At 42.7% G+C, this 57,671-nt stretch carries 55 protein-coding genes, 2 tRNA genes and 1 pseudogene (2 of these 58 cut by a window edge); 31 read left to right on the plus strand and 27 right to left on the minus strand.

Features of this window, described 5'->3' with window-relative positions; all coding sequences use genetic code 11:
• Window positions 1-115, plus strand: partial view of a tetratricopeptide repeat protein gene (locus DYH63_RS18755; RefSeq protein ID WP_116790893.1) — the final stretch only. It extends 1,670 nt beyond the left edge of the window; 115 of the gene's 1,785 nt are visible here — the last part of the coding sequence; its start codon lies beyond the left edge, outside the window; the stop codon is at window positions 113-115.
• 157 nt (window positions 116-272) lie between these two features.
• Here DYH63_RS18755 and DYH63_RS18760 read toward each other — a convergent pair whose 3' ends face one another.
• The 7 genes from DYH63_RS18760 to DYH63_RS18790 all read right to left on the minus strand — a co-directional run bounded on the left by DYH63_RS18760 (window position 273) and on the right by DYH63_RS18790 (window position 7,591).
• Window positions 273-1,223: a 2-hydroxyacid dehydrogenase gene (locus DYH63_RS18760; RefSeq protein WP_116790254.1), complete on the minus strand. Its 951-nt coding sequence runs from the start codon at window positions 1,221-1,223 to the stop codon at window positions 273-275.
• Window positions 1,224-1,251: 28 nt separating this feature from the next.
• On the minus strand, window positions 1,252-1,911 hold the full coding sequence (locus DYH63_RS18765; RefSeq protein WP_116790255.1) for a 3-oxoacid CoA-transferase subunit B: 660 nt from the start codon (window positions 1,909-1,911) through the stop codon (window positions 1,252-1,254).
• 31 nt (window positions 1,912-1,942) lie between these two features.
• Window positions 1,943-2,296, minus strand: a complete 354-nt coding sequence (locus DYH63_RS18770; RefSeq protein ID WP_116790256.1) for a four helix bundle protein — start codon at window positions 2,294-2,296, stop codon at window positions 1,943-1,945.
• Window positions 2,297-2,333: 37 nt separating this feature from the next.
• Window positions 2,334-3,035, minus strand: coding sequence for a CoA transferase subunit A (locus DYH63_RS18775; RefSeq protein ID WP_116790257.1), 702 nt, complete (start codon window positions 3,033-3,035; stop codon window positions 2,334-2,336).
• Between the two features lie 85 nt (window positions 3,036-3,120).
• Window positions 3,121-5,445: a penicillin-binding protein 1A gene (locus tag DYH63_RS18780; RefSeq protein WP_116790258.1), complete on the minus strand. Its 2,325-nt coding sequence runs from the start codon at window positions 5,443-5,445 to the stop codon at window positions 3,121-3,123.
• Window positions 5,446-5,454: 9 nt separating this feature from the next.
• On the minus strand, window positions 5,455-5,946 hold the full coding sequence (locus DYH63_RS18785) for a gliding motility lipoprotein GldH (RefSeq protein ID WP_116790259.1): 492 nt from the start codon (window positions 5,944-5,946) through the stop codon (window positions 5,455-5,457).
• Entirely contained in the window at window positions 5,927-7,591 is a 1,665-nt protein-coding gene (locus DYH63_RS18790; protein WP_116790260.1) for a regulatory iron-sulfur-containing complex subunit RicT, read from the minus strand. The genes DYH63_RS18785 and DYH63_RS18790 overlap by 20 nt, the downstream gene beginning before the upstream one ends.
• 295 nt (window positions 7,592-7,886) lie before the next feature.
• Here DYH63_RS18790 and DYH63_RS18800 point away from each other — a divergent pair, with 295 nt between their 5' ends.
• Window positions 7,887-8,408 carry a hypothetical protein gene (locus DYH63_RS18800; RefSeq protein ID WP_116790262.1) on the plus strand — a complete coding sequence of 174 codons (522 nt, stop codon included), beginning with the start codon at window positions 7,887-7,889 and terminating at the stop codon, window positions 8,406-8,408.
• Window positions 8,409-8,480: 72 nt separating this feature from the next.
• On the opposite strand, the gene DYH63_RS18805 is transcribed toward DYH63_RS18800, so the two are convergent.
• A complete protein-coding gene (locus DYH63_RS18805; RefSeq protein WP_162927095.1) occupies window positions 8,481-8,723 on the minus strand; it encodes a hypothetical protein in 243 nt (80 codons plus the stop codon).
• Between the two features lie 305 nt (window positions 8,724-9,028).
• Here DYH63_RS18805 and DYH63_RS18810 point away from each other — a divergent pair, with 305 nt between their 5' ends.
• Window positions 9,029-10,375 carry an ammonium transporter gene (locus DYH63_RS18810; protein ID WP_116790264.1) on the plus strand — a complete coding sequence of 449 codons (1,347 nt, stop codon included), beginning with the start codon at window positions 9,029-9,031 and terminating at the stop codon, window positions 10,373-10,375.
• Between the two features lie 85 nt (window positions 10,376-10,460).
• Here the strand turns inward: DYH63_RS18810 and DYH63_RS18815 are convergent, their stop codons facing one another.
• Window positions 10,461-10,883, minus strand: a complete 423-nt coding sequence (locus DYH63_RS18815; protein ID WP_116790265.1) for a hypothetical protein — start codon at window positions 10,881-10,883, stop codon at window positions 10,461-10,463.
• A gap of 197 nt (window positions 10,884-11,080) precedes the next feature.
• Between DYH63_RS18815 and DYH63_RS18820 the strand changes: the two genes are divergently transcribed.
• On the plus strand, window positions 11,081-12,064 hold the full coding sequence (locus DYH63_RS18820) for an aldo/keto reductase (RefSeq protein WP_116790266.1): 984 nt from the start codon (window positions 11,081-11,083) through the stop codon (window positions 12,062-12,064).
• 78 nt (window positions 12,065-12,142) lie between these two features.
• Here DYH63_RS18820 and DYH63_RS18825 read toward each other — a convergent pair whose 3' ends face one another.
• The gene (locus DYH63_RS18825) at window positions 12,143-12,457 is read right to left on the minus strand and encodes a hypothetical protein (protein ID WP_116790267.1); all 315 of its coding nucleotides are present in this window, start codon (window positions 12,455-12,457) and stop codon (window positions 12,143-12,145) included.
• Between the two features lie 251 nt (window positions 12,458-12,708).
• Here DYH63_RS18825 and DYH63_RS18830 point away from each other — a divergent pair, with 251 nt between their 5' ends.
• Entirely contained in the window at window positions 12,709-12,918 is a 210-nt protein-coding gene (locus DYH63_RS18830; protein WP_116790268.1) for a hypothetical protein, read from the plus strand.
• Between the two features lie 61 nt (window positions 12,919-12,979).
• Here DYH63_RS18830 and DYH63_RS18835 read toward each other — a convergent pair whose 3' ends face one another.
• The 4 genes from DYH63_RS18835 to DYH63_RS18850 all read right to left on the minus strand — a co-directional run bounded on the left by DYH63_RS18835 (window position 12,980) and on the right by DYH63_RS18850 (window position 18,196).
• On the minus strand, window positions 12,980-13,639 hold the full coding sequence (locus DYH63_RS18835) for a hypothetical protein (protein WP_162927096.1): 660 nt from the start codon (window positions 13,637-13,639) through the stop codon (window positions 12,980-12,982).
• 240 nt (window positions 13,640-13,879) lie between these two features.
• Window positions 13,880-15,727, minus strand: a complete 1,848-nt coding sequence (glmS, locus tag DYH63_RS18840) for a glutamine--fructose-6-phosphate transaminase (isomerizing) (protein ID WP_116790270.1) — start codon at window positions 15,725-15,727, stop codon at window positions 13,880-13,882.
• Between the two features lie 2 nt (window positions 15,728-15,729).
• A complete protein-coding gene (gene bamH / locus DYH63_RS18845; protein ID WP_116790271.1) occupies window positions 15,730-17,370 on the minus strand; it encodes a BamH family beta-barrel-assembly machinery protein in 1,641 nt (546 codons plus the stop codon).
• A 19-nt stretch (window positions 17,371-17,389) separates the two neighbouring features.
• The gene (locus DYH63_RS18850; protein WP_116790272.1) at window positions 17,390-18,196 is read right to left on the minus strand and encodes a glycogen/starch synthase; all 807 of its coding nucleotides are present in this window, start codon (window positions 18,194-18,196) and stop codon (window positions 17,390-17,392) included.
• Between the two features lie 107 nt (window positions 18,197-18,303).
• Here DYH63_RS18850 and panC point away from each other — a divergent pair, with 107 nt between their 5' ends.
• The 4 genes from panC to DYH63_RS18870 are packed head-to-tail and all read left to right on the plus strand — an operon-like array spanning window position 18,304 to window position 21,657.
• On the plus strand, window positions 18,304-19,149 hold the full coding sequence (gene panC / locus DYH63_RS18855; protein WP_116790273.1) for a pantoate--beta-alanine ligase: 846 nt from the start codon (window positions 18,304-18,306) through the stop codon (window positions 19,147-19,149).
• Window positions 19,150-19,162: 13 nt separating this feature from the next.
• Entirely contained in the window at window positions 19,163-19,513 is a 351-nt protein-coding gene (gene panD / locus DYH63_RS18860) for an aspartate 1-decarboxylase (RefSeq protein WP_116790274.1), read from the plus strand.
• Window positions 19,510-20,478: a lysylphosphatidylglycerol synthase transmembrane domain-containing protein gene (locus DYH63_RS18865; protein ID WP_240409036.1), complete on the plus strand. Its 969-nt coding sequence runs from the start codon at window positions 19,510-19,512 to the stop codon at window positions 20,476-20,478. Before panD ends, DYH63_RS18865 begins: the two co-directional genes overlap by 4 nt.
• Before the next feature lie 45 nt (window positions 20,479-20,523).
• Window positions 20,524-21,657, plus strand: a complete 1,134-nt coding sequence (locus DYH63_RS18870; protein WP_116790275.1) for an alpha/beta hydrolase — start codon at window positions 20,524-20,526, stop codon at window positions 21,655-21,657.
• Window positions 21,658-21,696: 39 nt separating this feature from the next.
• Here the strand turns inward: DYH63_RS18870 and DYH63_RS18875 are convergent, their stop codons facing one another.
• The 3 genes and pseudogenes from DYH63_RS18875 to DYH63_RS18885 form a co-directional block, all read right to left on the minus strand.
• The gene (locus DYH63_RS18875) at window positions 21,697-22,206 is read right to left on the minus strand and encodes a TPM domain-containing protein (RefSeq protein WP_116790276.1); all 510 of its coding nucleotides are present in this window, start codon (window positions 22,204-22,206) and stop codon (window positions 21,697-21,699) included.
• Window positions 22,207-22,499: 293 nt separating this feature from the next.
• Window positions 22,500-22,775, minus strand: a complete 276-nt coding sequence (locus tag DYH63_RS18880; RefSeq protein ID WP_116790277.1) for a hypothetical protein — start codon at window positions 22,773-22,775, stop codon at window positions 22,500-22,502.
• Window positions 22,776-22,849: 74 nt separating this feature from the next.
• A pseudogene (locus DYH63_RS18885) lies at window positions 22,850-23,747 on the minus strand (Abi family protein).
• A 256-nt stretch (window positions 23,748-24,003) separates the two neighbouring features.
• On the opposite strand from DYH63_RS18885, the gene radA reads away from it, so the two are divergent.
• From radA to DYH63_RS18900, 3 genes are all read left to right on the plus strand, one after another.
• Window positions 24,004-25,365: a DNA repair protein RadA gene (radA, locus tag DYH63_RS18890; RefSeq protein WP_116790278.1), complete on the plus strand. Its 1,362-nt coding sequence runs from the start codon at window positions 24,004-24,006 to the stop codon at window positions 25,363-25,365.
• Between the two features lie 4 nt (window positions 25,366-25,369).
• Window positions 25,370-27,358 (plus strand): transglycosylase domain-containing protein, encoded by a 1,989-nt coding sequence (locus DYH63_RS18895; RefSeq protein WP_116790279.1) that lies wholly within the window; start codon window positions 25,370-25,372, stop codon window positions 27,356-27,358.
• Between the two features lie 276 nt (window positions 27,359-27,634).
• Window positions 27,635-28,804, plus strand: a complete 1,170-nt coding sequence (locus tag DYH63_RS18900) for a class I SAM-dependent rRNA methyltransferase (RefSeq protein WP_116790280.1) — start codon at window positions 27,635-27,637, stop codon at window positions 28,802-28,804.
• A 428-nt stretch (window positions 28,805-29,232) separates the two neighbouring features.
• Here the strand turns inward: DYH63_RS18900 and DYH63_RS18905 are convergent, their stop codons facing one another.
• Entirely contained in the window at window positions 29,233-31,161 is a 1,929-nt protein-coding gene (locus DYH63_RS18905; protein ID WP_116790281.1) for a M1 family metallopeptidase, read from the minus strand.
• A 121-nt stretch (window positions 31,162-31,282) separates the two neighbouring features.
• Complete coding sequence (locus tag DYH63_RS18910) at window positions 31,283-32,641, minus strand: PQQ-dependent sugar dehydrogenase (protein WP_116790282.1); 1,359 nt, start codon at window positions 32,639-32,641, stop codon at window positions 31,283-31,285.
• 152 nt (window positions 32,642-32,793) lie between these two features.
• Between DYH63_RS18910 and DYH63_RS18915 the strand changes: the two genes are divergently transcribed.
• The 4 genes from DYH63_RS18915 (at window position 32,794) to DYH63_RS18930 (ending at window position 36,076) form a co-directional block, all read left to right on the plus strand.
• The gene (locus DYH63_RS18915) at window positions 32,794-33,849 is read left to right on the plus strand and encodes a glycosyltransferase family 9 protein (RefSeq protein ID WP_116790283.1); all 1,056 of its coding nucleotides are present in this window, start codon (window positions 32,794-32,796) and stop codon (window positions 33,847-33,849) included.
• A 100-nt stretch (window positions 33,850-33,949) separates the two neighbouring features.
• A tRNA-Arg gene (locus DYH63_RS18920) sits at window positions 33,950-34,021 on the plus strand.
• A gap of 61 nt (window positions 34,022-34,082) precedes the next feature.
• Window positions 34,083-34,856, plus strand: coding sequence for a helix-turn-helix domain-containing protein (locus tag DYH63_RS18925; RefSeq protein WP_205528266.1), 774 nt, complete (start codon window positions 34,083-34,085; stop codon window positions 34,854-34,856).
• Window positions 34,857-34,945: 89 nt separating this feature from the next.
• The gene (locus tag DYH63_RS18930; protein ID WP_116790284.1) at window positions 34,946-36,076 is read left to right on the plus strand and encodes an FAD-dependent oxidoreductase; all 1,131 of its coding nucleotides are present in this window, start codon (window positions 34,946-34,948) and stop codon (window positions 36,074-36,076) included.
• A gap of 88 nt (window positions 36,077-36,164) precedes the next feature.
• On the opposite strand, the gene DYH63_RS18935 is transcribed toward DYH63_RS18930, so the two are convergent.
• Window positions 36,165-37,814, minus strand: a complete 1,650-nt coding sequence (locus tag DYH63_RS18935; protein WP_116790285.1) for a DUF4139 domain-containing protein — start codon at window positions 37,812-37,814, stop codon at window positions 36,165-36,167.
• A 204-nt stretch (window positions 37,815-38,018) separates the two neighbouring features.
• On the opposite strand from DYH63_RS18935, the gene DYH63_RS18940 reads away from it, so the two are divergent.
• Entirely contained in the window at window positions 38,019-38,579 is a 561-nt protein-coding gene (locus DYH63_RS18940) for a trypco2 family protein (protein WP_116790286.1), read from the plus strand.
• Between the two features lie 103 nt (window positions 38,580-38,682).
• On the opposite strand, the gene DYH63_RS18945 is transcribed toward DYH63_RS18940, so the two are convergent.
• A tRNA-Asn gene (locus DYH63_RS18945) sits at window positions 38,683-38,756 on the minus strand.
• A gap of 128 nt (window positions 38,757-38,884) precedes the next feature.
• Window positions 38,885-40,219: an RIP metalloprotease RseP gene (rseP, locus tag DYH63_RS18950; protein WP_116790287.1), complete on the minus strand. Its 1,335-nt coding sequence runs from the start codon at window positions 40,217-40,219 to the stop codon at window positions 38,885-38,887.
• Between the two features lie 221 nt (window positions 40,220-40,440).
• Here rseP and DYH63_RS18955 point away from each other — a divergent pair, with 221 nt between their 5' ends.
• The 10 genes from DYH63_RS18955 to DYH63_RS19000 all read left to right on the plus strand — a co-directional run bounded on the left by DYH63_RS18955 (window position 40,441) and on the right by DYH63_RS19000 (window position 51,031).
• Window positions 40,441-40,842: a DoxX family membrane protein gene (locus DYH63_RS18955; protein ID WP_116790288.1), complete on the plus strand. Its 402-nt coding sequence runs from the start codon at window positions 40,441-40,443 to the stop codon at window positions 40,840-40,842.
• A 9-nt stretch (window positions 40,843-40,851) separates the two neighbouring features.
• Window positions 40,852-41,928, plus strand: a complete 1,077-nt coding sequence (locus DYH63_RS18960) for an NADH:flavin oxidoreductase/NADH oxidase (RefSeq protein ID WP_116790289.1) — start codon at window positions 40,852-40,854, stop codon at window positions 41,926-41,928.
• A 442-nt stretch (window positions 41,929-42,370) separates the two neighbouring features.
• The gene (locus DYH63_RS18965; RefSeq protein WP_116790290.1) at window positions 42,371-43,411 is read left to right on the plus strand and encodes a Gfo/Idh/MocA family oxidoreductase; all 1,041 of its coding nucleotides are present in this window, start codon (window positions 42,371-42,373) and stop codon (window positions 43,409-43,411) included.
• A gap of 10 nt (window positions 43,412-43,421) precedes the next feature.
• On the plus strand, window positions 43,422-43,799 hold the full coding sequence (locus tag DYH63_RS18970; RefSeq protein WP_116790291.1) for a DUF1304 domain-containing protein: 378 nt from the start codon (window positions 43,422-43,424) through the stop codon (window positions 43,797-43,799).
• Window positions 43,800-43,910: 111 nt separating this feature from the next.
• Window positions 43,911-44,882 carry a 2-hydroxyacid dehydrogenase gene (locus DYH63_RS18975; protein WP_116790895.1) on the plus strand — a complete coding sequence of 324 codons (972 nt, stop codon included), beginning with the start codon at window positions 43,911-43,913 and terminating at the stop codon, window positions 44,880-44,882.
• A 283-nt stretch (window positions 44,883-45,165) separates the two neighbouring features.
• The gene (locus DYH63_RS18980; protein ID WP_240409037.1) at window positions 45,166-46,941 is read left to right on the plus strand and encodes a MutS-related protein; all 1,776 of its coding nucleotides are present in this window, start codon (window positions 45,166-45,168) and stop codon (window positions 46,939-46,941) included.
• A gap of 29 nt (window positions 46,942-46,970) precedes the next feature.
• Complete coding sequence (locus tag DYH63_RS18985) at window positions 46,971-47,972, plus strand: alpha/beta fold hydrolase (protein ID WP_116790292.1); 1,002 nt, start codon at window positions 46,971-46,973, stop codon at window positions 47,970-47,972.
• A 5-nt stretch (window positions 47,973-47,977) separates the two neighbouring features.
• Window positions 47,978-48,535, plus strand: coding sequence for a hypothetical protein (locus DYH63_RS18990; RefSeq protein WP_116790293.1), 558 nt, complete (start codon window positions 47,978-47,980; stop codon window positions 48,533-48,535).
• A gap of 114 nt (window positions 48,536-48,649) precedes the next feature.
• A complete protein-coding gene (locus DYH63_RS18995; protein ID WP_116790294.1) occupies window positions 48,650-49,864 on the plus strand; it encodes an MFS transporter in 1,215 nt (404 codons plus the stop codon).
• 171 nt (window positions 49,865-50,035) lie between these two features.
• Window positions 50,036-51,031 (plus strand): aldo/keto reductase, encoded by a 996-nt coding sequence (locus DYH63_RS19000; RefSeq protein WP_116790295.1) that lies wholly within the window; start codon window positions 50,036-50,038, stop codon window positions 51,029-51,031.
• An 84-nt stretch (window positions 51,032-51,115) separates the two neighbouring features.
• On the opposite strand, the gene DYH63_RS19005 is transcribed toward DYH63_RS19000, so the two are convergent.
• Window positions 51,116-51,604 carry a hypothetical protein gene (locus tag DYH63_RS19005; protein WP_162927097.1) on the minus strand — a complete coding sequence of 163 codons (489 nt, stop codon included), beginning with the start codon at window positions 51,602-51,604 and terminating at the stop codon, window positions 51,116-51,118.
• Between the two features lie 56 nt (window positions 51,605-51,660).
• A complete protein-coding gene (locus tag DYH63_RS19010; protein WP_116790297.1) occupies window positions 51,661-51,846 on the minus strand; it encodes a hypothetical protein in 186 nt (61 codons plus the stop codon).
• A gap of 252 nt (window positions 51,847-52,098) precedes the next feature.
• Here DYH63_RS19010 and atpD point away from each other — a divergent pair, with 252 nt between their 5' ends.
• The 4 genes from atpD (at window position 52,099) to DYH63_RS19030 (ending at window position 55,197) form a co-directional block, all read left to right on the plus strand.
• Window positions 52,099-53,610 carry a F0F1 ATP synthase subunit beta gene (atpD, locus tag DYH63_RS19015; RefSeq protein ID WP_116790298.1) on the plus strand — a complete coding sequence of 504 codons (1,512 nt, stop codon included), beginning with the start codon at window positions 52,099-52,101 and terminating at the stop codon, window positions 53,608-53,610.
• 85 nt (window positions 53,611-53,695) lie between these two features.
• Window positions 53,696-53,983, plus strand: coding sequence for a F0F1 ATP synthase subunit delta/epsilon (locus DYH63_RS19020; RefSeq protein ID WP_116790299.1), 288 nt, complete (start codon window positions 53,696-53,698; stop codon window positions 53,981-53,983).
• 278 nt (window positions 53,984-54,261) lie between these two features.
• The gene (locus tag DYH63_RS19025) at window positions 54,262-54,696 is read left to right on the plus strand and encodes a response regulator (RefSeq protein ID WP_116790300.1); all 435 of its coding nucleotides are present in this window, start codon (window positions 54,262-54,264) and stop codon (window positions 54,694-54,696) included.
• A gap of 57 nt (window positions 54,697-54,753) precedes the next feature.
• Window positions 54,754-55,197: a hypothetical protein gene (locus DYH63_RS19030; protein WP_116790301.1), complete on the plus strand. Its 444-nt coding sequence runs from the start codon at window positions 54,754-54,756 to the stop codon at window positions 55,195-55,197.
• Window positions 55,198-55,211: 14 nt separating this feature from the next.
• On the opposite strand, the gene DYH63_RS19035 is transcribed toward DYH63_RS19030, so the two are convergent.
• From DYH63_RS19035 to DYH63_RS19045, 3 genes are all read right to left on the minus strand, one after another.
• Window positions 55,212-55,865, minus strand: coding sequence for an HD domain-containing protein (locus DYH63_RS19035; RefSeq protein WP_116790302.1), 654 nt, complete (start codon window positions 55,863-55,865; stop codon window positions 55,212-55,214).
• A 314-nt stretch (window positions 55,866-56,179) separates the two neighbouring features.
• Window positions 56,180-56,836, minus strand: a complete 657-nt coding sequence (locus DYH63_RS19040; RefSeq protein ID WP_116790303.1) for an NAD(P)H-binding protein — start codon at window positions 56,834-56,836, stop codon at window positions 56,180-56,182.
• A 146-nt stretch (window positions 56,837-56,982) separates the two neighbouring features.
• Window positions 56,983-57,671 carry the 3' portion of an L-threonine 3-dehydrogenase gene (locus DYH63_RS19045; protein ID WP_116790304.1) on the minus strand. Its footprint extends 256 nt past the window's final position, so 689 of the gene's 945 nt are visible here — the last part of the coding sequence; its start codon lies beyond the right edge, outside the window — the gene reads right to left on this strand; its stop codon occupies window positions 56,983-56,985.

Raw genomic sequence — 57,671 nt, forward strand, 5'->3', positions numbered from 1 at the left:
CGAAAAGGCAAAGCCGCTGTATGAAAAAATGATCTTTGAGCACGAAGACAGTATTTACTTTATAGAAGCCCGTAAACAGTTCCGTATACTGCGCGGAGATGGTACGAGTAGTTAATTTTAATCAAGCTGATTCCATTTCGACCGATAGGGAGAAATCTCGACAATTAGAGGTTATAATTAAGTTTGGTTGAATTGAGATTTCTCAACTTCGCTGCGCTGCGTTCGAAATGGAACACAGTTTTCCATTTCGACGGGGAGAAATCTCTTATTTCTTATTTGCCGTATACTGCCTTGATTTTATCAACAATAACCTGCGCCAGGCGTTCGTGGCTTTCAAAGGTCCATCCTGCAATGTGTGGAGTAAGCAGCACATTATGGGCATTCAGCAAATACTGAAATGCTTCAGGCATATCATTATCTGTAAATAAATGCTCAAACGACAACTTTTCATATTCCAGTACATCCAGCCCGGCGCCAAGTACTTTGCCAGACTCTAAGGCTTTTGCCAGGTCTGCTGTTACCACGCTATTTCCGCGTGCGGTATTAATAAACCAGAAAGGTTTGGTAAATGCGTTGATAAAATCAGTGTTTATCATTTTGTCAGTATCCGGACTCCAAGGTGTGTGCAGGCTCACCACATCTGCCAGTTGCCTAAATTCCTCAAGCGAAACTTGTTTTGCGTTAGCATCGCCCACGCCAAGCTTAATGTCATAACACAAAACATCTACATCAAAACCGCGTAGTTTTTTAGCGAATGATTTACCCATGTTGCCATAACCAATAATGCCTACTGTTTTTCCGTCGAGCTCATGCCCACGGTTACCTTCGCGAATCCATTTTCCCTCGCGTATTTCGCGGTCAGCTTTGTTGAGGTTATTGAATAACGATAGCAGCATGCCCAGCGCCTGTTCGCCCACGGCGTTGCGGTTACCTTCGGGAGCGGCAATAAGGTGTATGCCCTTGCTTTCGGCATACTCAATATCTATGCTTTCGAGACCCGCACCCACGCGGGCTATAAATTTAAGGTTAGTAGCCTTATCAATAAAGGTACGATCAATCTTAAAACGGCTGCGGATAACAATGCCGTTATAGCCGGCTATTTTATCCTCAACTTCTGTTTTGGTAGATTTATAATCGGCTTCATTAATAAAACCTGCATCAGCAAGCTGGTCCCAAAGTAGTGGGTGATTACTGTCTATATGTAAAACCTTAACGGTGTTCATGGGCTGTGTAATGTGTAATTCAGTAGTGTTAGTCAATAATCATTTCAGGGATATCGCCTTCAATGATCAGGTTGCCTTCGGTAGCTTTTATAATATCTTCAACGGTAATACCAGGCGCGCGTTCCAGTAGTTTAAAACCTTCAGGAACAATCTCTAATACGGCAAGTTCAGTCACTACTTTCTTCACGCAGCCCACACCTGTAAGCGGTAGCGAACAACGCTTAAGCAGCTTGCTTTCGCCGGCTTTGTTTACGTGCATCATGGCTACGATAATGTTCTCTGCACTGGCAACTAAGTCCATCGCGCCACCCATGCCTTTTACCATCTTACCCGGAATTTTCCAGTTGGCAATATCGCCGTTCTCGGCTACTTCCATAGCGCCAAGTATGGTAAGGTCTACGTGCTGCCCGCGAATCATGCCAAAGCTTGTGGCACTGTCAAAAAACGAAGCACCCGGCAATGTAGTTATGGTTTGCTTGCCTGCGTTAATAACATCGGCATCTTCCTCGCCCTCAAACGGAAAAGGCCCCATGCCCAGTACGCCGTTCTCACTCTGAAATTCAACACTTATATCGGTAGGGACATAGTTTGCCACAAGGGTAGGAATGCCTATGCCCAGGTTTACAAAATAACCGTCCTTAACTTCTTTTGCTATACGTTTAGCTATTCCTATTTTATCTAAAGCCATTTGATGATTTGAAAATTTGATGATTTGAAAATTACTTAGCCTTGCTTGAAGAAATAATCTTTGTGATAATTAAAATAATTGAATTTAGGTCTGTGAATAGCCTTTCATGAGGATCAGGATAGTGCTCAGAGGCCTTACATAAAGTTAGCCAATAATACACTTCATCAGCCTCCTTGGCCGCTATTTTAAATTTATGAATAAAATCAGCCTTACTTTCTGCATTTTGTGCTTCGCGTGTATTAGCTCCGATTGAAGTACCACTTCTGAATATTTGAGATGCCATTTCATATTTTTTAAATGTTTTTATGTGCTCAGAATATGTAATGATATTCATCGCAAACTGAAACGTCATATCTACAATTAAATTCTGTTTGTCATTCCTCATCTTCAAATTTTCAAATAGGCTAATCTTCAAATATTTTTTAAAATATCGTCCTCACAGTCCGTTGCTCTATTCTCTTCTCATATTTCTCCCCCTGAAAGATGCGCTGTACAAATATCCCGGGAACGTGAATAAAATTAGGGTCAAGCTCTCCGGCAGGTACAAGTTCCTCAACCTCGGCAATGGTAACCTTTGCAGCACCGGCCATAACGGCATTAAAGTTTTTAGACGTGCCTTTAAAAATAAGGTTACCGGCCTCATCGCCCTTCCATGCCTTTACAATGGCAAAGTCAGCTTTATAGGCTTCCTCCATAATGTGCATCTTGCCGTTAAACTCACGTGCTTCTTTGCCCTCTGCAACCTCGGTACCATAACCCGCAGGGGTAAAAAATGCAGGGATACCCGCCTGTGCCGCACGGCATTTTTCGGCCAGTGTGCCCTGGGGTGTAAGCTCTACATCAAGCTCGCCGCTTAGCATTTGGCGTTCAAATTCGGCGTTTTCGCCCACGTAGCTTGATATCATCTTTTTTATCTGGCGCTTTTGCAAAAGCAGGCCAAGGCCAAAATCATCTACACCGGCATTGTTGCTAATGCAGGTAAGATTGGTTACACCTTTTTTTACCAGTTCGGCAATGCTGTTTTCGGGTATACCGCACAGCCCAAAGCCGCCCAGCATTATGGTTACATCATTGCCTATATCGTTTAGTGCATCGGTAACACCGGATACTTTTTTATTAATCATACAATTAATTTTACAATTGGAGTATAAATATATAAAAAAACACCTTCAACAGAAGGTGTTTTTAATGAATTTAATTTTTTGCAGATTAGCCTCCCATAAGCTCATCGGTTTCTACAGTTGTACTGTCTGATGCGGTAGTGTCTTTTACTGCCGGTTTCCAGCAGTCTACTTTTATAGAAAGGTTTGCAGGGCGTTCAAAAGGTTTTTCAGATACCTTAAACACCATGCTGTCATCATCATATATCTTCCTCATATATATACCCCATATAGGTAGTGCCATAGTAGCACCCTGCCCATAAACAAGGCCTTTAAAGTGTGCAGAACGGTCTTCGTTACCCACCCATATACCGGTAGCCAGGTTAGGTACCATGCCTACAAACCAACCATCACTCTGGTTTTGGGTAGTACCCGTTTTACCTGCAATAGGGTTAACAATTTTATACGGATAGCCCGTCATACGGTTATAGCCCGTACCGCCGCCGCCGCCCCATTTAAGGCGCGCGCCACTTCCTGTTTCGGTAACACCTTCAAGCAGCTTTAATACCGCGTAGGCAATGTCCTTGCTCAGTACTTCGTGGGTTTCGGTTTGGCTTTGGTACAGCAGTACCCCGTTCTTATCTTCTATTTTAGTAATAACAGTAGGCTTTACATACATACCCTGGTTTGCAAAGGTGCTGTATGCCGCTACCATTTCGCTCACGGTAATTTCTACTGCACCCAGTGCGATTGCTGGTTGCTCCGGAATTTTGCTGCTAACACCCAGGCTCTTTGCCATGTCTACTACCGCCTTAGGTCCTACTTTATCTATAAGCTTAGCCGAAACCGTGTTGATAGAGTTTGCAAGTGCCTGCTTATACGTAACAGCCCCACGGAACTGCCCGTTAGAGTTTTGTGGATTCCAGTCGGCATCAATGCCATATTTGCCTTTAGGCATGCTGAAAGGCCCATCGATTACCGTATCGCAAGGCGAAAGCTTAAGCTGCTCAATAGCTGTAGCATAAACAAAAGGTTTAAAGGTAGAACCCACCTGACGTGCGCCTTGTGCTACGTGGTCGTACTGAAAGTATTTATAGTCTATACCGCCCACCCATGCTTTTACAAAACCGGTTTGAGGCTCCATGCTCATAACACCCGTTTGTAAAAAGTGTTTGTAATAACGAATAGAGTCCAGCGGAGTCATTATGGTATCGCGCTCACCTTTCCAGGTAAATACGTTCATATCGGTCTTAACGCTAAATGATTTTATGATGTCATCTTCGCTCTTGCCCTGGTCGCTCATTATTCTCCAGCGTTCGCTGTTGCGCATGGCGCGATTTAAGATCTTTGTAGTTTCTGCTTCAGAAATATTTACAAAAGGTGCATTCTTGTTGGTTTTCTGCTGAATCATAAACTCCTCCTGCAGGTTAGCAAGGTGATCGTGTACCGCTTCCTCTGCATACTGCTGCATCTTAGAGTCGATGGTAGTATATATCTTAAGGCCGTCGCGGTAAATGTCATATTCGCTGCCGTCTTCCTTTTTGTGGTCTTTAGTCCAGTCGGCCATAAAGCCGCGCAGGTATTCCCTAAAGTAAGTAGCAATACCTTCTTTGTGGCTTTCTGGCGAATAGTTTAATTTTATTTCCTGTGTTTCAAGTTTTACTTTTTCAGCCTCGGTAAGCTTACCGTTTTTAACCATCTGGCCCAGTACGGTGTTACGCCTTTCAAAAACCAGTTTTCTCCTGGTTTCCCTTTTACTGGCAGGGTTGTAAAGCGATGGGTTTTTTAGCATACCTACCAGTACGGCACTTTCTTCTACCTTAAGGTCTTTTGGCTCTTTGCCAAAGTAAGTTTTAGAAGCCGAACGGATACCTACAGCATTATGCGTAAAGTCTACCGTGTTAAGATACATGGCAATGATTTCTTCTTTAGTATACTGGCGTTCCAGTTTTGTAGCGATTATCCATTCTTTAACCTTTTGTACCACGGCAAGCAGCGGATTGTGCGAACGCTTGTGGAAAAGGTTTTTTGCAAGCTGCTGTGTAATGGTACTGGCACCACCACTGGTTCCCAAAGATGCGATAGCCCTTAGGGTGCCCTTTGCATCAATACCTGAGTGTTCGTAAAAACGTTCATCTTCGGTTGCTACAAGCGCATCGGTAAGGCTCTTAGGAAGATCAGAGTATTTAACGGGCGTACGGTTTTCAAGGTAAAATTTACCCAGCGTTTGTCCGTCGCTGCTTATAATTTCGGTAGCTACGTTATAATCAGGATTTTCAAGTTGCTCAAAGGTGGGCATTTTACCAAATACGCCCCATGAAGCCAACACGAAAAACAGGATAACGGCCAAAAAGCCATAACCAAATATCTTCCAGAATTTTTTTACATACGGGCGAAAATTTTCCGTGCCACTGTTATTATCGTTTACTGCCATACTGCTGTATTATTCTTTATTTTCTATGCGTAAGCCTATTTCGGTAATGCCATCCAGCTCCTGCACACCCGGCACTTTGCCAGACTGGCGCACGGCCTGCTGCACGCTGAATTTATAAGTACCCGCCTTAGGGAACCTTACATCTTCTTTATACCACAACTTACTTTCTTTAATATCGCTAAAGCCATCGCCCATTAGAGTACCATCAGGGTTTGCCATCTGGTACTCCAGAGTATCTGCCTTGGTAATGTTAGTGCCGGGCTGCTCCATTTGTACAATAACAAACAGGTTACTGTATGGGTAGCTGTTGTTAGTGCGTGTGGTAAGAAACAGGTTGTAGTGCGACATGGTATCTTTAGCCTCGTAGGTAAAAGACGCTATGCTGTCCTTATTCCAGGTGCCGTCAAACTCCTTATACTCGTCAAAAACCCTTTTCTTATCGCACGAAACCAGCAAAACTAATGCCGAAAGCGCTATAAGGCTATTTTTTATCACTGCCATTTTGATCGCCGGGTGGCCTTTTCTTATTACGGTTATGATTATTTCTTTTATGAGGATTACCGCCATTATTTGGCTTGCCCTCAGCATTGTTGTTTACATTAGGAGTTCCTTCTCCGGCAGGTTGCTGCGCGTTATCAGGGTTCTCTTGTCTTGGTTGCCTTTCCGGCCTTGGCTGGCGCTCCTGTCTTGGCTGCCTTTCGCCTTTTTCAGGCCTCTCTGTACGCTCGCCTCTTTCTTGTTTTGGTCTTGCTTCTCCGGCAGGTCGGGGCTCTCTCGGGCCTCGGTTGTCTGTACGTGGTTCACGTGGGCCACGGTTATCGGTTCTTGGTTCGCGAGGCTCACGATTTTCACGAGGTTCTCTTTGCGGCCTGTTTTCGCGTGGCTCCTGGCCTTCGCGCGGTTCGCGCTGTGGCCTGTTGTTACGCTGTTGTGGCTGCTGCTGGGTATTTTGCCCCTGCGGCCTTATAATCTGGCTGCCCTGTACAGGTGTAGCTGCTGCGTCTTTATTATCCTGCCCTTTGCCACGTCCCGGCTTTTTCTTCCTGCGTTTAGGAGCATCAAAACGGGTAAGGCTATCCTGGCCCACGGCATTCTGAAAGTTCTTTTCAGGTGCTTCATCTTCAACTTCTACTGCATAGTCTTCTAACGATCCTACGCGTTCTTTCTGCTTGTTAAGCGCTACTATTTCTTTAACCTGGTCGGCTTCCAGTATGTGCCAGTGTGCCATGTCATTAGTATAGGCAAACCACATAAGGCCTTTAAAAATATCTATCTTCTGGCAAAAAGCATCACCTTTTTCGGTATACAGTTTTGTGTCCATATCAGGCATGCCCTTAAGCGCATCCAGGTACGTATCTAATTCATAGTTAAGGCAGCATTTTAGCTTACCGCACTGACCTGCAAGTTTTTGCGGGTTTAGCGATAACTGCTGGTAGCGTGCCGCACTCGTGTTAACACTCCTGAAATCGGTTAGCCAGGTACTGCAGCACAGTTCGCGCCCGCAAGACCCTATACCTCCTAATCGTGATGCTTCCTGACGGAAACCCACCTGCTTCATCTCGATACGGATGCTGAATTCGCGTGCAAAATCCTTGATCAGCTGGCGAAAATCGACCCTGTCGTTAGCCGTGTAATAAAACGTAGCCTTAGAGCTGTCTCCCTGAAATTCGATATCAGATATCTTCATCTCCAGGTTAAGGCGTATGGCTATTTCACGCGCTATAACCTTCATAGGCTCTTCGCGGTTGCGCGCTTCACTCCAGATGTCTATATCTTTTTGCGAAGCTTTGCGGTATATCTTAAGCACATCCCCATCAGGGTTAGCACCTTTTTTCTTCATTTGTATCTTAACAAGTTCTCCTGTAAGGGTAACTATGCCTATGTCGTGGCCCGGCGAAGCTTCTGTAGCTACAATGTCGCCTATGCTTAGGGTAAGGTTTTCAGTATTGCGGTAAAATTCTTTACGCCCGTTTTTAAAGCGCACTTCTACACAGTTAAACGGGGCTTGCCCGCCCGGAAGGCTCATGTTGCTAAGCCAGTCAAAAACAGTAAGCTTGTTGCAGCTGTCGGTGCCGCAGGTGCCATTACTTTTACATCCTCTCGGGACTCCATCCTTGGATCCCGTAGAACAATTGGTACATGCCATATCAGAGTGTTATATATAGGTCGTGGCGTTGCCACTACGTGTCTTGGTTATTTTATAAAACGATTTTGTGGGTAAAGATAGTATTTTTTTGCAGAACGGGTACTAAAACAATTTTCAGAGGAACTGGCCCTGGTGTTGTATATCCAAGAAAAAACAGCTTAAAGGCAAACGGTGTAATTGCTAAAAATTTGCTAAAAAATAAATATGTGGCACTCTGTTTTAAAAATAAGGCACGTAATTTGGTTTAGTGTTGGTAAAGTGAGTTGTTTCTCACAGTAACCAAATTATGATAATTATGAAAACGCTAAAGAACTTTACAATATGCCTATTGCTTATAACGGCGGTACAGGCAAGTGCACAGGTATCAGTAAATGTAAATATAGGTGCTGCTCCCGCATGGGGCCCTGCTGGGTATACGGAGGCAAGGTATTACTACCTGCCGGATGTGGCTATGTATTATGATATAAACAGGTCTGAATATATTTACCTGAACAATGGTGGCTGGGTGCGCACTGCTACGGTGCCGGTAGCTTACCGCAACTATAACTTTTATAACGGATATAAAGTAGTATTGACTGACTATAGCGGAGGAACTCCGTACAGGTACTATAAAACACATTGTGTAAAATACCCAAGAGGATACCACCCGATAGCGCAAAGAACTATAGGTGTGCCACCGGGACACTACAGGAGCGCCCGCGTAGTACACAGGCCACACCACGACGTAGTAGTGATTAAGCATGCACACGATGGCCGCGGAAGGGGACATGGACACCACCACGATCATGGCCGTAAAAACGGACACGGCAGGCACTAAGCCCGCAACACAACTGTTCTATTTTTAAGATTAAAACCGGCTTGCAATGGCCGGTTTTATTTTTTACTGCTGTTAAGCAAGCCCTATGCGGAGTTTATTATCTGTAAATGCTTCTAAAGCCTGTTGATAATCGGTTTCATCCCAGTCGGTATCTTCATTAAGGGCTTCAAATTCTTTTGCCCAGCTTATAAATTCGGCAATATCTTCGCGAGAGTCGCCGCTAAAAAAGCCGCGCTGCCCTGCAATATAGGCTATATCCGCAAGGGTTTCCAGGAGTTTATTTCCCTCTACGGTTTCTGTTATGTAATCCATCATTTACAAATCTTTTTACTTGATTGACAGGCTGCAAGGTTGCAATTTTTTTGTTAAATAGATGGTTTTAAGGCCACAAATTATTAACTTTTTTTATGCGCGCATACTAAAATAAGGTGTTTCTTACATAACGTTTTTATAATCGGAAATTTGGACTGTAAAACTAAATTCTTTGTAATTTTCGGTTAACAATACCGGTTGAGATAATGTGTTTTGATATATTTTAAAACACACCTCTATATTTATCGGGGTTAGTTGTAAGGGTTGAGTTAATTTTATATTTTTGACCCATAAAATTTAAGGGTATAATGGAGAAAAAACTTGAAAAACGATGGATTGTCGCCTTTCTAATTACGGCAGGGATAGCCATAACAGGCCTTTTCTGGAAGCACGCCACCGTAAGTGGTCCGAATGCCGACTTTAATTCAACCGATACTATTGTAACCTCAGATGTTGCCTGGCTGCTTACCGCATCGTGCCTTGTGCTGCTCATGACGCCGGGACTTGCCTTTTTTTATGGTGGTATGGTGGGTAAAAAGAATGTGATTAGCACCATGCTAAAAAGTTTTATCTGTCTTGGTGTTATCAGCCTGCTGTGGGTAGCTGTAGGTTTTAGCCTTTCATTTGGGTCGCCTATAGGTATAGAGATAGGCGGCACTACTTATGGCATTGTGGGTAACCCTCTTGATTATGCCTTTTTTGATTATGTAGATGAACACCCAAGTTCTAAAATGGCATCTACCATTCCGTTTATACTTTTTGCACTCTTCCAGATGAAGTTTGCCGTAATAACTCCCGCCATTATTACGGGAGCACTGGCCGAGAGGATACGTTTTGTATCGTTCCTGCTGTTTATATGCCTGTTTTGTATTTTTATCTATGCGCCGTTGTGCCACATGGTTTGGCATCCTAACGGATTGCTGGGTGCTTACTTTGGTGTAAAAGATTTTGCCGGTGGTACGGTGGTACACATGAGTGCGGGGTTTGCGGCGGTAGCAGGTGTACTGTGCCTGGGCAAGCGCAAAAATCTTGAATACATACCTACTAACATACCTTTTGTACTTTTAGGCACCGGATTATTATGGTTCGGGTGGTTTGGTTTTAATGCCGGTTCTGCATTATCGGCTAACCATACAGCTGCCATGGCTTTTGCTACCACTACAATTGCATCGGCTTCGGCCATGCTTACATGGGTGTTTTTTGACAGATTGAATGGACGTAAGGTTAGCGCTATGGGTGCCTGTATAGGTGCTGTTGTTGGGCTTGTTGCCATAACACCGGCCGCAGGTTTTGTGTCGATACCTAAGAGTATATTTTTTGGGTTTATCGCGGCAATGGTAAGTAACTCACTTGCACACTGGAAAACCCTTAAGCAATATGACGATACCCTTGATGTATTTGCCTGCCACGGTGTGGGTGGTATTATGGGAATGATACTAACGGCTATTTTTGCCGAAGTACCGGGCGGAAGCCTTTTGTTTGGGGGATGGGATGTTTTTGGCCATCATATGATCGCACTGGTTCTGGTAGCTACCTTTTCATTCTTTGGGGCTATGCTGCTGTTTAAGGTAACTAACCTGTTTATCCCACTGCGTGTATCTGAAGAAGCTGAAGAGCAGGGTCTCGACATGAGCCAGCACGGCGAAACGTTTTAGAGTTTTTAGTTTTAGAATATAAATTGAACAAAAAGGGCCCCGCGCATTGCAGGAGCCCTTTTTGGTGTTAATCGGTTTTGTACGATTATACCGTTTCTTCTCTTATAAATTCGCCGTTACTTTTGTAGTAAGCCGCTACATCTTTACCATCTTTGGTAAGTACCAGTTTGTACTCAGATCCGTCGGTAGCGGCAAGAGCCTCAACCAATGCGTAATCCTGATATTTAGCTACAGCCTCTTTAAGTACAGCCGGTGCAATTTGGTTTTGTGTTACTTTGGCATAATCTTTATCCTGACCTGCGCTTGCTGTGGCAGTTGTGGTTGCGTTCATATCGGCAGCAGATGTTGTTGCCGGTACAGTAGTTGCCGCAGGTGCTGTTGTAGCAGCCGGTGCAGGTGTTGTTACCGTAGTAGACGTTGTTGAAGTTTGTGTTTTGTTATCGGTTTGTGCTATCGCGGTGCCGGCAAATGCAAGCATTAGAGCCGCGCTTAAAAATACTTTTTTCATAATCTATTGTGTTTTATTCATTTACGATTAGAGTAATTGAAAGAATTGTGCCGAAAACCATAAATGACTAAATAACAGATATTTGCATTTTTCTGCCGGTTTGAATTTACTGTGGTGTTCTACACTTTTTGTGGAAAATTCTACACATACACGACGTTTTTTTGTAGGTTTACTGCCATAACCAAGACACACATTTTATGAAATACCGTAATTTTAAAGGAGAAGCCATTGCCGAAGTAGGATTGGGTACATGGCAGCTGGGCAGCGCCGACTGGGGCGTGATCGACGAAGGCCATGCTTTTGAGATATTACAGGCCTATGTAGATGCCGGTGGTAACTTTATAGATACTGCTGATGTATATGGTATGGGAACCAGTGAGCGCATTATAGGCGCGTTTTTAAAACAAACCGATAAGCCATTATATGTAGCCACCAAGCTTGGCCGCAGGCACGATGCGCCAAACGGCTGGCCGCAAAACTTTACTTATGATGCCATTCGTCGTCATGTAGAAGATTCGCTTACGCACTTAGGCGTAGGCCAGTTGTTTTTAGAACAGCTGCACTGCATCCCTACTGAGGAGTTGCGCAAAGGCGATGTGTTTGACCACCTGCGCCGCCTGCAACAGGAGGGGCTTATAAAGCATTTTGGCGTAAGCGTAGAAACCGCCGAAGAAGCTCTAATTTGTCTGGAGCATAAAGATTTGGCTTCGCTACAAATTATATTCAACCTGTTTAGGCAGCACCTTGCTGATGCTTTTTTTGACAAAGCACAGCAACAGGGTACAGCACTAATAGCCCGTGTGCCGCTTGCCAGCGGATTATTGAGTGGGAAGTTTAATGCTGCAACGGTGTTTAATGAAAACGACCACCGCAATTATAATGCTAACGGCGATGCTTTTAATGTAGGTGAAACCTTTAGCGGTATCGAATTTAACGAGGGTGTGGCGTTAGCCGATGGCCTTAAAAATATATTGCCGGATGGCAATCTGGCACAATTAGCCATTAAATGGATACTGCAGCATCCTGCTATTACAACGGTAATACCGGGAGCCAGTAAAGTAACTCAGGTTGAAAGCAATGTTGGTGCAGCAGCCCTGGCAGATTTTGATTCGGCCACATTAGCCAATGTAAAAGCCTATTATAATGACAATATACTTTCTAAAATAAGGGGCGTATATTAGATATTAAAAGCCCTAAAAAAATTAACCCGCAGTTACTGCGGGTTATGGGGCTTAATAGCTATGATTTGGGGTACATAATTACGCTTGTAGTTCGCCCGAATTTTGGCGATAGTCTTCGGTAGTGGTATAAGAAAGCGCGTTTGGGATGCTTCCAAAAACCACATAAACCCTAAGAGGAGTGCCTTCGGGCAAACCTGGTAATACATCTTTTATAGCCTGTTTATTAGACAGTGCATTATGTATTGATTCTTTTTGCGATCCGGGAAGTGCAAGGTTTGCAGAAAAAGTAAATATGCCTAAAAGATCTTGATTTACAGGTCCTACAAATGTATAATCACCTTCGTTTAGGTATTGCTGAAACGCTTCTTCTGTTTTAAAAATATCTTCTGACATAATTCGATAACTTAAGGTGTTGGGTCAAAATTATCGCGTTTTATGTTTTTAATACATGGTTTTCGTTGATGTTGTTATTAAGCGGGTATGAATGGTAGTGAACTGTAGGCGAACGGGAAATCGAAATTTACTTTTAGCGCAGAATGCTAAAGTTTTATTAAGAGATATCCTCACAAAAATGTTTCTTGCTAATTTTAGAAAAGAAAACAAACGCACTAAAGGCAATTTAAATAACCAAAAAACGAAAAACCATGCACATTACTATCTTCAGAACACTGTACAAGCACGTAATCGATTATAATTTAATAGAGCGTATGCTTAAAAGAAACAACATTACCTTCGAAAAAACTACTGGTGAAACGGGAGCCCGCTATAAAATTATCTCTGAAACAGAGCAGGGGCTTGTTAACTTTAAAAAGAGGCTAAGAGAGGTATACCCGCAAATAGCATTAAGCGCTTAATTAGATCTTGATATCATATAAAAACCCAGCCTTTAAAGCTGGGTTTTGTTATTTATAGCTGTTATTCTGCCTTACTTAGGTTATCGGTAAGTTTTTTTATAGTAAAAGCATTGCCTTTAAAAGTAATGTGTGTGGTATCGGCTACATCTGGCTTATCGTGATCATGATAAGTAATGCCTTCTACAATTGTAAGGGTATTGGGTTTGCCAAGGCTGTCATTCGGAAAAATATGGCTAAAATGTTGAGATGCATAATGGTCACCTCCTGTAAAAGATGAATAATTGTTGATGTAGCGGAAACTTCCGTCTTCATTCATTACATAATAACGTGAAGTCTGCACATAATCGCAGGCCTCTGTGCCATAGTTTAAGCAGAAGACGAATTTATTACCATCAAGGTTATGGTAACCAAGCGATGTAATATATGGCTCGTCATTACCCTCGAATTTATCTTTAAAAACAACTTTGTTTGCTTTTAAAACTTCGAGATAACCGGGGTTTGACAAACTATATTTTTCCTCATCATAAGCGGTATAACCATAGCGAAAGGTAAAGCCTTCTAGCTTTTGTTCGCGGGGTGTTAACATAGAAGTGTTTGATTTACCATCTTTATCATCCGCTATTGTATCCTTTATTGCAGATGACTGAACTTCGGATGCAGGTGTTTGCTGTTTTGGTTCATTTCGGCAGGAAACAAGTAGGGATAGTAGTAATGCAGTCATAAAAATTTTATGAATAGTCATGAGATAATGATTTTTGGAAAATATAAGTTTTTCCCTTTGTACATAATTAGATTGCTTCGTTCCTCGCAATGACTACACCTTAAGTAAACGTTCTAATTTTAGAGTGTCATTGCGAGCGGAGGTACGGAGCGCGGCAATCTTTAAGGTCGTAAGTAAAAATACAAAAAAGCCACCGCAAAAAAATTACGATGGCTCTTATATAACTATTAAAACGGATACTTATTCTACCGTAACCGATTTTGCAAGGTTACGGGGTTGGTCTACGTTACAGCCGCGCATTACCGCAATGTGGTAGCTAAGCAATTGTAGCGGTATGGTAGTAACCAGCGGGCTAAGGGCGTCGCTTGTTTCAGGTATTTCGATAACGTGGTCTGCAAGGTTTTTAACCTGCGTATCACCTTTAGTAACCACAGCAATAATTTTACCGCTGCGTGCCTTTATCTCCTGTATGTTACTTACTATCTTATCATAATGCTCCTGTTTAGGCGCAATGATAACCACCGGCATTTTATTGTCTATAAGCGCTATAGGGCCGTGCTTCATTTCGGCAGCAGGGTAGCCCTCAGCGTGTATGTACGATATTTCTTTTAGTTTAAGCGCACCCTCTAACGCCACCGGGAAGTTAAAGCCCCTGCCCAGGTAAAGGCAGTTTGGCGCGTCTTTATAAATGCTGGCTATGGCCTGTACTTCAAGATTAGTTTGCAGTGCCTGCTCCACAAGCTGTGGTACAAGCTCCAGTTCCTGAAGATACTGGAAATAAACATCCCTGTTCATGGTGCCTTTAGCACGTGCTATGCGTAGCGCCATAAGGGTAAGGAGGGTTATCTGGGTGGTAAATGCCTTTGTAGAAGCCACACCAATTTCAGGGCCTGCATGGGTGTAAGCACCACTATGTGTTTCGCGCGAAATAGACGAACCTACCACATTACACACACCAAATACAAATGCACCGTGCTCTTTAGCCAGTTTAATGGCAGCAAGCGTATCGGCAGTTTCGCCGGATTGCGATATGGCAATAACCACATCGTCCGGACGGATAACCGGGTGCCTGTACCTGAATTCTGAAGCGTACTCTACCTCTACAGGTATGCGTGCAAATTCTTCAAAAATATATTCGGCTACAAGGCCTGCGTGCCATGAGGTACCACAAGCTATAATAAGAATACGGTTAGCGTTGATAAACTTTTGCAGGTTATCTTCTACACCACTTATTTTTACAATGCCCTGTTCTACCCTTAACCTTCCGCGAAAGGTGTCTTTAATGGCATTAGGTTGCTCATAAATTTCCTTAAGCATAAAGTGGTCAAAACCACCTTTTTCTATCTGCTCCAGGTTCATTTGCAGTTCCTGTATGTACGGGTCTACTAACGAGTCGTCTTTTATTTTGCGTATTACAAGCTCTTTGTCAAGGCTTACAATAGCCATCTCTTCGTCATCAAGATATACCGCGTTGCTCGTATATTCTATAAACGGAGAAGCATCAGACGAAATAAAGAATTCGTCTTCGCCCACACCAATGGCCAGTGGGCTGCCCAGGCGTGCCGCAATCATTTCATCCGGGTTTTGCTTGTCAAAAACAGCAATGGCATAAGCACCTACTACCTGGTTAAGCGCTATTTGTACCGCCTTGCCCAGTTTAATGTGCTCTTGTTTTTTTACCTCTTCAATAAGATTTACAAGTACCTCAGTATCTGTGTCGCTCTTAAAGGTATAGCCACGTTTTATAAGCTCTTTTTTAATAGGCTCATAATTTTCGATAATGCCATTGTGCACAATAACCAGGTTACCCGAGTTAGAAACATGTGGGTGGCTGTTAACATCATTAGGTACACCGTGTGTAGCCCAGCGTGTGTGCCCTATGCCTATAGTGGCATCTTTATCAAGTTCGGTATCGGCTTTAGCTTCAAGATCGCTAACCTTACCTTTTGTTTTACAAAGTTTTAGTTCGGCATTGTTGTACAGCACCACACCGGCGCTGTCATAACCGCGGTATTCCAGCCTTTTAAGGCCTTTTATAATAACCGGGTAGGCCTGCCTGTGGCCTATGTAACCTACTATTCCGCACATAATTAATTCCTCAAAGGTTTTGTATAAAAAATTTCAAGCTTTGCACGCTTGGTTTCCGGCACGGCAGGGTTAGTACCATACAGTACTACGCCAAACGGATGCGTAACCGATGCAGCCGGTATAAATTTAACGGGTACTGTTTTGCCCCCAACACTGTTTTCGCTAAAAGGTGTTTTTAGAGCAGCATTAGCTGTAACAGTTATATCGCGGGATACCACAAGGCCCAATTTAACATTAGTAGAGTCTTTACTAACTATATTGTTTATATGGTTAGTAATTCTTATGTTGTAATAATGCTGCCCGTCGCTGTCTTTAAGCAGGTGGCCACCATATATAAGCTTGTTAAATTTAGGTGTGGTGCTGCTGGTCTGATCCAGAGAATAATCATATACCGGGCGCTTATTATTTACATCATAAAGATATATTTTTAATGGCTTAGGAGCACTGCCCATAGTTGCTTCATCAACATAAACCTTAATGCGCGCTTCGTTAATAAGTATGCTGTCTGCCTTTAGCGTATTAACATCATCATCACTAAGAATATCTAATAAAGCGATACTGCCTTCACCACCTTTTAGATATAGTTTTTCATCACCTTCGGTAGTGTTACTGTTGCTAATTGCTGTAAAGTAAGCAGTGGAAGTATTGTTAGGCTCGTTTTTAAGCACGTTCACGTGGTTACCCTTAAGGTTTAAGGTAAGTAAAAGGCTTTGTCGTTTTGTAACAGGTACGCCATCAATTGTGTCCTTATCCGGTTTACTGTTTTTATATACATCCTGGGTATATTTTACTTTAATATAACCATCAGTAAACTTAGGAGAACCTATAACATTTCTGCTGCCTTCCTGCTGTGCTGTAAAAGATATACCCCTGAAATATTCTGCAAGTGCATTATTGTTCATAAGCGTGCCCGATGGTGCATTTACAAAATTGCGTACAAAAAAGTCTTTATTCAGGTACATAAAAAGACCGGGAGCAAGGCGCTCTGCAGTTATGGTACTTGTCTTATTGTCGGCATCGGTATAGCTTACAGTGCGCAATATTTCTGTGTTGCTAAAAGTTACAGGCTTAGAAGGCTCTCCTCCCTCAAGAAGGCTTTCGCCCTGGTTATCTAATATAGCACTCTGGTCGCTGTAGTAGTACTGGCTGGTACTACCGCCAGAGCTGGCATCTGTAGTTCTTAAATAAAAATTGTTTTTTCTTAGCTGCAGGCGGTAAGGCGCAAGGGTATCGCCATAAATACTGTCTAAAGAATAGGTGTTAACCGTTTCATTACTTACAGTACTCGTATTTTCCAGTTTGCTGTAATACGGCACATATATCCACGCCGAGTCTATAACTACATTACCTGTAAAAGTAGGAACTGTGGCCATTTGTACCTGTGTTACATAACTTGCTGTTGTTTTTCCAAAAACAGGATGGTCATAAGAGCCCAGCAGGTTTACGTCCATACCGCTGGTTTGTACGGCACCCGTAGGCCTGTCATAAGCTACGAGTTTACCATTTAAGCGGTGTGAAGTATTGTGTATATCTCCACCCACAATATCGCTGCCCAGCTGCCCGTATTCATCATCGCAGGAAACCGCAAAAATTACAGCCACCATGGCAAAGAGAAATACTTTTACAAAAGAGAACTTATTCATACAATTTTTTAAAGGTTTACTATAAAACCTGATTTTTATAGAAATTAGTATATGCCGATGCAAAATTATCTTTATCTACATACGGCAGGAAGGGTTTTCCAGATGCTTCTACATAAGCTTTAAGGCTGTCAGAAACATTTGGCGAAGCTATAATACTCGCATCACTGTGTGCAATGGCGGCTTTCATAACGTTTTCAAAGTCAGGTGTTTCAAGCATGCTTACCGCTGCTTCAGGAACCTGGTCAAACAATACTTTTTTAAGCATATCCTTATCCAGCGTGTCATCAAAAGACTGGCTGTAAACAGATGTAACTATTTTAGTATCGGCAAAGAGTGCCTCATCTTTATAATAGTGTTTCATATATACCGGCAGCATACTGGCCATCCAGCCGTGCACGTGTATAATATCAGGCACCCAGTTTAGTTTTTTAACGGTTTCTACCACACCTTTTGCAAAAAATATGGCGCGTTCGTCGTTATCAGGGTACAATGTACCGTCTTCATCACTAAAGGTAGCCTTACGTTTAAAGTACTCGTCGTTATCAATGAAATACACCTGTATGCGCTCTTTAGGTATAGAGGCAACTTTAATAATAAGCGGCATATCCATGTCGTTTACCACAAGGTTCATTCCGCTAAGGCGAATAACCTCATGCAGTTGGTGCCTGCGCTCATTAATATTACCGTACCTGGGCATAAATATACGTATTTGCCCGCCCTGGTCGTTTATCATTTTCGGCACATCATACGACATCAGCGATACTTCATTCTCGGCCAAATAGGGCACTACTTCCGATGATACATACAATATCCTCTTATCCTCCATCTTCAGATTTTATATTTTGTTCGGGTATAAAAAACCATGCAAAATTAAACATTTTTGCTCAGTTTCTAACTATATATTAATTTTGCTCCCTCATTAATAGCACACACATGCTCATTTTCAGTAAAAAAGCGGCGCTACAAGCCCATTTAGACACATATATTAAAGCAGGTAAAGGCATAGGTTTTGTACCTACAATGGGTGCACTGCACAGCGGCCACCTCTCGCTAATGCAGCAATCGCTGGAGCAAAATGGCGTTACGGTAGTAAGTATTTTTGTAAACCCTACGCAGTTTAACAACCCTGATGACCTGAAAAAATATCCGCGTACGCTGGAAGCCGATGCAGAGAAAATTTCGGGACTAAATAAAGATATCATCATTTTTGCGCCGGAGGTAGACGAAATGTATGACGGTAACACAGTAAGCAGCCACTATGATTTTGACGGACTCGAAAACCAGATGGAGGGTGCTCATCGCCCGGGCCATTTTGACGGCGTAGGTACAATTGTAAAGAAACTCTTCGAAATAGTACGCCCCACAAATGCTTACTTTGGTGAGAAAGATTTTCAGCAGTTGCAAATAGTAAAAAAGCTGGTAGAGAAAAACCACATGGGCATAAATGTTGTGGGCTGCCCCATAACCCGCGAAGATAACGGGCTGGCAATGAGCTCGCGCAATGCACGCCTTAGTGATGCCGAACGCAACGAAGCTGCTCTTATATATAAAATATTGCAAGGTGCACGCAAACGCTTTGATTTTGAAAGTATTGCTGAAGTTAAAAGCTTTGTAGAAAGTGCTTTTGAGGCACATCCTGCTTTTAAGCCAGAGTATTTTGAGATAGCTGCCGAAGATACCCTGGAGCCTGCAACCTTAAAGGAAAACAGGAAATACCGGGCTTTTATTGCGATTTTTTTAGGTAACGTTAGGTTAATAGATAATATTTCATTAAATTAATTACCTTTGCGCCATGCAAATTCAAGTTGTAAAATCCAAGTTACACCGTGTTACGGTTACTGGAGCCGATTTAAACTATATAGGCAGCATTACTATTGACGAAGCGTTGATGGAAGCTGCTAATATTATTGAAGGAGAAAAAGTTTCTATTGTAAACATCAATAATGGTGAACGCCTTGAAACTTATGCGATTAAAGGAAACAGAAACAGCGGAGACATTACACTAAACGGCCCTGCGGCACGCAAGGTGCAGCGTGGCGACATTATTATCATTATATCATATGGTATACTTGATTTTGAAGAAGCCAAGTTGTTTAAGCCAACCATTGTTTTCCCTAACGAAAAAGACAACTCGCTTACATGAGCCTGAAAAAGAAGGTAATTAAAGTATTAAGTATCATACTCCCGCTTGCTGTGGGAGTTTTTTTAATTTTATACACTTACAATAAGCTATCGCCACAGGAGCGTGTAGATGTAGAAGGCAGTTTTAAGACGGCTAATTATTTTTATATCTACATTTCGCTTTTCCTTGGTTTTTCCGGATTCTGGGCCAGGGCTTACCGCTGGAAGTATACGCTGGGCCATATGGGCTATACGGCACCATTTCCGGTAAAGTTTGCGGCAGTTTGCATTACCTATCTTATGAATATGCTCATACCCCGCAGTGGCGAGGTAAGCCGTGCACTGGTGCTTAAGCGCTATGCCGATGTGCCTTTTGATAAAGGCCTGGGTACCATAATATCTGAAAGGGTGGTAGACCTTATACTGCTGCTGGTGTGTATGGGTGCTACCATACTAATGAAGTTTGATGAGCTGCGCGACTACCTTGTAAAAACGGTACCGTACCAAAAATTAATAATCTACGGTGCTGCTGCTTTTGTGCTTTTTATGATTACTGTATTGTATTATAGATATGGTAGTGCAAAATGGCTTAAAAAACTTAAGGGTAAAATATCAGGTATTGTAGAAGGTGCGCTGAGCGTATTTAAAATGCCGAATAAATGGCCGTTTTTACTACTGTCTTTATATATCTGGTTTACTTACATAGCCATATTTTATATCAGTATTTTTGCATTGCCACAAACCGCAGGGCTTAGCTTTGGTACAGTAGTAACTGCGTTTGTAGTGGGCAGTATTGCCATTACGTTTACTAATGGTGGTGTAGGCTTCTTTCCGGTAGCTGTGGCAAACATCCTTACTTTATATGATGTGCCTTATACTTATGGTACGGCCTTCGGGTGGATAGTGTGGGCATCTCAGGTGGCAACAATCATTTTTCTCGGCGTTTTTTCTTTTTTAATACTTCCTTTGTTATACGGCAAAAAATAAATTACTATCTTGCTCTGCATTTTATCCCCTTAAAACTGTAAAGCTATGAAGTACACTACATTACTGTTGTTTTTTGTCTTTGTTCTTCCGGCAAGGGCCCAAGTTAAAACTGAGGAGGTATTTAGCCAGAAGCTAAATGCCAACCGTACTATCAGGGTAATAACCCCACCATCTTACAACCAGGATAAAAACAAAAAATACCCATTACTCTTATTGCTTGACGGAGAGTATATGCTTGAACCTTTTGCAGGTACACTTGCCTATGCTTACTACTGGGATGAACTTCCTGAAACGGTAATTGTAGCCGTTAATACTAATGATGGCGACCAGCGTGAGGCTGATATGCTTATTAATGATGCTACAGGCCTTCCCGAAGGTACGGGCGATAAGTTTTTCCAGTTTATTGGAGATGAGCTTATACCGGCGCTTAATAAAAAGTACCGCCTTTCGCCTTTTCGCATTATAGCGGGGCATGACCTTACTGCCCGTATGGCTGATTTTTACCTCTATAAAGAGAATACACCTTTTAGGGGATACATAAATTTTAGCCCTGAGATAGCAGAAGAAATGGAAACCCGCCTGCCCGAAATGGCCGATAAGCTTGCTAATCCCGTATTTTTTTACCTGTGTAGTGCAGATGGCGATGTGCCACGCCTTAAGAAGCGTATAAAAGAGCTTGACGAAAAACTGAAGGTTATTAAAAACCCTAACTTTAGATATGCTTATGATGAGTATACTAACGGGTCGCATTATTCATTAATACCCTTTGGGGTGCCAGGTGCATTGTATGGTATTTTTACCTCATACCGCCCAATATCGCCTATTGAGTATCAGGAAAAAATTGTTACCCTGCCAAACGGTTATGTAGATTATCTTAAGAACAAATACAATATTATAGAAAAAGACCTTGGTACTGAGATGACCATTCGCCTTACCGACTTTAAAGCCATTGAGGCTGCCATCATGAAAAATACCATGTATGCCGAGTTGAAAGACCTTGCTGCACTTGCCAAGAAAAACTATCCTAAAAAGATTATAGGAGAATACTACGAAGCGTTGTATTATGAAATGATGGGCGATTATAAAAAGGCCAAAAAAGTATACATGAACTCCTATTCTATGGATGCCGTGGGTGAGTATACTAAAGACTTTATGATAGCAAGGGCTGATAAATTGTAATTTTTGGTTGATTGTAATTTGCTGATCAGACCAGCCTGCTTATTTCTTCATGTGCTGTTTTAATAAATTCATTATTTCCTTCAGGCCATTAACTGTACCGGAAAAATAATCGTTTTTCTGAAATTCAGGAATAAAGGCGTCGTCAATTATCTTTTTGGTATCCGCATCGCTCAATACGGTTATAATACCCTTTCCGTTCTGTATCCGTATGCGGTGATAGCCCGATGAAATGCCAATGAGTATTCCGTTATCCTTACCTTTTTTCCCCACGCCCCACTGGTTTGCAATATGCAGGGTAAGTTCTTCAAAACGTTCTTTTGGTGTATTGGCAGGGCTAATGGTTACCACTGCAATTTCTACAGATGTTTCTATCTCAAAATGGCGTAGCAAATCGTTAATCTCTTCTTTTTGTGCATCAGTAAAAAGATGTTCAAAATCATTTATATAGCCAGATGCTTTTGGCAGTTTATCCCAAAGCGATTCGGTGGTTTGGGCATATGCCGCTGTAATGCCTAAGAAGAGTACTAAAAATAAAACCAGCTTTTTCATATAATGTTTTTGCAAAGATACTTTAGTTGCCGGTTAGTTATTACGCCTTGCATTTACAACAAGCCGAAACCTAACCGACATTTAACGAAGCAAAACTGCTACCGGACTAAAACCCGACATAGAGCCTTCTTGTTCATACTATCTTTGTATCAACAAAACAGGTTAGCCCCCTGAATATTGTAAAGAGAAGTAATATTTTTTCATAGTTGGTTTTGATTGGAATTATAAAATGCCCCTCGGAATAGTGAGTTTTCCCAGGGGCATTTTTATGTTCTGTCATTTTCTTTAAGAAGCTAACGCTTTGGTTTAGTAATGTCTGATGGGGTTATTTCGTTTTTTGGTTTGGGCTTAATAGCCGAATTATGTGTAGTGTCCTGCGCGGCAGAATCTACCACATTAGGCTCGCCCTCACGGTTAGGCTGCTCTGTGCCGGTTATGGTGGGTGCAGGAGTAACGCCTGCGGCACTGCTTTCTGCCGGGTTATCAGGCACGCCGTTTTCTCCGTGTCCTGTTTGCCTGCAAGACCACAGGGCTAATGATGCTAATAGTATTAAAGCTGATTTTTTCATAACATTCAGGTTTTAAACTTAAAGTTACCGCGGTCTGTTTTTGAATGCTATTATTTTATGGTTTTTTTAGGATGCTATGCTTTCCAAAGCTCTTCATTTTGCCAATCAGGCTTCATGCCTAAGGCGTCAGGATCTACATTAGGGTATTTCTTAAAAAGTTCTGAAAGCCGCTCTGTAAAATGATTGCATGGTTGAACAATGTTGAGCATATATTTCATGATGCATAAGTGAATGTACAATTTTTGAAACTCATGCTGTTTTGGGATATCTTCAATCCATGCATATGGTGGTTTAGACAAAATTTTAGGCGTGCCCGGAAGATTTTTATTCCACAGCCGGGCATGGTGAGCACATAAATTTCTTATTTGTGATATTGATTGTAGCCAACTGGGTAGATAAGTATGATTCACTGCACCTAACTCACGAGCAATAATGTCCTTGGATTTTGTGCTGTGTTTTAAATTTCCGTATAATTTTGATAATGCACCAAAACTTTGCTCTAAAGATTTCCATGCCGGGGGAAACCTCAGGTCATCTTTATGCTTTTTTAGATGGTTTTTTATCGTAATCTCTTTTGTTCTTTCTAACTCTTCCTCAAGATTAGCAAGTGTTTTTACTAATGCTTTACTGTCTTCAAAAAGCGTAAAATTTTGAAACCACCATGGGTCAAACTCATGTGATAAATGATATATAAGTTTGGTGCGAAGACTAATCTCTATTTTCTCTATCACATCAAATAGTAAAATCCTCGCGGTCAAAATTGTACAATGCCATTACGTCGGGAAAACGGCTGTTAGGCTTAAAGACATGAGTTTCTTTATCAGACTGCATTGAGTGCCAATATTCGCCTAGTCGATAATAACTTATATACGATAAAAAATGTGCTGCGTTATCATTATCATTAATTATTAATCCGCGTGCTCTGAGTAAATCTATTTGTTGGTCAAGTGTTTTGGCTGGTTTTTCAAACATCTTTAAAATAATAAGTCCCGCTAAAATACTAAATTGTATTATTACCGGGACTTAATAAAAGCAAAAGACACACCCTGGTACGCTGTTTATTTAAAATATCATCGCGCGGTGTGTACTGTTGTTGCACAGATATAAACATATTTGTTTATATACAACTCTCCTGAGGTAATAACCACACCACCAAATTACCGGATTGTCGAATTGCGGCATTTCCCTAAAAACACCTATCTTTGAAACTACTTACCTAAACATTTAAATGGCCAAAGTAAAAACCGCTTTTTATTGCCAGAACTGTGGCACCCAATACTCTAAATGGCAGGGGCAGTGTACCGCCTGCCGCGAATGGAATACCATAGTTGAAGAACTCATAGTTAAAGAAGATAAACCGGGCTGGAAAGCCTCATCCGGCGATACTAAAAAAGCGCCAAAGCCACTGCGCATTACAGAGATAGACAGTGCCAGCGAGCATCGCCTTGATACGCTTGATGGCGAACTAAACCGTGTGCTGGGTGGTGGCCTCGTGCCGGGATCGCTTACACTACTGGGTGGTGAGCCGGGTATAGGCAAGAGTACACTGCTATTGCAGATATCGCTTAAACTGCCTTACCGCACGCTGTATGTAAGTGGTGAAGAAAGCCAAAAGCAGATAAAAATGCGTGCAGAACGCATTACGGCTACAGCCGATAATTGCTTTATACTTACCGAAACAAAAACACAAAATATATTTAAGCAGATAGAAGCGATAGACCCTGAGGTGGTTATTATTGACTCTATACAAACGCTGCATTCAGATTATATAGAATCATCCGCCGGAAGTATTTCGCAGATACGCGAAACAACTGCCGAGCTTATAAAATTTGCTAAAGAAAGCAATGTGCCGGTACTGCTTATAGGCCATATTACAAAAGACGGATCTATTGCCGGGCCAAAAATACTGGAGCATATGGTAGACACCGTGTTACAGTTTGAGGGCGACCGCAACCACGTGTACCGCATATTACGGGCATTAAAAAACCGTTTTGGCTCTACGGCAGAACTGGGTATATATGAAATGCTGGGCAGCGGCCTGCGCGAAGTGGCTAACCCTAGCGAAATATTAATTTCGCATAAAGAAGAAGACATGAGCGGTACAGCCATAGCCACAACTATGGAGGGTATGCGCCCGCTAATGGTAGAAATACAGGCACTGGTTAGCACAGCAGTTTATGGTACGCCACAGCGCAGTACCACGGGCTACAATGCAAAAAGGCTTAATATGGTGCTTGCCGTTTTAGAAAAGCGTGCGGGTTTTCGCCTTGGGGCTAAAGACGTGTTTCTTAATATTACAGGTGGTATAAACGTAGACGACCCTGCTATAGACCTTGCCGTGGTAGCTGCTATTCTATCTTCTAATGAAGATATTCCGGTAGATAAAGGCTACTGCTTTGCAGGCGAAATAGGCCTTAGCGGAGAGGTGCGCCCGGTAAACCGTGTAGAACAACGCATACTGGAAGCAGAGAAATTAGGTTTTTCTGCTATTTTTGTATCAAAGTACAACAAGATATCGTTAAAGAATACTCTAATAGATATAAAACTGGTGGCGCGTATTGAAGATGTAGCCGGCCACCTTTTTGGATAAATAAATGCGAAAGATCAACTATAAAAAAATTGCCAAATGGCTGGCTGTAACCCTGGGTATCCTGTTGGTGCTGGGCAGTATCCTGTTTTTTGCATTCCGCAATATGGCTCTGGAACAGGTAATTGCCAAAGTACAGCTAAAGGTGGCCGAACGTAACGCATCCTTTACGGTAAAAAATGCTTCGTTTGAAGGCATAAGCGGTATAAAGATGGAAGGCGTAACCTTAGTGCCTAGTGGTGCAGATACCCTTGTAAGCGTTAAAGAAATAAACACCAGTGTAAACCTTACCCGCCTGCTTATTGGCAACGTACAGCTGGGTACGCTACACATGGCAGATGGCTACATTCAGCTGACAAAAAAAGACAGCCTGGGGTGGAACTTCCGTAACCTTTTAAAATCTAAAAAAGAAGATAACGACGAGCCAGATACCGAATCTAATTATGCAGATCGTGCCTATAACCTGATGAATAAGGTACTTAACCTGGTGCCGGTAGACATGGAACTGCATAACCTGGAATTGCGTGTAAATGATGTAGGGCGCAAGCTTAACCTGAAGCTTACCGATACCCGCCTTGCCGACCGCAAACTGGAGAGTACCATTCGCGTTACCGAAGATACCATAGCCCAGACCTGGAAAGTAAGCGGCATGGCCGACCCACGTGCGCACCAGTGCGACCTCAAATTTTTTAATGCCGATACCGGGCGTATTGTAGTGCCTTACATTGCAAAACGCTATAATATAAAAAGTGGTTTTGATGCCATTAACCTTAAGGTGGAAAACATGGATATGTCTGGCGGCGAGTTGCACGTAGACGGTTATGCATCCATCAAAAACTTTATGGTTAATAACCACCGCATAGCCAGTAAAGATGTGGTTATAGACAATGCCCGTTTTGATTATCACGTGCTTTTTGGCGGAGAATATATAGAGCTTGACAGTACCAGCACTGTGCAGCTAAACAAATTAAAGCTGCGCCCCTTTGCACGTTACAGTGTAGAAGAAGATACTATTTACCAGTTTAAGGCTAACATACCAAAGATGCCCGCGCAGGATTTCATTACCTCGCTGCCACGCGGTTTGTTCAGCAATTTTGAGGGTATGGAAGCCGAAGGCAACTTTGGCTACAGGCTCGACTTTTTGTATAACAAGAACAAGCCCAATGCCCTGGTCTTTGACAGCAGCCTGACTAAAGACGGCCTTAAGATACTTAAATATGGCGAGGCAGATCTTGCCAAACTAAATGGTGGTTTTACCTATCGGGCGGTAGATAATGGGCGCGAGCAACGCGCCGTGGTAGTGGGGCCTTCTAACCCTAACTATACACCTATAGGCGATATTTCGCCCTACCTGCGCAGCGCGGTACTTACCAGCGAAGACCCTTCATTCTTCCGTCACCGTGGGTTTATTACCGAGGCGTTCCGCCAGAGTATCATCAAGAATATAAAGACCAAAAAGTTTAGCCGTGGCGGCAGTACCATAAGTATGCAGCTGGTTAAAAATGTTTTCCTTACCCGCGAGAAAACCCTTTCGCGCAAGCTGGAAGAGATACTTTTGGTATACATACTCGAAAACCAGCACATAGCCGGTAAAGAGCGTATGCTTGAGGTGTATTTTAATATCATTGAGTGGGGGCCTGATGTTTACGGTATTGGCGAAGCCAGCCGTTATTATTTTGACAAGGCACCATCGCAGCTTACGCTCGATGAGTGTGTGTACCTGGCGAGTATCATACCAAGCCCTAAGCATTTTATGTGGAAGTTTGACGGTACAGGCAACCTGAAAGGCTATGCACTTAAGCACGACAATTATATCAAAGATATTATGCTGCGCCGTGGCCTTATATCATCTGAAGATACCATAGCCCAAAACGGACATATTAATGTAATAGGACGTGCCCGTGGGCGTTTGCCGCTTAACCGCGAAAACCTGTTTGCAAACGATTCGCTTAACGTAGATGAATTCTTTGAGAATTTAGGGAAACTGGCGTATTAGTTTTATCGTTGTTGGTTGTCAGTTGTTAGGAACTTCACTCAAATGTTCATCTCCTGATTAGATTTCTGCTATAGTGTAACCACTGATTGAAAACATTATATTTGCAACGCGGTTTAGGCTTTAAGCACAGAGTATTTTTTACACAAAGACGTAAAGCTGCAATGCTACTATGTGTAAAAATCTTTGCGACTTTGCGACTTTGCGAGAGATTGAAATATATTTCTAGATAGTGTCTTGAAAAGCCTACCCCGAACAATTTTACATAAAAAAAGAAAAATGGAATTCGCAAAAGTCATATTAAACAAAGGAAAAGAGAAATCAGTACAGCGCAAGCACCCGTGGATATTTAGCGGAGCCGTATATGGCGTAAGCGAAGAACTACAGGACGGGCAAATGGTAGACGTTACCGATTTTAACGGGGGGCATCTGGCTACCGGTTTTTACAGCGATAAAGGCAGTATAACGGTGCGTGTGCTTACCTTTGGTAATGAGGTTTTTGACGAAAACTTTTGGGTTACACGTTTTAAAGCGGCCTGGGATTTGCGCATGAAGCTTTTCTCGATGGAAGATACTAATGCTTTTCGTTTGATACATGGTGAGGGCGACGGTATACCGGGGCTTATCATTGACTATTATGACCAGAATTTTGTAATACAGGCGCACAGTTCTGGCATCTATATTAAGATGCAGGAAATTGCAAATGCCATTAAGGCTACGTTTCCTGAATATTGCAAAACTATATATTGTAAGAGTTCGCAAACGCTGCCAAAAACAGGAACGGACTATCACCTGTATGGCGATGCAAATGAAGCCGTTGCGAAAGAAAATAACATACAGTTTCACGTTAACTGGGTTGAGGGGCAAAAAACAGGCTTCTTCTTAGACCAGCGCGAAAACCGCAATTTGCTTAAGCGTTATTCTGCCGGTAAAAAAGTACTGAATACGTTTTGCTATACGGGTGGTTTCTCTATATACGCCATGAGCGCCGGTGCGGAGCTGGTTACATCTGTAGATATATCTGAGAAGGCGGTTAAACTTGCCGATGAGAATATGCAGCTTAACTTCCCCGGTAGTAACCACCAGGCAGAAGCCGCAGATGTTTTCGACTTTTTAAAAGCCAATAAAAACCTGTATGATGTTATTGTACTCGATCCTCCTGCTTTTGCAAAAAATATAAAAAGCAAACATACCGCCACACAGGCTTACAAACGCCTTAATATAGCCGGACTTAAAACCATTACTAAAGGTGGTTTTCTGTTTACATTTTCGTGCTCGCAGGTTATTGATGATGTATTGTTTTACAATACCGTATCGGCGGCTGCCATAGAATCGGGCAGAAAAGTAAGGGTGCTGCACAAACTAACACAGGGGCCAGACCACCCGGTAAATATGTTTCACCCGGAGGGCTCGTACCTTAAAGGATTAGTGCTGTACGTAGAGGAATAAGTCTGTTTGCAGTCAGGTTTGTCATTCTGAGCGAGGCGATAGCGCAGTGAAGAATCTCTAATGATTTTAAAGTGTGAGATGCTTCCTATCGCCTGCCTGCCGGCAGAGGCAGGTCAGCATGACAAACGGCGCGTTATATGATTTTGAACAAAGCGATGGCGTAGTGAAGAATCTCGCGTTGCTGTATGTGAGATTCCTCCTTTCGTCTGCCTGCAGAGGCAGGTCAGCATGACAAACCCATACGTTATGTCATTCTGAACGAAGCAATAGCGTAGTGAAGAATCTCTATTAATTTTTTAAAGCGTGAGATGCTTCCTATCGTCAGCATGACAAATATATACTATGTCATTCTGAACGTAGCGACAGCGCAGTGAAGAATCTCGAACTATATGTGAGGCTTATCTTGACCGAACGACAAATGTGACCGCTTATCCCTTTACAAATTTAAGCTGTACGTTTCCGGCTGAGGTCTCCAGTTTTATAAAGTGTATACCAGTACTCAGTGCAGACACATTCCATTGTGTATCGTTGTTCGATTCTAAAACTTTTTGGCCTAACGCATTATAAATAACGGCATGATTTACGGTAATGCTGTTGGGTAGTTGCAATTTCAACAGGCTGTTAGCAGGGTTAGGATATAAACTTATACTATTTTGTGCTAATGGTGTAGCCGTGCCCAATACAGCAGCATTATCTGCACTAATAATATGGTAATCTGCATTGACCTCAACGGTATCGATAGTAAAGTTTACAGGCACGGTAAACTGCTGGTTGTTAAAAGTGTTGTCTAATATTGCTTCATACTCCTCACCATTTGTGCCATGAAAACGCACAGGAACCGGCATTTCAAAAAACGAGACCGAAGGGTCGCTCTGTGATTGCGATATGGTTACAAGTGTATTACCATTGCCGGAACCATTTACCACAACAGTATAAGTAGGGTAGCCCTGGTTGTATATCCAGTTGTTAAAAAACTCCGTCAGGTTAGTATCCGATGCCGCTTCCATGTGTTGCTGAAAGTCGGGTGTTTTCGCATAGGCGTATGCCAGTGTATTATCGGCAAGATAGTTTTTAATACCCTGGTAAAAAGCGGTATCGCCTATCTTATAGCGCAGCATATGCAGTACCATAGCACCTTTGTTATAGGTAAGACGGCTGCTAAAAATGCGGCTGTCGCTAATAGTATCATTATCTGTAAGGTATACTGCGCCATTTGGCGATGATACTACGCTTGCTATTTTTTGCGCCCGCCATGCCCTAAAACCAGATGCACCATCCTGATTTTCTACCACCAGGCCGCTCAGGTAGGTAGCAAAACCTTCGTTTAGCCAGATGTCTTTCCATGAGCCGCAGGTTATCTTATCGCCAAACCACTGGTGCGCCAGTTCATGCGCAATAAGTTCGCGACCAAAGCTGCCCATAAAAGATACTGTAGTGTGCTCCATACCGCCGCCCTGGTTCCACTGGGCATGACCGTATTTCTCTGCACTGAAAGGGTAAGCTTCAAAGGTGTTTTCATAAAAATTCATTATGTCCAGCGTTTGCGACAGCAAGGGTTCGTTTTGAGCACTGCTCTCAGGGTAGAGGTAATTTACCACCGGGAAGTTTGACATGGCTGAGGTATAATTTTGGGTATATACCGTATAGTTTGTAACTGCAATGGCTACCAAATAAGCCGGGATGGGATAATTGTGTTTGAAGTGGGTGGTTTTATTACCTCCTGTAGTAGTTTGCCCTATTTCTAAGCCGTTGCTTACGGCCACATATTGAGATGGTGCGGTAATATACACATCCAGCCCCTCTATCTTATCTATAAGATCCTGCTTGCAGGGCCACCATTCTTTAGCACCATAAGGTTCGCTAAGGGTAGCAAGTATAGGCCGGCCGCTGTGAGAGTTTAATACAAAAGCATCCTGCTCGTCAGATGGTGCACCATTATAACGTACTACTACCGTGGCCTGCTGGCCCGTCTGTAATGTGGTGCCCAGGTTTATTACCAGTTCATCATTACTGTTTTGGGTAAAGTTTACAGTGGCTCCGTTAAGTGTAACAGCTGTTACATCAAGATTATCTGCCAAATCGAAGGTAATGGTTGTCATGACTGATTTAGCAGTAAACGCAGTTGTTATGATGCCTGATATATACTGCTCCTCCGGGTCTACGGTAAGCTCTAGTGTTGTATGGCCTACATCATAATTTCCGGTATTAAGGTTTGCCCTGAAATTGCTGGTGCGGTAAGCCGCTTTCATTTCGGCTTCTGCCATGTTTTCAAAAGCAGTGTCATTGTGCGACTGAGTTTGTTGCGCAAACGCGGCAAGCGTAACTATATTTATAAGGAAAAATGTCAAATTCTTCATTAATCGTAATTTTTCCTGTAAAGATACTTGGTAATTTATTTGCTTTGATACCGAATTGATAAAAAAGAGGCCAACGCGGTTGTTACCACGGTGGCCTTTGATTATTATTTTAAGCAGAAGCTTATTCTATTACCAGTTTTTGCCGTATTACTGATGTGCCGTTGCTTACTTCTGCAATATATAGCCCTGCGCTTAAACCATTAAGAGCAACAGTACCGCTTGCAGAACTAATCGTTTTTTGGCTAACCAGCTTACCTGTAAGATCGAAGATCTTTGTTTCTAACGGCAATGCCGCTCCCTGCACATTAATATTCAGCACATCTTTAGCAGGGTTAGGGTAGAGGCGTACCTGTGCGGTACCAAAATTTACCGTGCCTGCTGTGGTTTCTACAATTTTATATATAATGCCGTTAGTACGTCCTACCGCATAAAGTTCGCCATTAATATCTTCGGCAAAGGTAGAAATGTTGCCCGTAAAATTACCGGACCAGGTTATTTCGCCAGAAGTATCAGTATAACCTATCCTGCTGTTACAGTAATCTGCAAATACATATTTACCCGCAAGAGCAGGGTAGAGGCTGCCTCTGTATACATACCCGCCCGTAATAGAGCAAGCATTGTTGGTATGGGTATACTGCGCCACCGGATATGTAAAAGTAGCTGCTGCTGCACAGCTCTGGGTATTATAAGCATCGTTACCCTCATAGCAACGCCACCCATAGTTAAGCCCGGCAGCGGTAGCAGGGGCATGATTGATCTCTTCAATATTCTCCTGGCCTACGTCGGCTATCCAGAGGTCGCCGTTAAGGCGGTCAAAACTTATCTTCCAGGGGTTGCGAACGCCCACTGCCCATATTTCGTCGGCACCATCAGTATCTGCATACGGGTTACCCGCCGGTATGGCATAAGGAGCAGCACCATTTACATTTATACGTAATATTTTTCCGAGCAGGCTGTTAATGTTCTGTCCATTGTTGTTAGGGTCGCCACCACTGCCACCATCGCCCATAGCAATATACAGGTAACCATCTGGTCCAAACCGTAGGCAGCCTCCGTTGTGGTTGTCAAAAGGCTGTGTTACAGTAAGCAATATCTGCGCACTGTTAGCATCGGCAAGGTCAGGATTCGCAGCACTACGCGAGTATCGTGCTATAACCGTATTACCATTGGCATTAGTATAATTTATATAGAAGTAACCATTGTCTTCATAATCCGGATGAAAGGCAAGCCCAAGCAATCCGCGCTCGCCATCAGTCGTGGTAAGGCTGCTTATGTCTAAAAAAGGCGTTGTGTTAATGGTGCCATCTGTATTTATGATACGGATAAGTCCGCCCTGCTGCGTTACAAAAAGGCGGCTGTCGCCCGCGTTTACTACTTCGGTAGGCGCTGTTATGCCCGATGTAAACTGGGTAAGATTAATGTTTTGAGAAAAGCCATAGCTACAGCAAAGCAGCAGGGCGCTAAGTATTGTTTTTTTCATAGCCTGTTTTGTATAAGTTGTTGTAATAAAGGTATTAACAAAGTTGTATACTTGTAAAGGTTTTATGAAAAGTTTAAGGTGAGTTGTAAGTAGTTAAGAGGGATACTTTAAGAATCACTATCTTTACCGCCCTATAAACTAAAAACAGGTTTATGTACAATAAAAATCGCATAAATAAACTAAGGCGTGTACTTATGCGCAGCCTTACCAAAGATGTTGGTACCACACATACTAATGTTAAAAGGGAAGGCGACACCAATGCTTCTATTAAAAAAATACTGGTAAGCCGACCTAACCATCGCCTGGGTAACCAGTTGCTGCTTACCCCTCTTATTGATGAACTTGAAGCCACGTTTCCGGGTTGCTCTATAGATGTATTTGTACGCGGCGGACTGGCACATGTGCTCTTTAAGAATTACACATCGGTAAGCGGTGTTTTTAAATTACCTAAGAGGCCATTAAAAGAAATAATGGCTTATTTAAAAGTATGGAGAGCTGTTAGTAAGGCCGACTATGACCTTGCCATAAACGTGGCGCGCGGCTCATCATCCGGGCGTATGTCGATACAAAGGGCTAAGGCACGCTATAAGCTTTTTGGCGATTTACCTGAAACCGCAGTTGAAAAATATCCTGACCATATGCACATGGCAAAACATCCTGTATATGTGTTGCGTACTGAGTTAGCTAAACTGGGTTTTGAGGTTCAGGATAATCCGGTGCCGGTAATGGATTTGCGTCTTGACGGCGCGGAACTTAGCCACGCCAAAGCAGAACTGGATAAGCTGGTGTCTGCCGATAAAAAAACAATCAGCATTTTTACATACGCTACGGGTTCTAAGTGTTATACACCAGAATGGTGGCTGCCTGTATACGAAAAACTAAAAACACATTTCCCTGATTATAATATTGTAGAGGTATTGCCTGCCGAGAATGTGAGCCAGATACATTTTGCCGCACCTACATTTTATAGCCATGACGTGCGCGAAATTGCGTCCTTTATTGCTAACACGGCTGTTTTTATAGGTGCAGATAGTGGCATTATGCACCTTGCCAGTGCGGCTAAGGCGCCTACTGTTGGCCTTTTTAGCGTTACCGATGCTACTAAATATGGCCCGTATGGCAATGGGAGTATTGCAGTAAACACAAATAACACAGATGCCGATGGGCTTGTTGAAGCAGTAGCTATAGTGCTTAAAAATAATTCATAGCGTTTTTGTTTGTAAGTCTGCTTAAGCTGATGTGTAAAAAAGATGTGAATTATTTTTTTGAAAAGGGTTTAATTGTATATATTTGCACCCTGAAAATAATGGCTTCGTAGTTCAACGGATAGAATGGGAGTTTCCTAAACTTTTGATCCAAGTTCGATTCTTGGCGAGGCTACAAGACCCGCTTCATGCATATGGAGCGGGTTTTTTTATTCCCAAAAACCCTATCTTTGGGTATGCATCAGGAATTTACCCCGTCTACTGCGCTACAGCATACCATAAAGTGTTTTTGGTACGATAGGATAAATGCTGGCGGACTGCAACCTACTTTTGAGGTTGTACCCGATGGCTACACCGAAATTATATTTTATTTTGGCAGTAATTGCAGTATTCTCACTGATGGGCTGCCACAGCCATTAGCATCGCCCTTTATGATGGGACTGCTTAATAACCCCGCTGTTTTTCAAGCTCCATATCCGTTAGATATCATTGGTGTGCGTTGCTATCCCTGGACGATATTTAATTTGTTGGGGTTACAATCAGGCAAGGCTGGGGTAAAGGCACTTCACCATCCTGTTGCCACACTTCAGCCTGCACTTAACAAACTTATAAGTGCCGGAAAGATACCGGAGGCAATTACGCTGCTTGAAAATTACTTTCTGACCGTACAGCCGCAGGTTGCCACAAATAGCCAGCTTCAAAAAGCAGGGGAAGCAATTACTAAAGGCAAAGGCACATTGCCCGTTAGTGAGGTAGCTGCCGAAGCCCACATAACAGTGCGCACACTGGAACGGAATTTTAAGCAATCTTCCGGCTATTCTGTAAAAGACGTCTCCGGACTGATACGTTTTGAACAGGTGCGCAACCGCCTGTTGCAGGAGCCTAATGTTAATCTTGCAGGGTTAGCACACGAATTGGGTTATGCTGACCAGTCACACCTTAGTAGAGAGTTTAAGCGTTACAGTGGCACTACACCATCTGTATTTGCTAAAAATAATAAGAAAGCGTAAGGAATACCCCTGTTACTACTTTGTCGCATTTATACAATCACAACTAAAAGGTAATATAGAATTTTGCATTGTAATTAAACATTTAAAATATGTTACTGCAAGATAAAGAAGTCGCTATTATTGGCGCAGGGCCTGTAGGGCTTACAATGGCAAAGTTACTGCAACAGCAGGGGGTAGCTGTAACCGTTTATGAAAGGGATATAAATGCACAGGCAAGGATATGGGGCGGCCCACTAGACCTGCATAAAGGAACCGGACAGGATGCCCTGAAAAGGGCGGGGCTATTACAGCATTATTATGATATGGCAATATGTATGGGAAGGACAATAACGGACAAACAGGTAAACCTACTTTTTCGGAGGATACCGACACCCGAAGAGGAATACGACAACCCGGAGATAAACAGGAATGATTTAAGGATATTATTGCTGGAAAGCTTAGCGGCAAATACCGTTGTTTGGGATAGAAAACTTAGCGGCCTGACAGCACTTGACGCGAAATGGATTTTGCACTTTGAAGGTAAGCCGGACGTGGTTGCCGATTTTGTTATTGGTGCCAATGGCGGGATGTCATCCGTGAGGAAATATGTTACGGATGCTGAAGTAGAATATACCGGAAGCTTTATTATTCAGGGTGAGGTGCCTGATCCGGAAATTAACTGCCCTGAATTCTATCAACTGTGCGGTGGCAACATACTCATGACCACTGCAAACGGTATTACGTTTACTGCAAACCCTAATAATAATGGAGCATTAATGTATGGCATTTCATTCAGGAAACCTGAATCATGGTTTATTGAAAATCGCCCCGATTTTCAGGATGTGGGGAGTATTGCTACTTTACTTTCAGATATGCTGGCAGACTGGCACAGCGTTTATAAAGAGCCGTTTCGCTCAACATCTCTTTTTGTAGGGCTGCCTACCCGAAAAATCGCTTTGAACCACTGGAAAACAAATAGAACTTTGCCCATTACCCTTATTGGAGATGCCGCACATTTAATTCCTCCTTTTGCAGGGGAGGGCGTAAACACCGGATTGCAGGATGCTTTGATATTATCAGATAATCTTACTAACGGAAAGTTTGATTCCGTAGCAGCAGCTATCAGTAATTACGAGCAACAAATGTTTGTTTATGCAGGCGAAGCACAACTACAAACAAGCATAAATGAAATAGCAATGCACGAGCCGGAATTTTCGTTTCAAAAAAGATTTAGTGAGTAAACAGGCTTTGCAGAAAATGAAACAGCCTCTACTTTTACAGCAGAGGCCATCTCACATTTGAGTTAGTTAATATAATCCGTTGGTTGGTTTAGAGATTAGGTATCACACTACTTTTGGGATATTTTACTTTATAGCTAATGCGTATTTTCCTGGTTTCGCCGGGGCTTAGTTTTAGTTCCCAGGTCATGATGCCGGTTTCGGTATCTATTTTTGCACCGTCATCTTTTAGCAGGGTAACTTCTACTTCTTTATCGGTACTTACAGGGTACTGGTCTTTAAGTTGCAGGCTTACACTTTCTTTTTTATTGTTGCGAATAACTGTTTCATAAGTAAAGGTTTGTTCCTTGTAGCTGCTCAGGAATTTTGTCCCGCTCTTATCGGCAATTTTCTCACGGGTAATCGAAACCTTCTTGTCACGTCCCATACTAAGGCTCAGCGTATCTCCCGTCTGGTTAGGTAGTATGGTGGTTTTGCCAATATACATTTTATCAAAAATAATATTTGCCTCGCCCGGCAGCAGGTTGTACTTGCCGTAATCTGTAATCTCTGCCAGCAAAAACGCTTCTTTCTCTACCCTTGGTACGGCATAATGGCGATGCGTGGCAGGCAGTTTAATTTCTTTAAGGCTTACGCTGTGTGCTTTGCCATTGCTGGCTACATCATACGGAATATCTATATCAAACGACACATTTAGCTGGTTCTCGTTAATGGTTGTAACCTGAGAAACCGAAGCTGTACTCATTTTTCTTGTAGCACTCCTATAGCCTTGTACCATAACCTCATCGAGTTGCTGTTTTTCTAATTCTACACCAGCCACGCGGCTCTGAGCTGTAGTAGCAGCGCCTGGAGTGCCATAAATACGGGGTTGCTGCATTTGCAAAAACCAGGTGCCTAACTCGGGCGCTATGCTGTTTTGGTTGGGCGAGCCGCTGCTCAGGGTAAGCTTTACCTTTTTCCAGTCGATACCTGTGGTTTGCTGTACACGTGCTTTATACATCATGTTTATAGGGCCGCTGGTGTTATCTGCACGCAGGTCGTAGAACGGTACCCAGCCTGCACCCGCAGTAAGGTATTTAATTTCGAGTGGCACATTGCCGGCCTGGCTGTTCATAACCTGGAGTACCAGTTTACCCTGCGATGTCTTATCCTCTTTTTGGGTATTGGTGGCAAGACGGGTATTGAGTTTTTCTAAAAGCTCATTTAGTTTCTTCTCTTTTTCGGCAAGCGCATTATAATTTACGTTAAGCTCGTTTCGCTTGGCTTTGTAGTAATCGGCCAGCTTTATGAGTTCGGCAACGCTCAGGCCGCTGTTTTGACCCCCTGCCTGGCGGTTGAGGTCTAAGAGTTCGATGGTTTTTTGTTCGTTATACTTCTCGCCACTTATTTTTTCAATAGTTTTCTTAACGATTACAATACTGTCATGCACTTTTCTGAGTGCGGGTGACGCCTCATCATGCTCATATTCGCTAATATAATCGCGCGTAAATTGAACAGATAGCACCGTAAGGCTTTCCGGTGCGCCTATTTGTACGGTGTTTTCATTAACGTAATCTGCTACGTTTTTAATTACGATCTCGCTGGTGCCTGCGGGCAGGTTTAGCGTGGTAGTCTGGGTTAGTTCGGCATTGCTGTAGTACACGGTTGCTGCCGTAACCTTAGCCGATGTAAATATGGGTTTTTGGGCGAATGCCATGCCGCACACAAGCAGCAGTAGTAGCAATAGGTTTCTCTTAAGCATAAATGTCTTTTTATGTAAAGAGGGAATTGTTGAGGTAAAGGTTGGGAGGGGAGTGAAATTTCTGTGGAAATAAGATGTATGGATGTGATTTTGGGAAATAAAAATGGATATAAAATACCCAGTAGTAGGTATTGTTAAATGTCTGTAAATCAGATATTTTTGAATGGAATAATAAATCTTTATATAATTTAAATTACATTTAACATGAAAAAATTTATCCTTATTTTTATTTTGATCGCAAATCATGGTTTAGCACAAACATCTACAGAGACCTTACCGTTAGACCAGGTAATAACTATAATTAATAATAGTTTAGATTCGGCAAGTAATCAACTTAAAGACGTGAAACTGAATATTACGGAAGCTGAAGTTTCTTTAAGCACTATATATGACAAATCAGGAGGTGGAGGTTTTAAGATATTTGTTAAGGCCGAAAAAAAGTGGGAATTAGAGAAAACCAGCACAATGACTTATTCTTATAAGAAAGTTGAGCAAATTGAGAAAATTAATAAATCTTTAGAGAGTTTGGATAATTCATTTAAAAATAGTCTGACGAAGGCGATTGTTCAAGCAGCAAAACAATGGAAGGATAGCTCTAATACAGTTAAAGGATTAAATAAAGATAGCTTCTCTGTAGAGATATCTTTCGCTTTTACGTCTAGTGGTGGTGCTGGTTTTGAAGTTGAAGTTTGGGGTATAGGTTTAGATGCAAGTGTTAATCTCGAAAATACAGCCGTTCATACAATTAGTTTAACTTTTAAATAAAATTTACTTTTAAGAATATAAGATATAAACAATGTGTATTAGGTTTTCCGTGATCAGTATGGCCTAAAAACAAAAAAGCCAGTCGTAAGACTGGCTTTAAAAGCTCCCCCTCTTGGGCTCGAACCAAGGACCCTCTGATTAACAGTCAGATGCTCTAACCAGCTGAGCTAAGGAGGAAACTGTATATTGTTTCGATAATCTGGTTATCTATATTTTTTAAGAACTTAAAGGCTTATTGTGTTGCCTTGATTGCGGTGCAAATATACACCCATTTTTAAGTTCTGCAAACATTTTTTTCAAAAATTTTAAAAGAATTTATCACGTATCAAAATCCATATATCCTTACCCATAACTAACGCCATGAGACTAAGCAAAATAACCATCCCTACAGTCTGTACAACACCTGCAGCTTTATCACTAAGTTTTTTTCCGGTTAACATTTCTGCTATAGTAAATATGGCATGTCCGCCGTCTAAGCCCGGTATTGGCAGCAAGTTCATAAAGGCAAGCCCTACCGAAAAGAACGCCGTAAACTTCCAGAAATACTCCCAGTCCCATGTTGTAGGCAGCTTGCTCGCTATACCCACCACACTTGTTACCTGCGTGTAGGCACCGGTACTAGGGCGCAGTATAAGCTTAAATTGCTTTATTGTATACACAAGTTGAGTGTACGATTCTTCCATAGCAGCCGGTATGGCGCTAAAAAAGCTGTACTCCTGCCTAACGTAATAATCTTTTGCGCGTGGTGCTTTTTGTACAATGCCTATAGTTCCTGTAGAATCTACTGCCGTGGTAATGGTCATAGGGGTATTGCCACGCTTTATATTAAGCTGTAGTGTGCCCTTTTTATGCTTAAAGGCCTCTTCGCCTACCTGTGCCATATACTTAAGCGGTTTGCCCTCTACACCCACAAGGCTGTCTCCTGTTTTAAGGCCTGCCTGTATAGCCTGCCCTTTCGGGTTAAGGCTGTCTATAACCGTAGCGCTTACCAGCGGGTGAATAAAATCACGGCCTTCCTTTTCCAGTATGTCGTGCAGGTTCTCATCGGTAAGTTTTATATCTACTACCTTACCGGCACGCTCTACCTGAATATGGTCGCCAAGCAATACATCAAGCACCATACGGTCAAAACGCGGTTGGTATTTACCATCTACCTTAAGTATCTTGTCGCCGTCTTCAAAACCTGAGGCTTTACCCACAGATCCAAATGCAAGGCCTTTTTCCTGTATTACGGCGGTAGACATGTATTCTTTGCCATAATAAGTATATACAAACGTAAATATAAACCAGGCCAGTAGTATGTTAACAATAATACCGCCAAGCATAATAATAAGCCTTTGCCAGGCCGGCTTAGAACGAAACTCCCACGGCTGCGGTTCTGTTTTCATGGCTTCGGTATCCATGCTTTCGTCTATCATACCGCTAAGCTTTACATAGCCGCCCAGTGGCAGCCAGCCTATTCCCCATTCTGTTTCGCCTATTTTCTTTTTGATTAATGAAAAGCCCGCATCCATAAAAAGGTAAAATTTTTCTACGCGTACCTTAAACATTTTTGCGGTTATGTAGTGCCCAAACTCGTGTAAAATTACCAGTATTGAAAGCATTAAAACCAGCTGGGCAATCTGAATCAGTGTATCCATTTTATGTTTTAAATTCTATTACAAACGCACAAAAATAGTGTTTTCTGATTTACCATCCTGTAAATAATTACCCACGGGCGGCATTTAAAAGTTTGTTAATAATGACGAATGCAATTCATAATTAACCGTTGTGGGGTAACTTTACAATCCTTACATTTATTCCGTAAGATATTTCAGCTAAAAGTTTACACCACGTTTTGGTAGAAAACCAGTATCTCACTATGATAAAACCACTTCCATACTTACTACTACGGCTGCTCATTGGTATGAGTTTCTTTGGTCACGGACTTGTACGCCTGCCAAAACTCGATAAATTCAGCACCTGGATGGTAGGTGAATTCCAGAATTCCCTTTTGCCTCAGACACTTGTAAAGCCCTTTAGCTGTATTTTGCCTTTCGGCGAATTAATTACCGGGCTGCTCCTGCTCATCGGGCTTTTTACAAAGCAGGCCTGTGTGCTGGGCGTGCTGATAGCCCTTGCCCTCATCTTTGGGTCATCCATGATAGAAGAGTGGGGTAGCATACCATCCCAACTTATCCACGGCGTCATTTTAGTATTTTTATTACAACACCTTGTATCAAACCATTATGCGCTCGACGCAAAACGTAAACCACAACAATAAAACATAGCTATGTCACACTTATTTTCCATACTTCAGCTTAAGAGCATTATATTAAAAAACCGCATTGTGGTATCACCCATGTGCCAGTACAGCGCCATAGACGGTTTTGCTAACGACTGGCACCTGGTACACCTTGGCGCACGTGCCATAGGCGGGGCAGGGCTTATTATCCAGGAGGCAACTGCCGTATCGCCAGAGGGGCGTATTTCTCCCTGCGACCTGGGTATCTGGGATGATGCCCACCTCGAAAAATTAAAACAGATAACCGCCTTTATCATGGAGCACAATGCTGTGCCGGGTATACAGTTGGCACACGCAGGCCGCAAGGCCAGTACTACCCCGCCATGGCAGGGCGGCGAAAAGCTGACACTGGAGGGAGATGGCTGGCACACCGTAGCGCCAAGCGCCATTCGCTACAGTGACCACGAAGAGTTTGCGCCCATAGCATTAGATAAAGATGGTATTGCTAAAGTGGTGGCCGATTTTAAAGCCGCTGCAAAACGTGCCCACGATGCCTGCTACAAGGTAGTAGAACTACACGCGGCACACGGTTATCTTATTCACCAGTTTTTGTCGCCGCTAACAAACCAGCGTACAGATGAATATGGTGGCAGTTTTGAAAACCGTACCCGCCTGTTGCTCGAAATACTCGAAGCCGTACAGAGTGTATGGCCTGCAGAACTTCCTGTTTTTGTACGCATATCGGGTACTGACTGGGCAGAAGGTGGCTGGAACGAAGATGAATCGGTAGCGTTATCTAAAATCCTTAAAGAAAAAGGTGTCGATGTTGTAGACTGCTCGTCTGGCGGTGCTGTATACTGGCAAAAAATCCCCGTAGCCCCAGGCTACCAGGTACACATAGCCGAAAAGGTAAAGAAAGAAACCCACGTATTAACCGGTGCCGTAGGCTTAATTACCGAAGCCCAACAAGCCGAAGATATTCTTGCAGCGGGCAAAGCAGACCTGGTGCTCTTTGCCCGCGAATCGCTGCGCGACCCTAACCTTGGCCTGCGCTTTGCACACGAACTGGGTGTAGAAACCATTTGGCCTAAGCAATACGACCGTGCTCAGTGGAGAAAGAAGTAGTGATTGGTTTTTAGTCGCGGTTTACGGTAGTTATACACCGTCGCTTTTGTCATCTGAATGAAGCGTGGCGGGATGATAAGTAACATATTTCCGGCTAGTGAAGCTATTCCCCTCCCTCGGAGGGGTGCCCGTAGGGTGGGGTGGGTAAATTTTACAACAAGATACACTCCGGCTTTTAGCCACAGGGGAATGGCTTCACCCAAATAAATCTTTGTGGCTCTTTGCGAAACAAAACAATAAAAAACTCTGAGGTTCCTCTGTGAATCTCAGTATCACCAATAATAACGTTTGTGAAACTTTGCGCTTCCTTTGTGTGGCTTAGCAGAACAAAAAACAATATTCAGTCGTAACCTCTGTATTAGGTTTCACTCAGATATATTTGAGTGAAGCTGCTCCCCTCTCCTTTGGAGAGGGGCTGGGGGTGAGGCAAAAACCCAATAGCATGAAAAAAATAAAAACAGCATTATTATCCTACGGAATGTCCGGCAAGGTATTCCACGCACCCTTTTTAACCCTGCACCCCGGCTTTGAGCTTACAGGTGCCTGGGAACGCAGCAAACACCTCATTCAGCAGGATTACCCTGAGGTTAAAAGTTATCCTTCGTTTGATGATTTATTAGCCGATGATGTAGAGCTGGTGGTAGTCAACACACCTGTAGATACCCATTTTGAATATGCAAAAAAAGCTCTTGAGGCCGGCAAGCATATTATTGTAGAAAAAGCCTTTACCACCACCGCTGCCGAAGCCGAAGAGCTGGATGCACTGGCTAAAGCCAAAGGATTAAAACTTACCGTATATCAAAACCGCCGCTGGGACAGCGACCTTAAAACGGTAAAAAGCGTTATTGAATCGGGAGACCTGGGTGACATTGTTGAGGCTTCCATACGTTTTGACCGTTACAATCCTAACCTTAGCCCTAAAGCCTGGAAAGAAGGTGCGAACGCCGGAGCTGGAGTATTAAAAGACCTTGGGCCACACATTATAGACCAGGCCATTTACCTTTTTGGTTATCCGGAAGGCGTATTTGCAGACATCCGCACGCTACGCGAAGGATCCCAGGTAGATGATAATATTGATATTTTATTGTATTATACTGATAAACGCGTAAACCTGCACGGTGGCTTTTTTAACCGCGAACAACTCCCTGCTTATATAATTCAGGGACGCAAAGGCAGCTTTTTTAAAGCCCGTGCCGATGTACAGGAAGATACCCTGAAAACCGGTGCGAAACCAAACCTGTCTGACTGGGGTACCGAGCCTCAAGATAAATCGGGCTTGTTGCATACAGAAGTTAACGGCGAAATAGTGCGTAAAACCATCCCAACGTTGCGGGGCAATTATTACGAACTTTTTGATGGTGTATACAACGCGATAACAGAAGGTACTACAGAACCCGTTACTGCCGAAGATGGCGCCCGTGTAATGAAGATTATTGATGCAGCCATAGCCAGCAGCGCGCAAAGAAAGGTAATCAACCTGTAAATTAACCAATATGGATATAGTAGTAAGCATTTTAGTAACCATTATTACCATCTTTCACCTGTATATTATGTGGTTTGAGATGTTTGCCTGGGAAACACGCGGGCCAAAAATATTCCGCAATTTCCCACGGGAATTATTCCCTAAAACAAAGGCACTGGCAGCAAACCAGGGTTTGTATAACGGCTTTCTGGCAGCCGGCCTTATCTGGTCGTTCTTTATACAGGATGCTGCATGGCATACTAATGTGCTGCTGTTCTTTCTGGGTTGTGTAGCCGTAGCAGGGCTGTTTGGCGCCGCTACCGCTTCTAAAAAAATATTCTTTGTACAGGCACTGCCTGCGCTTATTGCCATTGCATTACTTATCGTAAAGCTGTCGATAAACTCATAATAAACATAAGCCACGAACTACACGAATGTTAATAAACGGGTTTTTGAATATTAGTGTAATTCGTAGCTAAACAAATGATTGCTGCAACAGCACATTGCAAATAAAAAATTAATGAATGTATTTATAACACGCGAAATCCCCCGGGCAGGGCTGGAGCTTCTTGAAAAAGAAGGTTACAACATAGTGCAATGGGTAGAGAAACGCGAACTTACCGAAGAAGAATTTTTAACCCATAGTAAGGCTGCCAATGCTATACTGCTTACCGGAAGGCGCAAGGCCGATGCTGCTTTTTTTGAACAATGCAGCCACCTTAAGGTTGTGTCGCTCTTTTCTGTAGGGTATGATAATGTAGATATTACTGCTGCTACTAAAGCAGGTATCCCGATAGGAAACACACCCGATGTGCTGAGTAATGCTACTGCCGAAACCGCTTTTTTGCTGATGATAGCCACTGCACGAAAAGCATTTTACCACCACAAGCGCATTGCCGCCGGTAACTGGGATTTTTTTGAACCCACAGCAGGCCTGGGAACCGATTTGTTTGGCAAAACACTGGGTATTGTGGGCTTGGGTAACATTGGCTTTGAAATGGCAAAGATGTGCAAAGGTGCTTACGGCATGAATATCATCTACCACAACCGTGGGCATAACAAGCAGGCTGAAGCCGAACTGGGAGCTAAACGCGTAGAACTTGACGACCTGCTGGCACAAAGCGATGTCATTTCGGTACACGTTAATCTTTCTGATGAATCTAAGGGAATGTTCAATGCTGCGGCATTCGCTAAAATGAAGTCCGGCGCCCTTTTTATAAACACCGCGCGTGGCGGCATCCATAACGAAGCCGACCTTAAAGTGGCTTTAGAGAACGGTACCATTTGGGGTGCGGGGCTAGATGTTACCAACCCTGAACCGATGGATAAAAACAATCCGTTACTCAATATGGAAAATGTAAGTGTACTGCCTCATATTGGCTCTGCCGTAAAAGAAACCCGTGATGCCATGGCAATACTTGCCGCTAAAAATGTTATTGCGGGATTAAAAGGCGAAAAGTTGCCGGCGTGCGTAAACCCCAAGGTGCAGTAGTTGTTTAAAATTGGAAAGTCTAAGTTTTAAATGCAATTGAGGTGATTACCACAAAGGTCACAAAGATTTCACTGGGAACACAAAGCTTTACGGAATGTACTTTTACCATGTAGAAGCCCACAAAGCTTTGTGTACCCCCGCCAAGGCGGTTTTTTCCATCGTGAACTTTGTGAAAATCTTTGTGAACCTTGTGGGAAATCTATTACATGTTTCACACTACTCATATTCCAAACCATATATAATACCCTTAATGCATAATTTAGCAGCATAAACAAACCTTATTTTGAAAAGTACAGACTACCAGAATTTATTACAAAACCACGAGCAGGAACACGACAAGCTGCAAAAACAGTATAACCTGATAGGCACAGTGCGGCTGGGGCTTGTGGCCGTTATGCTGGTTATGGCTTATTTTGCCGTGGCTCAAAAAAACAATGCCTTTTGGGTGGTTTGTGCACTGGCATGGCTTGGGTTCATGGTAGCTTATAAAAAGCACCAGCGGGTACAACGGCAGCGCAACCTGCTACGCCAGCTCATACAGATTAATAAAGACGAAATTGCTTATCTTAACCGAACTAAAATTTCGTTTGCAGAAGGGCAGGAGTTTGTAGATCCCCAACACCCCTATACCTATGACCTTGATATTTTCGGGCAGCGGTCGTTGTTTCATAACCTTAACCGTACGTACACTTTTATAGGGAAACACAGTTTTGCTAACCTGCTAAAAGGCATATTGCCTAATGAAGATATTCTGCACAACCAAAATGCTGTTGCCGAACTGAAAGATAAAACTGCATGGAGGCAGCATATAGCTGCACTGGCACGGAGTAAGAACGATACCGGGAAAAAATATACCCAGCTTATAGAATGGGCGTCATCTCCGGCAGAGCAACTGCCAGGGTATGCCAGGGTGCTTTCTTTTGCAGGCCCTGCATTGTTTATGGCTGCCGTGTTATGGAGCATCGTTACGGGCAGTTACCATAGCGCCATTACCTGGTTGTTTTTGTTTAATGCCGGATATTTCTTTTCGCACATTAAAAAGGTAAAGGCTATAACTGATTTCTCCGATGAGATCGACGTGATATTAAAAAACTATGGCGACATACTGCAGAGTATAGAGCAGGAAAATTTTACATCAGAAAAAAACCTCTCGTTACAAACACAGGTTACCTCCGGCACGGAAACCGCAAGCGGACAAATTCGTCAGCTCTCGGCATTGTTTTCAGACCTTAACAACACAAGCAATCCGCTTGGCGCGATGCTGGTAAACGGCGTGTGCATGTACCATTTGCACAGGCTGCACAACCTGTATGCCTGGAAAGCAAAACATGCACAGCAAATTACCCAGTGGCTAAACGTTATAGGGCAGTTTGAAGCCCTTAACAGCCTGGCTAATTACGCAGCAAACAATCCCGGTTTTGTATTTCCGCATATAAACAATAATGGGCAAATTACATTTAAAGATTTAGGCCATCCGCTTATTCCTGAAACGGTGCGGGTATGTAACGATATTTCGTTTACACAGCAACCCTTCCGCATCCTTACGGGCAGTAATATGTCCGGCAAGAGTACGTTTCTGCGTACGCTGGGCATCAATATGGTGCTGGCAGGTACAGGTGCTCCCGTTTGTGCAAAGCAGGCTACAATACATCCGCTACCGGTACTGGTATCAATGCGCCAAAGCGATTCACTGGCCGATAGCGAGTCGTACTTTTTTGCTGAGGTAAAACGCCTTAAGCAGATTATCGTGGCATTGCAGGGCCAAAAGTCTTTCGTGTTGCTGGATGAAATTTTAAAGGGTACAAATTCAGACGATAAACAGTCGGGTACCATAGGCGTTATCAAAAAAATCATTGCCCAAAACGGCACCGGGGTTATTGCTACACACGATATCGAGGTATGCGACACCAGTAACGACTATCCTGATTACCTGAAAAACCAGTGCTTTGAAGTGCAGATAACTAATAACGAACTGGTGTTTGACTATACCCTGCGCGATGGCATTTGCCAGAATAAGAGCGCTACCTTTTTAATGAAGAAAATGGAGATCATCTCATAGCAATAATACAATTACCAAAACACACAACTATGAAAAAACTCACGTATATACTTTTTGCCTTCATCACAGTATCTTTTGCACAGGCACAAAACGATGAGCCCATTTCGCTGGGTTTAATGCTGGAGAATTATAAATATCCGTTTCCGGTAAGCACTAAAGAATTTGACATACAAGGCCAAAAGTTAACCATGGCCTATATGGATGTGCAACCGGAAAAACCTAATGGCAAAACCATAATGCTGCTGCACGGCAAAAACTTTTGTGGTGCCTACTGGGAGCAAACGGCTACCGACCTGAGCAAAGAGGGTTACCGTGTAATTATACCCGACCAGATAGGCTTCGGCAAATCAAGCAAGCCTACTAATATTCAGTATACATTCCAGCTATTGGCACAAAATACCAAGGCTATTTTAGATGACCTGAAAATTACTAAACTAACGGTTTTGGGGCATAGCATGGGGGGTATGGTAGCTACCCGCTTTTCGCTGATGTACCCCAATATGGTAGAAAAACTGGTGCTGGAAAACCCCATAGGACTGGAAGACTGGAAGCTTTGGGTACCTTATCAAAGTGTAGACAACTGGTATGCGGGCGAACTGAGGCAGGACTATGAGTCGCTTAAAAACTACCAAATAGTTTCATACTACCACAACACATGGATGTATGAATATAACAAATGGCTCAACATTCCCGCGGGGTGGACAATGAATAAAGACATTTACCTTAACATTGCTAAAAATGCGGCGCTTACTTATGATATGGTCTTTACACAGCCGGTGTGCTACGAGTTCCAGAACCTGAAAATGCCGGTACTGCTTATCATCGGGCAGCTTGACCGCACCGCCCTTGGCAAGGCCAAAGCTCCGGCGGAAGTTCAGTCTAAACTGGGCAACTACCCAGTGCTAGGACGCCAAACAGCAAAGAAAATACCGAATGCTAAACTGGTAGAGATAGATGGAGTGGGCCACTTGCCACACATAGAAGAATATAAGTTGTTTATAAAACCGCTTAAAGAGTTTTTAAAGGGGTAAGTAATATGGAAAACCAATTTCTTTATGCAGCGCGAGGTGTTTATAATCCGGAAGTTGATGGCTGGGATGACTATATTATTTGGAGCAAATTATCTCACTTAAATGAGGTGGCCGGCTTAGATTGTGTTTTGAATGAGGACTTACTTCAGGCTGATAGAGACAATGAGGATTATTGGGAACAAATGTATTGGTACGAATCTTCATTATCGGGATTATATAAAACGTCTGATTATGTATTATCGAAAATAAATGCAAATCAAAAATTCAATTTTTTAGCAGTATTGCTTGAACCGACTCAGGACTGTAACCAAATTGCACTTGAAGATTATGACTTTTTAGGGTATGACCTTTTAGATCTTTATTTTGAAATTAGTGCCCTTACTAATTGCGGTGGCTTTGATGAAACATTCTTACCTGTAGATTTAAATTCCTTTGGATTGATAGACGATTTTAATAAGGCATATGATTTCGCAAACAGGCTTTACGAAAATAATCCGGAGGAAGATCATGCGAATACTAATGTAATCGCGATATGGAGGCATAAATATATTGGGATAAGGTAGCACATTTCAGACAATTTCGATTAAACTCGTTGATCATAGGAGATTTCTCTACTTCGCTTCGCTGCGGTCGAAATGGAATGTGTCTCATTAACAATAACTGTGTAACTTTGTACTATGGATACCGAAATAAACTTATCGCGAAAGGTACGCAAGCCTTTAAAAGCGTACAAAGAGGCAAAGCAAAGTTACCTTAACAGGATGCGCCTGGCTGTGTCGTTGTTCTATTTTTCTATGGGGCTTACTTTTGCCACCTGGGCAAGCCGCATACCCGATATTAAAGAAACATTAAACCTTACTGAGGCCGACCTTGGTACGGTGCTCTTTGCTATTCCGCTGGGGCAGTTGCTCATGATGCCTTTTTCGGGTAAGATCGTTATACGCTATGGTAGTAGTAAGACGGTGGTTTTTGGCATTATCTTTTACATATTATCTATGGCTACGTTGGGGCTGGCTACCGAGGTGTGGCAGCTTATGCTATCGCTGTTCTTCTTTGGCATCTTTAGTAACTTTACTAACATATCGGTTAATACACAAGGTATTCTTACAGAGAGTATTTTCCGCAGGCCCATTATGTCGTCGTTTCACGGGGCATGGAGCCTTGCCGGTTTTACGGGTGCACTCATCGGCCTGCTGATGATGAACTTTGGCCTTAAGCCGCTGTACCATTTTGCGATAGTGGCAATACTGTTGTACATAAATATTTTCGCTAATTATCGCCATCTGGTAAAAACCCGCCCCGCAAAACCTGCCAAGGTTGAGGCTGAGAAAAAACGCAGCCTGATACCCAAGATAAACCCCGCCCTGGCATGGCTGGGTGTTATTGGCTTTTGCAGCATGGTAAGCGAGGGCATTATGTTTGACTGGAGCGGCGTATATTTTAAAGAGGTGGTAAAAGCACCGGAATCGTTAGTAATACTGGGATATACCTCATTTATGATCATGATGGCTTCCGGCCGTTTTATAGGCGATAAAATTACGGCACGCTTTGGGCGTAAGCGCGTACTAGCTATAAGCGGCTTTATGATATCGGGCGGCATGTATATTGCGGTGTTCTTTCCGTATGTAATTCCGGCTGCACTTGGCTTTATGCTTGTGGGGCTTGGGGTAAGTACTGTTGTACCGGGCGTTTACAGTCTTGCGGGTAAAACACCGGGCATAGAGCCCAGCCAGGCGCTTACGGCAGTATCGAGCATTAGTTTTCTGGGCTTTTTACTGGGGCCACCTATTATAGGATACATTGCACATGCCGTAGGGCTTAAAATGTCGTTTGCCATAATAGGGGTATTTGGTGTAGGAATAGCCTTTTTAGTGAATAAAATTAAGGAATAGGTAACCTCACCCCAACCCCTCTCCGAAGAAGAGGGGAGCCAGCAGACGGGTACAGTTTGAAGAATAACACGGTAAAAGTTATCGTTAATCAGGAGTTGAAACATCGGAGTGTAGCTGCTCCCTCTCCTTTGGAGAGGGCTGGGGTGAGGCTAATAATTAACAACAAAGAATATGGAATGCAGAAAAATAGGAAACAGCGATTTAGAATTATCCGTAATAACCTTTGGGGCATGGGCAGCCGGAGGATGGATGTGGGGCGGAACCGAGCGCAGCGAGGCCGTAGATGCCATTCGCAAGTCGTATGACGAGGGTGTGACGAGTATAGATACCGCACCCATTTACGGGCAGGGCGACAGCGAAGATATTGTTGCCGAAGCCATTGCACCGCTGAGCCGCGATAAGGTGCAGCTGGTAACAAAATTCGGGATGCGTTGGGATCTGGCTAAGGGTGACTTTGCCATGAAGAGCAAAAACAACCAGGGGCAGGATATCGACATCTATAAATATGCGGGTCGCGAAAGCATTATTAAAGAGTGTGAGGACAGCCTGCGCAGGTTAAAGACCGATTATATTGACCTGTATCAAATTCACTGGCCGGATAGTACAACGCCTATTCAGGAGACTTTTGAGACGGTAAATGAACTAATACAGCAGGGCAAAGTGCGCTATGCGGGTGTATGTAATTACAATGCTGCACAGGTAGCCGAAGCCAGTAAATATGTAAACATAGTAAGCGACCAGGTGCCTTACAGTATGGTAAAGCGCGATATTGAAAAAGAACTGGTACCCTACACCATAGAGAACGTAAAAGGCATACTGGCTTATAGCCCGCTGGAACGTGGCCTGCTTAGCGGTAAGATGAAGCCGGGACACACTTTTGAACGGGGAGACCATCGTGCTAACATCTACTTCTATAAAGATGAAAACCTAAAGCTTGTAAATGAGGTTTTAGACAAGCTACGCCCTATGGCTGCTGAAAAGAATGCTACGCTGGCACAACTGGTGCTGAGGTGGACAATAGAGCAACCGGGCATAACCATAGCGCTTGCCGGTGCCCGCAATGCAGAACAAAGTGTGGCAAATGCAAAAGCCGTGAATGTAAAACTAAACAAAGAAGAAATTGGCTTTATCAATACCCTGCTTAACGGCCTGGAACTGGTAAAGTAATTTTGTTGATTATTTTAGGTTATATAGTAAACCCCTGCGGCAATGTGCTGTGGGGGTTTTGGTTTTAGTTGAGTATTATTAGGCTTAAAGCGACAATGTATCTAAATTATCGGAATGGTTCTCATCAACCTCTCTTATGTTTCTGTAATAAATCTGTATCCTCTTTATTTGTTTATTGTTACCCTCGGTATATCGTGTAAATAATTGTATTTTATTACAGCCTTTGCTTATCCAGTTAAAAAAGAATTTCTTTTCAAAATGCTTAAGATAAAGTATCCGGTCTTCTTTCCAACGCCCTATCTTTCCTGATGTATCATGAATTGAGCCATCATCATGAAATGTTACTACACTATCAGATGGGCATTCTTCTGTCCCGTTATTGTTGAATTTGGTAATTTTATAGGTAATACCTATTAGTTGCTTTTTTTGCTCTGTACTGATTTTATCCATCCTTGATGGAAAATAATAGTGAATATCATTCTCTTTATGATTTGTACAACTAAACAAAACAAAACCCACGATAATGAGGTTTAGTCGTAAAGCAGTTGCGCTATTTAAGGGAATAAATTTCATCAGGTTAGTTTTGGTGCAATAAAGATAAAAAACTTCCCGGTTTCTTTGTACAACAACTACCGCACCAGCGAAAAGAACAAATACAACAATATTACCGCTATAAACAATACCGCCCTTAAGGTAAACATACGGCTGTTTTGCGAGGTGTCTTTTGCCCACAGGCCTTTACGGCTGCGCTTTATAGAAATAAGCAGCGTAAGGAAAAAAACAATGATGATGATAAGCCCTATCTTGTTTTGCATAACGCGGCAAAGGTAGTCAGGATTTTAAATGGTCTGACTGTAGCTAACACTAAAATGACAAGTACGCACTTTTCCGCAAAACCGTACCCCGCTTCAATCCATAACTACTGCAAATTTGCTAAAAACCTTATTTTTATTGAAAAAATCGCAAATTTGGTGTTGCATATTTCAGTAATAAAAAACTATCTTTGCACCCGAGAAAAATGAGTTTTCTCGCAATCTATAAATAGCTGTTTAATAAATACATAAGCAATGTCTACAGTAATAGGAAAAGTTGCACAGATTATCGGACCGGTGGTTGACGTGGTGTTTAATGCACAGGATGCCGTGCTTCCAAGGATTTATGATTCGTTAGAGATCACTAAAAAAGATGGTACAAAACTGGTACTTGAAGTACAGTCTCACGTGGGTGAAAACACCGTACGTACCATTTCGATGGACTCAACTGACGGCCTTAGCCGCGGACAAGAGGTTATCGGTACAGGTGCTCCTATCCAGATGCCTATAGGTGGAGACATCTACGGACGTTTGTTTAATGTTATTGGCGACGCTATCGACGGCCTTGGTGACCTGCCTAAAGCAGGTGCTAACGGATTGCCTATCCACCGCCAGGCGCCTAAGTTTGAAGAGCTTTCTACATCTTCTGAAGTACTTTTTACAGGTATCAAAGTAATCGACCTTATCGAGCCTTATGCAAAAGGTGGTAAAATTGGTCTTTTTGGTGGTGCCGGTGTTGGTAAAACAGTACTTATCCAGGAGCTAATTAACAATATCGCAAAAGGCCACGGTGGTCTTTCTGTATTCGCCGGTGTAGGTGAGCGTACCCGTGAAGGTAACGACTTACTTCGTGAGATGCTTGAATCGGGCATTATCAAATATGGCGAAGACTTTATGCACTCTATGGAAAACGGCGGATGGGATCTTACTAAAGTAGATAAAGAAGGCATGCGCCAGTCTAAAGCTACTTTCGTATTTGGCCAGATGAACGAGCCACCAGGAGCACGTGCACGTGTTGCCCTTTCAGGACTTACCATTGCTGAGTACTTCCGTGATGGAGCCGGTGAGGCTCAAGGTAAAGACGTACTTTTCTTCGTAGACAACATCTTCCGTTTTACACAAGCGGGTTCAGAGGTATCGGCACTACTAGGACGTATGCCATCTGCGGTAGGTTACCAGCCTACGCTTGCAACTGAGATGGGTGCTATGCAGGAGCGTATTACTTCTACTAAGAAAGGTTCAATTACATCAGTACAGGCGGTTTACGTTCCTGCGGATGACTTAACTGACCCTGCACCTGCTACAACTTTTGCCCACCTTGATGCTACTACGGTACTTAGCCGTAAAATTGCTGAGCTTGGTATCTACCCTGCGGTAGACCCTCTTGACTCTACTTCAAGGATTCTTACACCACAAATTCTTGGTGATGAGCACTACAACACGGCTCAAAGGGTAAAAGAAATTCTGCAGAAATACAAACAACTACAAGATATCATCGCTATCCTTGGTATGGAAGAGCTTAGCGAAGAAGATAAGCTATCGGTAAGCCGTGCACGTAGGGTACAGCGTTTCCTTTCTCAGCCGTTCCACGTTGCTGAGCAGTTTACAGGTATACCGGGCGTTCTTGTAGATATTAAAGATACCATCAAAGGCTTTAACATGATTATTGATGGCGAACTTGACCACCTTCCTGAAGCTGCCTTTAACCTTAAAGGTACCATACAGGATGTAATTGAGGCAGGTCGCGAAATGTTAGCTAAAGCGTAATAAAAGTTTATGGTTTATGGTTTTAAGTTTGTGGTTACGGCCTGAACGATAAACCCTGAACAACAAACTAAAAACAAAAAGAAGCATGTTATCATTAGAAATAGTATCACCGGAAGGACATTTGTTTAAGGGCAGCGTTACATCGGTAACTGTTCCGGGTACAGATGGCGAATTCCAGATGCTGGACCACCACGCTAATATCGTTTCGATACTGGCTAAAGGCAGCATCAAAATTGGTGTGGCAGATTATAAAACGAGTACTGCTTTTTCAGAACGTTTTATAAAAAGCGATAAAGACCAAAAGTTCCTGCTGCCGATAGAAAGCGGCACACTGGAACTTAACGACAACAAAATCATTATTTTGGTTGATTAAATTCATCTATACTTACTAAAAAGCCCTTCTTAGCAATAAGAGGGGCTTTTTGTTTTACAAGCGTTGCAAACCATTATGTGGAATATTTCGTATAATAGAGATAGGATAAATAATTTTAAGAAAACCTTATAGTAGTATCAATTCTAAGATGTTTAAAAACTATTTTAAATATAATTGTCTTAAACACAGTGAAATAAAGTATTTCATGAATTTTCATAACCGTTGTTCGATTAAATAGTTAAAAAACGACTATTTTTGCGAAATACGCTCCACTTTTTATGGCCTACAAGAACATCATTTTTATTGACAATGACGAAGAAGACAGGATGATCTTTAAAGACACGCTGTTTCATTTATACCCCCGTATTATTTATAATGACTTTTCCGGTGCAGATGAGGCGCTTGATTACCTAAGCCACGACTTTATCATACTGCCCGATCTTGTTTTCCTGGACATTAATATGCCCGGAAAAGATGGCTTTCATGTACTTAAGGCCATCAAAAAGAACGAACGCTTAAAGGAAATTCCGGTTATTATGTTTTCTACAAGTTCAGAAAAAAATGATATGCAAAAAGCCAGTAAGCTTGGCGCTTTGGGCTATGCTGTAAAACCATCACAATTGTCTGATCTGGAAAAGATAATGGATGTAGCTATAAATAAGCTCGTTTACTCATCAGAGCCATCACAATACATCATCAGGCTTCACGATTAACCTGCCGGTCTTTACATTACAATAATTATTATCTTGCAGATACTAATCAAACCTGTAATGCAAAAACACACCTACCTTAATTTTTGGGCAACAGCCCTTATCCTGCTCATAATTGGGTTTGCTTTTTACGGTCCTGAAGCTATGCTGGATTTTAATATTCACGACACTTATATTGTAATAGCTATAAGGGATATTGTTACTATGAGCGCGTTGTGCTACTTTTTGTCCGGGCTGCCTTATCTCTTATTTCAATGGTTAAAACGCCGACCTTCAGTAAGGCTAACGCGTATACATACCTCTATAATGGTTGGTGGTTGCTTTTTATACCTGATATTAAACGCCCTGATAAAAGCTTCGGCTACAAAAAGCACATTCCCGGGTTATGACGATACCACCGATAGACTTGCTATGCTGACGCTATCATTTGGTTTTGTCTTTGTGCTGATACAGGTGGTGTTCTTAATAAATGTTGCATTAGGAATTTTTAGGAAACGGGAATGATTTTATTAAATCAACTACAGCTCCCCTTCCCATTCAGCATAGAACTGTGCAAGAAAGGCCTCCATATACTTATGGCGCCCTTCGGCAATAGTGCGTCCCGTTTCGGTATTCATGCGGTCTTTAAGCAGTAACAGCTTTTCGTAGAAATGGTTTATCGTGGGCGATACGCTGGCTTTGTACTGCTCCTTATCCATGCCTAAAGCAGGCGGAATAGCAGGGTCGTATAACGGCCTGTTTTTAAACCCGCCATAGTTAAAGGTGCGTGCGAGGCCTATTGCGCCAAGTGCATCTAAACGGTCGGCATCCTGAACAATATCCAGTTCAATACTGCTGAATTTCTTTTCGAAATTTCCTCCTTTAAACGATATGTTCTCTATTATAGCCACCACATGGGCTATGGTTTCGGTATCCACATCATGGCTTTGCAAAAACTGGGTAGCCACACGCGGCCCTACGGTTTCATCGCCATTATGAAATTTGCTATCGGCCACATCGTGCAATAAAGCGCCCAGCTGTACTACAAGCAGGTTGCAGTTCTCGCCTTTAGCAATGTTTAGCGCATTGTTATACACCCGTTGTATATGAAACCAGTCGTGACCACCCTCGGCGCCCTCAAGCTGTTGTTTTACAAAGTTTATGGTATGGTGTATTAGGACAGCGTGGCTCATAGTGTAGTTTTATTGAGGTGGCAAAGGTAATGTAAAGTCTCAAAGTTTGAAAGGTACAGGATTAAATGTGGAGTTACCCCCGCTTCTTTTATTATCGTGTAAATGCATGTTTTTCTGTATTTTATAACCACATAGATTTCATAGCCGTTAGTTCCTCAAAACCTCCCAAAGTTTGCATAGTAAAAGCTATGCTTTACATAGCGCTATGTGTAAAATTTAATTTCTATATCCCCTCTTGCGGGTAAAAAACTATGTTCCTATGTGGTTATAAAATATAGAAATAACATAGCCTTTAGATAGGGAGATTTAAGCCTTTATGCTCCTAATTGAACGATTTTATCAGATGTAATAATCTGCTTGTCATAGCTATTGTTATCCAGCCAAACCATAGCTTTAGCAATAGTACTCGCTTTAATGCTACGGTACTTAGCCAGGTTGCCCCACAGTAACGGATTAAGCAATGTCATTACAGCAGCGCCTATTTTTTCGCCCAGCCGATTATCAGCACGCGATGCAAGTATCAGCGAAGGCTGCAGTATGTAGGTGTTATCAATATGTTGCGCAAGCACCGCCTCCTGCATTTCGGCTTTGGTACGGTTATAAAAAAAGCGACTGTCTTTACTTACCCCAACGGCTGATATCACAATAAATGACGGTATGTTATTTACCATTGCAAGCCGAGCCGCAGCAACAGGTATGCCGTAGTCTATCTTGTGGTAGGTATTTTCATCGGGAGTTTTGGCTTTGGTCGTACCAATGCAGCAAAAAACTACATCAGCAGTAAAATCCGCGGCATAATCTTCCAGTTTAAAAAGGTCTATAAGATACTCTTTAACTTTAGGATGACTAACATTGACACTGTTACGAGAAAACAGCTTTACTTTTTCGTAACGGTCATCAGCCAGCAGCAATTTTAATAGCTCGGTTCCGGTACTGCCCGTAGCTCCCAGAATAATAGCAGTTTTTGACATGGCATAAATTTTAAAGAAAGTTACGCACAATACTGTAAAAGGCAATGGTATTTATCCTGCTTTTAAGAAAGCCCTGCGGTAAAAAAGCCCGCAGGTAGTTAAACTGCGGGCTTTTTAGAGTTGTGTGTTGTTTATATAAAGCTTAGTTACGCTTTCTTAGAGAGGTGTGCCAGCATATCTTTAGTCATGCTTTGCAGGTCAAAATCGTGTTTCCAGCCCCAGTCGGTACGGGCACTGCTATCATCAATGCTTTGCGGCCAGCTGTCGGCTATCTTCTGTCGGAAATCTGGCTCGTAGCCTATGGTAAATTCCGGCAACTCTGCTTTAATGGCATTAGCTATCTCGGCAGGAGTAAAGTCCATAGCGCTAAGGTTATAGCTCGAACGTATTTTTATGTTTTCGGTCGGAGCCTTCATTATGTCTACCGTTGCACGAATGGCATCGTCCATATACATCATGGGCAGGCGTGTTTCTTCGCTCAAAAAGCAGGTATATTCGCCGTTTTCTAATGCTTTGTGGTAAATATCTACAGCATAATCTGTAGTACCGCCACCGGGAGGCGTGCTCCAGCTTATAAGGCCGGGATAGCGAATGCTGCGCACATCTACACCATAAATGTTATGGTAGTATTCGCACCAGCGCTCTCCGCTTTGCTTGCTTATACCATAAACGGTGCTTGGCTCCATTACAGTATATTGCGGTGTGTTTTTTTTAGGTGTAGTAGGTCCAAAAACGGCAATGCTGCTGGGCCAGAATATCTTTTTGATCTTGCCGGCCTTGGCAATATTAAGTACATGGAAAAGAGAATTCATGTTAAGGTCCCATGCAAAGGCAG

Origin of the sequence: Flavobacterium psychrotrophum (assembly GCF_003403075.1) — a bacterium.
Taxonomy (GTDB): domain Bacteria; phylum Bacteroidota; class Bacteroidia; order Flavobacteriales; family Flavobacteriaceae; genus Flavobacterium; species Flavobacterium psychrotrophum.

Excerpts from the sequence above, each read along its gene's own strand:
- DYH63_RS18760 (WP_116790254.1), bottom strand. The coding sequence starts at position 1,223 with ATGAACACCGTTAAGGTTTTACATATAGACAGTAATCACCCACTACTT.
- DYH63_RS18765 (WP_116790255.1), bottom strand. The coding sequence starts at position 1,911 with ATGGCTTTAGATAAAATAGGAATAGCTAAACGTATAGCAAAAGAAGTT.
- DYH63_RS18770 (WP_116790256.1), bottom strand. The coding sequence starts at position 2,296 with ATGAGGAATGACAAACAGAATTTAATTGTAGATATGACGTTTCAGTTT.
- DYH63_RS18775 (WP_116790257.1), bottom strand. The coding sequence starts at position 3,035 with ATGATTAATAAAAAAGTATCCGGTGTTACCGATGCACTAAACGATATA.
- DYH63_RS18780 (WP_116790258.1), bottom strand. The coding sequence starts at position 5,445 with ATGGCAGTAAACGATAATAACAGTGGCACGGAAAATTTTCGCCCGTAT.
- DYH63_RS18785 (WP_116790259.1), bottom strand. The coding sequence starts at position 5,946 with ATGGCAGTGATAAAAAATAGCCTTATAGCGCTTTCGGCATTAGTTTTG.
- DYH63_RS18790 (WP_116790260.1), bottom strand. The coding sequence starts at position 7,591 with ATGGCATGTACCAATTGTTCTACGGGATCCAAGGATGGAGTCCCGAGA.
- DYH63_RS18800 (WP_116790262.1), top strand. The coding sequence starts at position 7,887 with ATGAAAACGCTAAAGAACTTTACAATATGCCTATTGCTTATAACGGCG.
- DYH63_RS18805 (WP_162927095.1), bottom strand. The coding sequence starts at position 8,723 with ATGATGGATTACATAACAGAAACCGTAGAGGGAAATAAACTCCTGGAA.
- DYH63_RS18810 (WP_116790264.1), top strand. The coding sequence starts at position 9,029 with ATGGAGAAAAAACTTGAAAAACGATGGATTGTCGCCTTTCTAATTACG.
- DYH63_RS18815 (WP_116790265.1), bottom strand. The coding sequence starts at position 10,883 with ATGAAAAAAGTATTTTTAAGCGCGGCTCTAATGCTTGCATTTGCCGGC.
- DYH63_RS18820 (WP_116790266.1), top strand. The coding sequence starts at position 11,081 with ATGAAATACCGTAATTTTAAAGGAGAAGCCATTGCCGAAGTAGGATTG.
- DYH63_RS18825 (WP_116790267.1), bottom strand. The coding sequence starts at position 12,457 with ATGTCAGAAGATATTTTTAAAACAGAAGAAGCGTTTCAGCAATACCTA.
- DYH63_RS18830 (WP_116790268.1), top strand. The coding sequence starts at position 12,709 with ATGCACATTACTATCTTCAGAACACTGTACAAGCACGTAATCGATTAT.
- DYH63_RS18835 (WP_162927096.1), bottom strand. The coding sequence starts at position 13,639 with ATGACTGCATTACTACTATCCCTACTTGTTTCCTGCCGAAATGAACCA.
- glmS (WP_116790270.1), bottom strand. The coding sequence starts at position 15,727 with ATGTGCGGAATAGTAGGTTACATAGGCCACAGGCAGGCCTACCCGGTT.
- bamH (WP_116790271.1), bottom strand. The coding sequence starts at position 17,370 with ATGAATAAGTTCTCTTTTGTAAAAGTATTTCTCTTTGCCATGGTGGCT.
- DYH63_RS18850 (WP_116790272.1), bottom strand. The coding sequence starts at position 18,196 with ATGGAGGATAAGAGGATATTGTATGTATCATCGGAAGTAGTGCCCTAT.
- panC (WP_116790273.1), top strand. The coding sequence starts at position 18,304 with ATGCTCATTTTCAGTAAAAAAGCGGCGCTACAAGCCCATTTAGACACA.
- panD (WP_116790274.1), top strand. The coding sequence starts at position 19,163 with ATGCAAATTCAAGTTGTAAAATCCAAGTTACACCGTGTTACGGTTACT.
- DYH63_RS18865 (WP_240409036.1), top strand. The coding sequence starts at position 19,510 with ATGAGCCTGAAAAAGAAGGTAATTAAAGTATTAAGTATCATACTCCCG.
- DYH63_RS18870 (WP_116790275.1), top strand. The coding sequence starts at position 20,524 with ATGAAGTACACTACATTACTGTTGTTTTTTGTCTTTGTTCTTCCGGCA.
- DYH63_RS18875 (WP_116790276.1), bottom strand. The coding sequence starts at position 22,206 with ATGAAAAAGCTGGTTTTATTTTTAGTACTCTTCTTAGGCATTACAGCG.
- DYH63_RS18880 (WP_116790277.1), bottom strand. The coding sequence starts at position 22,775 with ATGAAAAAATCAGCTTTAATACTATTAGCATCATTAGCCCTGTGGTCT.
- radA (WP_116790278.1), top strand. The coding sequence starts at position 24,004 with ATGGCCAAAGTAAAAACCGCTTTTTATTGCCAGAACTGTGGCACCCAA.
- DYH63_RS18895 (WP_116790279.1), top strand. The coding sequence starts at position 25,370 with ATGCGAAAGATCAACTATAAAAAAATTGCCAAATGGCTGGCTGTAACC.
- DYH63_RS18900 (WP_116790280.1), top strand. The coding sequence starts at position 27,635 with ATGGAATTCGCAAAAGTCATATTAAACAAAGGAAAAGAGAAATCAGTA.
- DYH63_RS18905 (WP_116790281.1), bottom strand. The coding sequence starts at position 31,161 with ATGAAGAATTTGACATTTTTCCTTATAAATATAGTTACGCTTGCCGCG.
- DYH63_RS18910 (WP_116790282.1), bottom strand. The coding sequence starts at position 32,641 with ATGAAAAAAACAATACTTAGCGCCCTGCTGCTTTGCTGTAGCTATGGC.
- DYH63_RS18915 (WP_116790283.1), top strand. The coding sequence starts at position 32,794 with ATGTACAATAAAAATCGCATAAATAAACTAAGGCGTGTACTTATGCGC.
- DYH63_RS18925 (WP_205528266.1), top strand. The coding sequence starts at position 34,083 with ATGCATCAGGAATTTACCCCGTCTACTGCGCTACAGCATACCATAAAG.
- DYH63_RS18930 (WP_116790284.1), top strand. The coding sequence starts at position 34,946 with ATGTTACTGCAAGATAAAGAAGTCGCTATTATTGGCGCAGGGCCTGTA.
- DYH63_RS18935 (WP_116790285.1), bottom strand. The coding sequence starts at position 37,814 with ATGCTTAAGAGAAACCTATTGCTACTACTGCTGCTTGTGTGCGGCATG.
- DYH63_RS18940 (WP_116790286.1), top strand. The coding sequence starts at position 38,019 with ATGAAAAAATTTATCCTTATTTTTATTTTGATCGCAAATCATGGTTTA.
- rseP (WP_116790287.1), bottom strand. The coding sequence starts at position 40,219 with ATGGATACACTGATTCAGATTGCCCAGCTGGTTTTAATGCTTTCAATA.
- DYH63_RS18955 (WP_116790288.1), top strand. The coding sequence starts at position 40,441 with ATGATAAAACCACTTCCATACTTACTACTACGGCTGCTCATTGGTATG.
- DYH63_RS18960 (WP_116790289.1), top strand. The coding sequence starts at position 40,852 with ATGTCACACTTATTTTCCATACTTCAGCTTAAGAGCATTATATTAAAA.
- DYH63_RS18965 (WP_116790290.1), top strand. The coding sequence starts at position 42,371 with ATGAAAAAAATAAAAACAGCATTATTATCCTACGGAATGTCCGGCAAG.
- DYH63_RS18970 (WP_116790291.1), top strand. The coding sequence starts at position 43,422 with ATGGATATAGTAGTAAGCATTTTAGTAACCATTATTACCATCTTTCAC.
- DYH63_RS18975 (WP_116790895.1), top strand. The coding sequence starts at position 43,911 with ATGAATGTATTTATAACACGCGAAATCCCCCGGGCAGGGCTGGAGCTT.
- DYH63_RS18985 (WP_116790292.1), top strand. The coding sequence starts at position 46,971 with ATGAAAAAACTCACGTATATACTTTTTGCCTTCATCACAGTATCTTTT.
- DYH63_RS18990 (WP_116790293.1), top strand. The coding sequence starts at position 47,978 with ATGGAAAACCAATTTCTTTATGCAGCGCGAGGTGTTTATAATCCGGAA.
- DYH63_RS18995 (WP_116790294.1), top strand. The coding sequence starts at position 48,650 with ATGGATACCGAAATAAACTTATCGCGAAAGGTACGCAAGCCTTTAAAA.
- DYH63_RS19000 (WP_116790295.1), top strand. The coding sequence starts at position 50,036 with ATGGAATGCAGAAAAATAGGAAACAGCGATTTAGAATTATCCGTAATA.
- DYH63_RS19005 (WP_162927097.1), bottom strand. The coding sequence starts at position 51,604 with ATGAAATTTATTCCCTTAAATAGCGCAACTGCTTTACGACTAAACCTC.
- DYH63_RS19010 (WP_116790297.1), bottom strand. The coding sequence starts at position 51,846 with ATGCAAAACAAGATAGGGCTTATCATCATCATTGTTTTTTTCCTTACG.
- atpD (WP_116790298.1), top strand. The coding sequence starts at position 52,099 with ATGTCTACAGTAATAGGAAAAGTTGCACAGATTATCGGACCGGTGGTT.
- DYH63_RS19020 (WP_116790299.1), top strand. The coding sequence starts at position 53,696 with ATGTTATCATTAGAAATAGTATCACCGGAAGGACATTTGTTTAAGGGC.
- DYH63_RS19025 (WP_116790300.1), top strand. The coding sequence starts at position 54,262 with ATGGCCTACAAGAACATCATTTTTATTGACAATGACGAAGAAGACAGG.
- DYH63_RS19030 (WP_116790301.1), top strand. The coding sequence starts at position 54,754 with ATGCAAAAACACACCTACCTTAATTTTTGGGCAACAGCCCTTATCCTG.
- DYH63_RS19035 (WP_116790302.1), bottom strand. The coding sequence starts at position 55,865 with ATGAGCCACGCTGTCCTAATACACCATACCATAAACTTTGTAAAACAA.
- DYH63_RS19040 (WP_116790303.1), bottom strand. The coding sequence starts at position 56,836 with ATGTCAAAAACTGCTATTATTCTGGGAGCTACGGGCAGTACCGGAACC.